At 54.1% G+C, this 56,747-nt stretch carries 54 protein-coding genes, 2 tRNA genes and 4 pseudogenes (1 of these 60 running past the window's edge); 38 read left to right on the top strand and 22 right to left on the bottom strand.

Going from position 1 to position 56,747, the window contains the following annotated elements; translation table 11 throughout:
* The 10 genes from JCM17844_RS08155 to JCM17844_RS08110 all read right to left on the bottom strand — a co-directional run.
* Positions 1-1,048: the 5' end (the start) of a type I restriction endonuclease subunit R gene (locus tag JCM17844_RS08155; RefSeq protein WP_150000504.1), read on the bottom strand. The gene continues 2,003 nt to the left of window position 1, outside the view; 1,048 of the gene's 3,051 nt are visible here — the first part of the coding sequence; it begins with the start codon at positions 1,046-1,048; its stop codon lies beyond the left edge, outside the window.
* Between the two features lie 9 nt (positions 1,049-1,057).
* Entirely contained in the window at positions 1,058-1,651 is a 594-nt protein-coding gene (locus tag JCM17844_RS08150) for a hypothetical protein (RefSeq protein WP_150000503.1), read from the bottom strand.
* Between the two features lies 1 nt (position 1,652).
* Positions 1,653-2,903 carry a restriction endonuclease subunit S gene (locus JCM17844_RS08145; protein ID WP_150000502.1) on the bottom strand — a complete coding sequence of 417 codons (1,251 nt, stop codon included), beginning with the start codon at positions 2,901-2,903 and terminating at the stop codon, positions 1,653-1,655.
* Positions 2,903-3,796, bottom strand: coding sequence for a GIY-YIG nuclease family protein (locus JCM17844_RS08140; protein WP_150000501.1), 894 nt, complete (start codon positions 3,794-3,796; stop codon positions 2,903-2,905). The genes JCM17844_RS08145 and JCM17844_RS08140 overlap by 1 nt, the downstream gene beginning before the upstream one ends.
* Positions 3,793-6,012, bottom strand: coding sequence for a type I restriction-modification system subunit M (locus JCM17844_RS08135; RefSeq protein ID WP_150000500.1), 2,220 nt, complete (start codon positions 6,010-6,012; stop codon positions 3,793-3,795). Before JCM17844_RS08135 ends, JCM17844_RS08140 begins: the two co-directional genes overlap by 4 nt.
* Complete coding sequence (mads1, locus tag JCM17844_RS08130) at positions 6,002-6,193, bottom strand: methylation-associated defense system helix-turn-helix domain-containing protein MAD1 (RefSeq protein WP_150000499.1); 192 nt, start codon at positions 6,191-6,193, stop codon at positions 6,002-6,004. Before mads1 ends, JCM17844_RS08135 begins: the two co-directional genes overlap by 11 nt.
* A gap of 554 nt (positions 6,194-6,747) precedes the next feature.
* A complete protein-coding gene (locus JCM17844_RS08125; RefSeq protein WP_150000498.1) occupies positions 6,748-7,047 on the bottom strand; it encodes a hypothetical protein in 300 nt (99 codons plus the stop codon).
* On the bottom strand, positions 7,040-8,530 hold the full coding sequence (locus tag JCM17844_RS08120; RefSeq protein ID WP_150000497.1) for a type IV secretory system conjugative DNA transfer family protein: 1,491 nt from the start codon (positions 8,528-8,530) through the stop codon (positions 7,040-7,042). The genes JCM17844_RS08125 and JCM17844_RS08120 overlap by 8 nt, the downstream gene beginning before the upstream one ends.
* 18 nt (positions 8,531-8,548) lie before the next feature.
* Positions 8,549-9,880 (bottom strand): relaxase/mobilization nuclease domain-containing protein, encoded by a 1,332-nt coding sequence (locus JCM17844_RS08115; protein WP_150000496.1) that lies wholly within the window; start codon positions 9,878-9,880, stop codon positions 8,549-8,551.
* Entirely contained in the window at positions 9,819-10,430 is a 612-nt protein-coding gene (locus tag JCM17844_RS08110; protein WP_150000495.1) for a hypothetical protein, read from the bottom strand. The genes JCM17844_RS08115 and JCM17844_RS08110 overlap by 62 nt, the downstream gene beginning before the upstream one ends.
* 429 nt (positions 10,431-10,859) lie before the next feature.
* Between JCM17844_RS08110 and JCM17844_RS08105 the strand changes: the two genes are divergently transcribed.
* From JCM17844_RS08105 to JCM17844_RS08085, 5 genes are all read left to right on the top strand, one after another.
* On the top strand, positions 10,860-11,996 hold the full coding sequence (locus JCM17844_RS08105; protein WP_150000494.1) for a GNAT family N-acetyltransferase: 1,137 nt from the start codon (positions 10,860-10,862) through the stop codon (positions 11,994-11,996).
* A gap of 227 nt (positions 11,997-12,223) precedes the next feature.
* Entirely contained in the window at positions 12,224-14,338 is a 2,115-nt protein-coding gene (gene flgK, locus JCM17844_RS08100) for a flagellar hook-associated protein FlgK (RefSeq protein ID WP_150000493.1), read from the top strand.
* A gap of 11 nt (positions 14,339-14,349) precedes the next feature.
* Positions 14,350-15,273, top strand: coding sequence for a flagellin N-terminal helical domain-containing protein (locus tag JCM17844_RS08095; protein ID WP_150000492.1), 924 nt, complete (start codon positions 14,350-14,352; stop codon positions 15,271-15,273).
* Between the two features lie 145 nt (positions 15,274-15,418).
* Positions 15,419-16,534: a DUF2336 domain-containing protein gene (locus tag JCM17844_RS08090; RefSeq protein ID WP_150000491.1), complete on the top strand. Its 1,116-nt coding sequence runs from the start codon at positions 15,419-15,421 to the stop codon at positions 16,532-16,534.
* Positions 16,524-18,314, top strand: a complete 1,791-nt coding sequence (locus JCM17844_RS08085) for a sensor histidine kinase (protein WP_210431638.1) — start codon at positions 16,524-16,526, stop codon at positions 18,312-18,314. Before JCM17844_RS08090 ends, JCM17844_RS08085 begins: the two co-directional genes overlap by 11 nt.
* 54 nt (positions 18,315-18,368) lie before the next feature.
* On the opposite strand, the gene JCM17844_RS08080 is transcribed toward JCM17844_RS08085, so the two are convergent.
* Both JCM17844_RS08080 and moaA read right to left on the bottom strand, forming a co-directional pair.
* Positions 18,369-19,139: an NAD kinase gene (locus JCM17844_RS08080; protein ID WP_150000489.1), complete on the bottom strand. Its 771-nt coding sequence runs from the start codon at positions 19,137-19,139 to the stop codon at positions 18,369-18,371.
* 84 nt (positions 19,140-19,223) lie between these two features.
* The gene (gene moaA, locus JCM17844_RS08075) at positions 19,224-20,255 is read right to left on the bottom strand and encodes a GTP 3',8-cyclase MoaA (protein ID WP_235898955.1); all 1,032 of its coding nucleotides are present in this window, start codon (positions 20,253-20,255) and stop codon (positions 19,224-19,226) included.
* Between the two features lie 165 nt (positions 20,256-20,420).
* Here moaA and JCM17844_RS08070 point away from each other — a divergent pair, with 165 nt between their 5' ends.
* From JCM17844_RS08070 to JCM17844_RS14850, 4 genes and pseudogenes are all read left to right on the top strand, one after another.
* Positions 20,421-21,203 (top strand): class II aldolase/adducin family protein, encoded by a 783-nt coding sequence (locus JCM17844_RS08070; protein WP_150000488.1) that lies wholly within the window; start codon positions 20,421-20,423, stop codon positions 21,201-21,203.
* Between the two features lie 41 nt (positions 21,204-21,244).
* The gene (locus tag JCM17844_RS14860) at positions 21,245-22,063 is read left to right on the top strand and encodes a xanthine dehydrogenase family protein molybdopterin-binding subunit (RefSeq protein WP_210431637.1); all 819 of its coding nucleotides are present in this window, start codon (positions 21,245-21,247) and stop codon (positions 22,061-22,063) included.
* Positions 22,006-22,377 (top strand): annotated as a pseudogene (locus JCM17844_RS16590) (molybdopterin cofactor-binding domain-containing protein); the annotation flags it as partial. The gene JCM17844_RS14860 and the pseudogene JCM17844_RS16590, both read left to right, overlap by 58 nt.
* A gap of 143 nt (positions 22,378-22,520) precedes the next feature.
* Entirely contained in the window at positions 22,521-23,570 is a 1,050-nt protein-coding gene (locus tag JCM17844_RS14850; protein WP_235898954.1) for a xanthine dehydrogenase family protein molybdopterin-binding subunit, read from the top strand.
* A gap of 2 nt (positions 23,571-23,572) precedes the next feature.
* Here JCM17844_RS14850 and JCM17844_RS08060 read toward each other — a convergent pair whose 3' ends face one another.
* From JCM17844_RS08060 to JCM17844_RS08050, 3 genes are all read right to left on the bottom strand, one after another.
* Positions 23,573-23,791, bottom strand: coding sequence for a DUF6898 family protein (locus JCM17844_RS08060; protein ID WP_150000487.1), 219 nt, complete (start codon positions 23,789-23,791; stop codon positions 23,573-23,575).
* Between the two features lie 47 nt (positions 23,792-23,838).
* Positions 23,839-25,053 (bottom strand): 5-aminolevulinate synthase, encoded by a 1,215-nt coding sequence (gene hemA, locus JCM17844_RS08055; protein ID WP_150000486.1) that lies wholly within the window; start codon positions 25,051-25,053, stop codon positions 23,839-23,841.
* A 228-nt stretch (positions 25,054-25,281) separates the two neighbouring features.
* Entirely contained in the window at positions 25,282-25,794 is a 513-nt protein-coding gene (locus tag JCM17844_RS08050) for a MarR family winged helix-turn-helix transcriptional regulator (RefSeq protein ID WP_150000485.1), read from the bottom strand.
* Between the two features lie 174 nt (positions 25,795-25,968).
* Here JCM17844_RS08050 and JCM17844_RS17245 point away from each other — a divergent pair, with 174 nt between their 5' ends.
* Positions 25,969-26,376 carry a GFA family protein gene (locus tag JCM17844_RS17245; RefSeq protein ID WP_150000484.1) on the top strand — a complete coding sequence of 136 codons (408 nt, stop codon included), beginning with the start codon at positions 25,969-25,971 and terminating at the stop codon, positions 26,374-26,376.
* 123 nt (positions 26,377-26,499) lie between these two features.
* Here the strand turns inward: JCM17844_RS17245 and mmsB are convergent, their stop codons facing one another.
* From mmsB to JCM17844_RS08025, 4 genes are all read right to left on the bottom strand, one after another.
* Positions 26,500-27,387, bottom strand: coding sequence for a 3-hydroxyisobutyrate dehydrogenase (mmsB, locus tag JCM17844_RS08040; RefSeq protein WP_150000483.1), 888 nt, complete (start codon positions 27,385-27,387; stop codon positions 26,500-26,502).
* 48 nt (positions 27,388-27,435) lie between these two features.
* Positions 27,436-28,551 (bottom strand): enoyl-CoA hydratase/isomerase family protein, encoded by a 1,116-nt coding sequence (locus JCM17844_RS08035; protein WP_150000482.1) that lies wholly within the window; start codon positions 28,549-28,551, stop codon positions 27,436-27,438.
* 172 nt (positions 28,552-28,723) lie between these two features.
* Positions 28,724-29,908 (bottom strand): acyl-CoA dehydrogenase family protein, encoded by a 1,185-nt coding sequence (locus tag JCM17844_RS08030; protein WP_150000481.1) that lies wholly within the window; start codon positions 29,906-29,908, stop codon positions 28,724-28,726.
* 128 nt (positions 29,909-30,036) lie between these two features.
* Positions 30,037-30,474 (bottom strand): Ros/MucR family transcriptional regulator, encoded by a 438-nt coding sequence (locus tag JCM17844_RS08025; protein ID WP_150000480.1) that lies wholly within the window; start codon positions 30,472-30,474, stop codon positions 30,037-30,039.
* Positions 30,475-30,791: 317 nt separating this feature from the next.
* Here JCM17844_RS08025 and rpiB point away from each other — a divergent pair, with 317 nt between their 5' ends.
* The 11 genes and pseudogenes from rpiB (at position 30,792) to JCM17844_RS17240 (ending at position 40,865) form a co-directional block, all read left to right on the top strand.
* Positions 30,792-31,292, top strand: a complete 501-nt coding sequence (gene rpiB / locus JCM17844_RS08020; RefSeq protein WP_150000479.1) for a ribose 5-phosphate isomerase B — start codon at positions 30,792-30,794, stop codon at positions 31,290-31,292.
* A pseudogene (gene glyA, locus JCM17844_RS08015) lies at positions 31,277-32,586 on the top strand (serine hydroxymethyltransferase). Before rpiB ends, glyA begins: the two are co-directional and overlap by 16 nt.
* Positions 32,587-32,653: 67 nt before the next feature.
* Entirely contained in the window at positions 32,654-33,133 is a 480-nt protein-coding gene (nrdR, locus tag JCM17844_RS08010; RefSeq protein WP_150000673.1) for a transcriptional regulator NrdR, read from the top strand.
* A gap of 9 nt (positions 33,134-33,142) precedes the next feature.
* Positions 33,143-34,219: a bifunctional diaminohydroxyphosphoribosylaminopyrimidine deaminase/5-amino-6-(5-phosphoribosylamino)uracil reductase RibD gene (gene ribD / locus JCM17844_RS08005; protein ID WP_210431633.1), complete on the top strand. Its 1,077-nt coding sequence runs from the start codon at positions 33,143-33,145 to the stop codon at positions 34,217-34,219.
* A gap of 17 nt (positions 34,220-34,236) precedes the next feature.
* Positions 34,237-34,845 (top strand): riboflavin synthase, encoded by a 609-nt coding sequence (locus JCM17844_RS08000; RefSeq protein ID WP_150000478.1) that lies wholly within the window; start codon positions 34,237-34,239, stop codon positions 34,843-34,845.
* Between the two features lie 36 nt (positions 34,846-34,881).
* Positions 34,882-35,973, top strand: a complete 1,092-nt coding sequence (gene ribB / locus JCM17844_RS07995) for a 3,4-dihydroxy-2-butanone-4-phosphate synthase (protein ID WP_150000477.1) — start codon at positions 34,882-34,884, stop codon at positions 35,971-35,973.
* A gap of 38 nt (positions 35,974-36,011) precedes the next feature.
* Positions 36,012-36,470: a 6,7-dimethyl-8-ribityllumazine synthase gene (ribH, locus tag JCM17844_RS07990; RefSeq protein WP_150000671.1), complete on the top strand. Its 459-nt coding sequence runs from the start codon at positions 36,012-36,014 to the stop codon at positions 36,468-36,470.
* Entirely contained in the window at positions 36,467-37,036 is a 570-nt protein-coding gene (nusB, locus tag JCM17844_RS07985; RefSeq protein ID WP_210431631.1) for a transcription antitermination factor NusB, read from the top strand. Before ribH ends, nusB begins: the two co-directional genes overlap by 4 nt.
* Positions 37,018-37,974 (top strand): thiamine-phosphate kinase, encoded by a 957-nt coding sequence (gene thiL, locus JCM17844_RS07980; RefSeq protein WP_150000476.1) that lies wholly within the window; start codon positions 37,018-37,020, stop codon positions 37,972-37,974. Before nusB ends, thiL begins: the two co-directional genes overlap by 19 nt.
* 52 nt (positions 37,975-38,026) lie before the next feature.
* Complete coding sequence (locus tag JCM17844_RS07975) at positions 38,027-38,557, top strand: hypothetical protein (RefSeq protein ID WP_150000475.1); 531 nt, start codon at positions 38,027-38,029, stop codon at positions 38,555-38,557.
* Between the two features lie 218 nt (positions 38,558-38,775).
* A pseudogene (locus JCM17844_RS17240) lies at positions 38,776-40,865 on the top strand (sodium-translocating pyrophosphatase).
* A 147-nt stretch (positions 40,866-41,012) separates the two neighbouring features.
* On the opposite strand, the gene JCM17844_RS07965 reads toward JCM17844_RS17240, so the two are convergent.
* Positions 41,013-41,483 carry an outer membrane protein assembly factor BamE gene (locus tag JCM17844_RS07965; RefSeq protein WP_210431628.1) on the bottom strand — a complete coding sequence of 157 codons (471 nt, stop codon included), beginning with the start codon at positions 41,481-41,483 and terminating at the stop codon, positions 41,013-41,015.
* Between the two features lie 132 nt (positions 41,484-41,615).
* Here JCM17844_RS07965 and JCM17844_RS07960 point away from each other — a divergent pair, with 132 nt between their 5' ends.
* The 14 genes and pseudogenes from JCM17844_RS07960 to JCM17844_RS07895 all read left to right on the top strand — a co-directional run bounded on the left by JCM17844_RS07960 (position 41,616) and on the right by JCM17844_RS07895 (position 50,607).
* Positions 41,616-42,185: a ubiquinol-cytochrome C chaperone family protein gene (locus tag JCM17844_RS07960; protein WP_150000473.1), complete on the top strand. Its 570-nt coding sequence runs from the start codon at positions 41,616-41,618 to the stop codon at positions 42,183-42,185.
* Entirely contained in the window at positions 42,182-42,829 is a 648-nt protein-coding gene (locus JCM17844_RS07955) for a YceD family protein (protein ID WP_210431627.1), read from the top strand. The genes JCM17844_RS07960 and JCM17844_RS07955 overlap by 4 nt, the downstream gene beginning before the upstream one ends.
* Before the next feature lie 39 nt (positions 42,830-42,868).
* Positions 42,869-43,911, top strand: a pseudogene (gene plsX, locus JCM17844_RS07950) (phosphate acyltransferase PlsX).
* Positions 43,908-44,885: a beta-ketoacyl-ACP synthase III gene (locus tag JCM17844_RS07945; protein ID WP_150000471.1), complete on the top strand. Its 978-nt coding sequence runs from the start codon at positions 43,908-43,910 to the stop codon at positions 44,883-44,885. Before plsX ends, JCM17844_RS07945 begins: the two are co-directional and overlap by 4 nt.
* 118 nt (positions 44,886-45,003) lie before the next feature.
* Positions 45,004-45,318, top strand: coding sequence for an integration host factor subunit alpha (locus tag JCM17844_RS07940; RefSeq protein WP_150000470.1), 315 nt, complete (start codon positions 45,004-45,006; stop codon positions 45,316-45,318).
* A 16-nt stretch (positions 45,319-45,334) separates the two neighbouring features.
* Positions 45,335-45,994, top strand: coding sequence for a MerR family transcriptional regulator (locus JCM17844_RS07935; RefSeq protein ID WP_235898953.1), 660 nt, complete (start codon positions 45,335-45,337; stop codon positions 45,992-45,994).
* A 74-nt stretch (positions 45,995-46,068) separates the two neighbouring features.
* Positions 46,069-46,494, top strand: coding sequence for a DUF1801 domain-containing protein (locus JCM17844_RS07930; RefSeq protein WP_150000469.1), 426 nt, complete (start codon positions 46,069-46,071; stop codon positions 46,492-46,494).
* A 124-nt stretch (positions 46,495-46,618) separates the two neighbouring features.
* Positions 46,619-46,695, top strand: a tRNA-Pro gene (locus tag JCM17844_RS07925).
* Positions 46,696-46,846: 151 nt separating this feature from the next.
* Positions 46,847-46,921, top strand: a tRNA-Lys gene (locus JCM17844_RS07920).
* Between the two features lie 369 nt (positions 46,922-47,290).
* Positions 47,291-47,941: a TetR/AcrR family transcriptional regulator gene (locus JCM17844_RS07915; protein WP_150000468.1), complete on the top strand. Its 651-nt coding sequence runs from the start codon at positions 47,291-47,293 to the stop codon at positions 47,939-47,941.
* Positions 47,938-48,504, top strand: coding sequence for a UbiX family flavin prenyltransferase (locus JCM17844_RS07910; protein WP_150000467.1), 567 nt, complete (start codon positions 47,938-47,940; stop codon positions 48,502-48,504). The genes JCM17844_RS07915 and JCM17844_RS07910 overlap by 4 nt, the downstream gene beginning before the upstream one ends.
* Positions 48,501-49,049 carry a TIGR02444 family protein gene (locus JCM17844_RS07905; protein WP_150000466.1) on the top strand — a complete coding sequence of 183 codons (549 nt, stop codon included), beginning with the start codon at positions 48,501-48,503 and terminating at the stop codon, positions 49,047-49,049. Before JCM17844_RS07910 ends, JCM17844_RS07905 begins: the two co-directional genes overlap by 4 nt.
* A 12-nt stretch (positions 49,050-49,061) precedes the next feature.
* Positions 49,062-49,382 carry a 2Fe-2S iron-sulfur cluster-binding protein gene (locus JCM17844_RS07900; protein WP_150000669.1) on the top strand — a complete coding sequence of 107 codons (321 nt, stop codon included), beginning with the start codon at positions 49,062-49,064 and terminating at the stop codon, positions 49,380-49,382.
* Positions 49,383-49,425: 43 nt separating this feature from the next.
* The gene (locus tag JCM17844_RS07895; protein WP_150000465.1) at positions 49,426-50,607 is read left to right on the top strand and encodes a saccharopine dehydrogenase family protein; all 1,182 of its coding nucleotides are present in this window, start codon (positions 49,426-49,428) and stop codon (positions 50,605-50,607) included.
* Positions 50,608-50,702: 95 nt separating this feature from the next.
* Here the strand turns inward: JCM17844_RS07895 and ctrA are convergent, their stop codons facing one another.
* Positions 50,703-51,416, bottom strand: coding sequence for a response regulator transcription factor CtrA (gene ctrA, locus JCM17844_RS07890; RefSeq protein ID WP_150000464.1), 714 nt, complete (start codon positions 51,414-51,416; stop codon positions 50,703-50,705).
* A gap of 259 nt (positions 51,417-51,675) precedes the next feature.
* Here ctrA and fliI point away from each other — a divergent pair, with 259 nt between their 5' ends.
* Both fliI and JCM17844_RS07880 read left to right on the top strand, forming a co-directional pair.
* Positions 51,676-53,001: a flagellar protein export ATPase FliI gene (gene fliI, locus JCM17844_RS07885; protein WP_150000463.1), complete on the top strand. Its 1,326-nt coding sequence runs from the start codon at positions 51,676-51,678 to the stop codon at positions 52,999-53,001.
* Positions 53,002-53,011: 10 nt separating this feature from the next.
* Complete coding sequence (locus tag JCM17844_RS07880) at positions 53,012-53,425, top strand: flagellar FliJ family protein (RefSeq protein WP_150000462.1); 414 nt, start codon at positions 53,012-53,014, stop codon at positions 53,423-53,425.
* Positions 53,426-53,454: 29 nt separating this feature from the next.
* Here the strand turns inward: JCM17844_RS07880 and JCM17844_RS07875 are convergent, their stop codons facing one another.
* Complete coding sequence (locus JCM17844_RS07875; protein WP_150000461.1) at positions 53,455-53,796, bottom strand: DUF4112 domain-containing protein; 342 nt, start codon at positions 53,794-53,796, stop codon at positions 53,455-53,457.
* A gap of 251 nt (positions 53,797-54,047) precedes the next feature.
* Here JCM17844_RS07875 and JCM17844_RS07870 point away from each other — a divergent pair, with 251 nt between their 5' ends.
* Entirely contained in the window at positions 54,048-56,234 is a 2,187-nt protein-coding gene (locus tag JCM17844_RS07870; RefSeq protein ID WP_210431624.1) for a tetratricopeptide repeat protein, read from the top strand.
* The last annotated feature ends 513 nt before the right edge of the window (positions 56,235-56,747 follow it).

The raw sequence follows: 56,747 nt of genomic DNA, 5'->3' as shown, positions 1-56,747 counted from the left end.
GAACCCGACGGTCCGTTACGACGATGACAGAGTGGAAGACTTTTTCGCTGCCACCACCGTCGTGCAGGCTCGATAATCGATGCGCAAGCCAGGCTATGGAATTGGATTTCCCTGATCCTGCGGAATGCTGCACTAGATAATTATGACCTGAGCCATTCTTACGCGCATGGCTTACAAGGTTTCGAACCGCATCTAATTGGTGGAAACGCGGGAATATCATTTTCTCGCGCTTTACGACCTTAACGCCTTTGGCCGTGATACGACGCTTTTCTTCGACCTGAAGATGAAGAAAGCGAGCAAGAATATCCATTAAGCTGTCAGCTTTCAGGATATCTTTCCAGAGATAGGCAGTGCGGTAATCGTCGCTATTGGCAGGGTTTCCGGCTCGATTTTCATCACCCTTGTTGAAAGGCAAAAAGAATGTTGAGCCACCCGCCAGACGCGTTGTCATGAAGGCAAGATCAGTATCGACAGCAAAATACACTAAGGCCCGCTCTTTGAAGCGGAATATGGGTTCACTTGGGTCGCGATCATATTGGTATTGGCGGATCGAGTGGTGCACATTCTGGCTGGTAAACTGATTTTTCAGTTCCAGCGTGACCACCGGAAGTCCGTTGACCGCAAGGACCATATCTAGCGAGTCATTTGGGCGCCGCTCACTGAAATGCACCTGGCGGGTGACAGTAAGTCGGTTCTGCTCATAGCGCTCCCGTGCTTCCGGATTCATTCCTGTATTCGGCGCGAAATAGGCTATTTCGAACGTCTTGCCATAGCACTTGAAGCCTTTGCGCAACACGTGCAAAGCGCCTTTATTGCCAAGCTCACGCGTAAGCGCAGATAACAATGCATCCTCGGCTTTTGCCCCGTGCAAGTCTTTGATCGCTTGCCAACGGGCGGCTTGAGTGCGTGCAATGAAGTCGATCACCTCACGCGAAAACAATGCGAACAAGGGATCGAAGCTTTTCGCATCGCCCTTGCAATAGCCTCCGTCGTTAAGGAGTGAGGCTTCAATAGCGTCTTCAAATCGTGCTTCGGTGTGCTTGTTCATTCGCCCCTCCTAAATCTCGTCAGCCATGTTGTTTTCGAGATCGCCAAGGGCGAGCCCATCTAGGGCGTCATAATGGTAAAATCGAATGGCGGGATCGGCCCGAAGATACTTGCCATCTGCATCAAGATATGCACCTGGATTGGTGTTTGAGCTGAACACGAACTTCTGCACAAATAGCGCATGGCTGTGTCCAAAGTAATGTTCCAAAACTCGTTTCATGGATCGCAACCAATTCGCTCCGGCATCAAGCTGGGCCTTGATGCCCGTTTGATCGATCCCGTTAGACTTAAACTCTATCAGATATGCATAAATGCCGAGCGACATGCGATGAAACACAACGAAATCGCATTTGCGTGCCCAGGGTTTTGCATCATCATCGAGAAATCGGAAAAGGCGAGGGTCGTCGCCTTTCTTCTTGGCTTTCAAGTCAAGGTTGACTGAGAAAGCCTGGCCCTCAAACGGGAATGTTACGGTTAGTGCCTTTGGCACGCCGTCAATCTTCTCTTTGAGGGTGACCGAACCATTTTCGCCCGTGTCCTGAATGAAGTCTGGGTTGAGACAAGCCTTTATATGGCCAAAATAGGCATCCGTCGTCAGTGCCATGCTACGTCACCTCGAGCTCGCCGGTAACGGCTTTGGTGATGATGGCAGCGCGATATTCTGTAAGCCGATCAATGGCGCGTTCAATAAGGCTTCTTGATTTGTCTATGTCCTCAATGCCGGATTTGATCTCCCCGACGATGGCGGCCTGCTCGTCAATGGGCGGAATGAGGATTGGGAATGCACCAAGCGTTTCTCTGTTTACTTTGGGCATTGCGACGCGGAGGCTCTCCATTACAGCGAATGAAGTAAAATGATTACTTAAAAGCTGAAAAAACAGAAAATTGTTATCGAGAGAATCTGAGGGGATGATCGGATACATGTCCGCGCTGCAAAGCGCATCAAACGGGGAAATGCATACCTTGGCGAGTAACGGGCGTATCTTGCTATACACGACTGTTCCAGCGGCGAAGTGATACTTGCCGCTGATTGCTCCTTGCTGTTCCGCTGGCGGCGGTTCGTCGAGAACACCAGTGCCAGATTCTATAAAGTCAGGGGCTATGAGAGGAAGCTTCCCAAACTCTTCTTCGGTTGGATCAACTTGACCGCTGGGAATCTGGCAGCGCCATTTGAAAGACACTACTTCCCAATGGGCGGGAACTTGACCAAGCCAATCGATGCAACTGGATTTCATGGGCGCGTTCGGATTGAGGCCCTTGGTGACTGCACGCGTGATCAGTGCTGATCTTTTTTCCGCCAACAATTTAAGCAAGTTTCGCTTCTTCGCGATCAGGTCATCGATTTCGCCACAGCGTTGGTCGAGGTAGGCCACGATTTTTTTCTGTTTACTAATGGGCGGACACAATGCTCTTTCAGATTTGAGCAAGCCTTGACTAAGGTTTGGTTGACCCCCACCCATAGAAAGCGAAATCAAGTCCGCTCTCCGATGTAAAAGCCAATAAAAGAGGTAACGGTTTTCAATCTCATCAGAGTGTTCAAAAACGCAACAAGCCTGGTTACATGCTGCATCAACGGATATAATTCCCAGCCGCCCTATGGTTGCACCGTACATGGCAATCATCAAAGAACCAGGGCCGTAAATTCTAAGAGCTGAGTGATCAGCAAGCGCCAAGTGTGTCACGTTGACTTTGGTTTTTTCTATGTAGTTTTCGCGCAGCTCAGATGTTGTTACCCAAGGAATTCCATCTAGTTCGTCATAGTACTCGGTGGCTTCAGAGCGTGGCGTCGTTCCGCTGCCGATCCTGTGATATGCATGAGCAAGTTTGCGATATTTCCAATTGGCGTCGGTGTTCATTACTTCACCTCCAACCGTTCTGCTTCCCAATCCTTATATGTCTTGGTGCTGCCTTCGACCTTCCATTCGACTGTACCGTTAGTTGGACGACCATTGACGACGGCACCTGCGGCGCTAGGGCTTCCGAAGGCAAAATTTTGATCAAACTTTAGCGTCTCACCAGCTGGCACCAGGACTCCATTCTCAACCAGCTCCGCGTATAATCCGGAATAGGATGATTGCTGTGACGCGTTGCTCCACTCAGACCTTGCGAGGGAGCCTTCAAGCACCACAAAATCGCCATCCTCAATGATCGCGCGCGCATGAAGCCCATGCTTTCTAGTTACGAGTTCGAAAACAGGAGAGGCAGCGTCCTTCAAATCCTCTCTTGTTAGCTTAGGCCGTTTGTTCTGTTTGAAAGCGTTCACACCGATCGCGGGCAGAACCATCAGGAGGTAATCCAAGAACCCTTCCATGTTCGCACGCTCGGCCTCTTTCAACGATGGACGAGAAGGGGTGTTGCCGTTTTCGAGCGCTATCCGACCGATGTTTTTGGCTTCCTCAACAAGTCTCGCCTCGAGATACTTAATGTGCGCCTTGTTTAGCGAATTCGCTTGAGATGTGACGAGGATCGCCTTTGTCCACCAGTCTTTCTTCGCTTCATGACTTTTAATTCGATCGGACATATCCTCCCCTTCGCCGATATAGGCGAGGTCTGATCCATCCTTTTCGCCAAAAAGCAGATACACGCCGGTGTATTGTGCCTCTGGGCGCAGGAGAGACTCCGTAATTTGGGTGCGTGGCGTGGCCAAAACGTGGCCAGTCCAATTGAACACTTCGGCGGTCAACATACCGTCCGGCTTGCCGCTGACGAAGTACAGTTCCAGTGTCTGCCCTCGGCTCGGTTCGGTCATGATACGACCTTCTTCAGCTGAGCGAGGATATCCTTTTCGAGCGCATTGATATCGGCTTCGATTGCTTCCAGTTCTCGCGGTGGCTTGTAGACATAGAAATGCCGATTGATAGGGAATTCGTAACCCACTTTGGTCTTGGAATGATCAATCCAAGCGTCTTCAACATACGGAGTAACTTCACGCGCGAGATAGTCTTCACAGTGGTCGCGCACGAGTTCCAGAAGCTTCGAGTTGTCGGCTTTTCGGTCGTAATCAATCGGCAGTTTCGCCGGAGCATTCTCAGGCAAAGGCACCAGCTCTACGTCACGCAGCTCGGAATCCGGCTCTATCTTTGTTTTCTTTGCGTCCTTGAAACAGATATTCGCAGAAGGATCGCGTTCACTAAGCGCACTAACAATGGCTTTGCTTATGTTTGAAGGGACCTTTGGCAGGACATCGGAAAGCAGCCCATCAATGTGATCCGAAAATTCATCTCGATTTTTGAATAACTGATCACCCACCCCAGCTTTGAGTGCAGCCATTATGTCTGCCTGATGAGCCTCGCCGGCACTGACTTCAGCGTTATAGGCTTCACTGCCAAACTTCTTTTTGCTTTTGGCCAGATTTTGGAACGCTGTTTCTTCGGAAACCCGGCTCAGGCGCTCCTCAGAAAGTTGAAAATTCAGTCGTAGCGGGCGTTCAACGGTTATTCGTAGATAGCCGAACTCGTGATTATCAAAGATACGACAGCACACACGATCTTCCCACTCTTCTGTGTTACCATCCTTAACGAGGACCCGCGCGGTCGCGCCATCTTCATAGTCACCGTAAAGGCGGGCGATATCGCCGATCTGGTCAGGGTCGCCATCTTCTGTGCCAGCGATACGGTTGCGCTTATCGCCTTTGCTCTTCGTCATTTTGACGAAATGGCGGGACGCATCGATTAGTTGAACTTTGCCGCGCCTGTGCTCCGGCTTCCGATTGGAAACAATCCAAATGTAAGTGAGGATACCAGTATTGTAAAAAAGCTGGTCTGGAAGCGCTACAATTGCATCAAGCCAGTCGTTCTCAATAATCCATCGGCGAACATTGCTCTCGCTTGGCCCTGGATCACCATTGAATAGAGGTGAGCCATTGAACACGACCGCTATCTTTGAACCTTCGCCGCCATGTTCTGGTGACGGATGCATTTTGGACATCATATGCATTAGGAACAGTGTGGCACCGTCGCGAATGGCCGGAAGCCCAGGGCCGAACCGACCAGCAAATCCGAGCTCGTCATGTTCTTTCTTGACCGCATCTTCCTGCGGCTTCCATTCGACGCCAAAAGGTGGATTGGCGAGCATGTAGTGGAAGCGCCGATCTCGGTGTCCGTCGTCAGTTAGCGTGTCATCGAACACGATATTATCGACGGCCTCATCTTTGATGAGCATGTCAGAGCAGCAGATTGCCCAACTTTCAGCGTTATACTCTTGGCCGAAAAGTTCTAAGTGCGCCTGGTCATTCTGACTTTTGATCACGTCCTCTGAAACAGATAGCATTCCACCTGTACCGCAGGTGGGGTCGTAGATTGTCCGCACGATACCAGGCTTGTAGACGTCTTCTTCGTCAGTGTAGACAAGGTGAGCCATAAGGCGGATCACCTCACGTGGTGTAAAGTGGTCCCCAGCTTCTTCATTAGCTTGTTCGTTGAAGCGCCTTACGAGTTCCTCAAAGACGTCGCCCATATCGGCATTATCCAAGTCGTCTGGATGAAGCTTGATTTTGGGGTCAGTGAATTCCTTTACGATAAGGAATAGTCGGTTTGACTTGTCGAGCTTCTCGATCTCCGCTTCAAACTCAAACCGTTCAAATATGCGCCGCGCGTTCTCAGAAAATCCATTGATGAACGATACAAGGTTGGTTGCGATATTCGGTGGGTCCCCAAGCATTTTTTCGAACGTAAATGAACTAACATTATACAAAGGCTGCCGACGGCCTTTTGCAGCTTTTCGCGCAAGTACCTTATGAAGCGCATCGCCCTCCAGTCCCTGAGCTTCAAGTTTTTTATACTCTGCAATGACCGCATCTTTTGTAGGCTGGAGCAGTAAGTCCAGCCGACGTAGCACCGTCATAGGAAGCATGACCTTGCGATACTGAGGCGGTCGGTATGGGCCGCGAAGTTTGTTGGCAATTTCGAAGACAAGGTCGATAACTGCGTCTTTATTATTGGCCAAGTGCGCCCCCTTAATTTTCATTCTTTGGATCGAGACGCTTTTGATCTTCAATCCACTCGTCGATTTCACTTTTCTGGAACCGCCAAGACCCACCGACTTTGAAGCCAGGTATCTTACGCTCTGAAGCAAGGCGGTAAGCGGTTTTCTCTGTAATTCGTAGGTATTCCGCCACTTCTTTTATCGTCAAAATGTCGGTTTCCATGGCGATTCCCAATCAAGTCTTGGTGAGAAAATTACGGCAATTTGAGAAAATTTTCAATTCGAAAGCTTGATCGCTTCACAACTTAAGGGCCAGCCCCTCAGCGCACTTCAAGAAAAATAGAGGGTTCCCGAGGCTCGTTAGGCCTGCGCCCGCCGTCGATTTTGCTTTCCGTTTGCACACCCCGTTTTCGGCAAAGGCCAGGGTTGCAGGCGGCAACCTATTTCCAATTAAAGAGAAAGGCGGACCGGATCAGCGGTCCGCCTCAGCGGTACTCGGTGATCGTCGCGCTTGTTTATTTGTGGCGAGCGATCGCGTTGAAGATCGTTCGGCAAACGGTTTGCGCGGTTGTTTCGCGCTCGAATGCCATTTCAAATCGGATGAAGAAACGCATGTGGTCCTCCTCGGGTCTTATTTTCCAAGGCCCCGACCATCGGAGCCTTTTGTGACCCCCGATCCCCATACTCACCAGGTAAAAAGGCACCGTATGGGAGCTTGGAATAGGGACCGAGTAAGCAGGACCCCGTTGTCACTTCAGCCATGAGTGCTTCGTGCGCCTAACGGCGGCGCAAATCCGGCGAAACGTCATTCTGCTTTTTCGCGATCGTGTAAGGCAGATAAACAAAAAAGAAGAGCTGAAGGCCGCCAAGGACCTGAAGCGGGCCGATAATGGCCGCCGCAAAACGGCCAGCCGTTGCCCAGCTCTCCGGGAATGGAAAGCCGACAAAACCGGCAAAAGCCCATTCGAGAACGGGTGCGCCGATTACCGTAAGGACAATTCCGATAAAGAGCTTCCAGTGGATACGAAACTTGGTGCGGAGACCCATCTCCGCAATTTCTAAAGGACGATCAGTCATATTTGCCTCCAAATAATTCCTTGTGCTGAGGATCGAAGTAATTGGCGCGCACCACCGCAATCGGGTGCTCGCCAGGGATGGACAGGAGCGCTCGCCCCGTGCCGCGCGCGAAGAAGCGACGAACCTCGTCGGGCCGCAGCAGCGGCGTGACGGTCACGGACCGGTTGAGCCCGATCTTGCCTGCACCGCGTTCGCGGTCGGTCAGTTCGGGAAGGGACTGGCTTAGGTTCTCGGTTTCACCGCAGAGCTTGGAGATGTAGGCGCAGGTCGCTTCATCACTGCTTCCGAAGTTCTGGATGATTCCGGTGTTACCTAGGAAGGTTTGCCAGCTTCGCGGATAGTCCCGCTGGAGCTGACTTAAATCCTGAAGCACGGTCCACAGCTTCACGCCGTATCCGGCCATTAGACCGGCAGCGCTTTCGATGACATCCATGTGCCCAAGCACCGGAAACTCATCAAGCATGAACAGCACCGGCCAACCATTGACCGTAGCTTGCGTCTCCGAAACGTTAGGAACCGCTTCCATTCGGGCGAGCGCCACCATCAGCAGCAGACGCAAAAACCGGCTATGGGTGCGCAGCCGACGTGCAGGCAGACACAGATAGACCGTGAGTCCGGCCTCACTGTTCTTGAGCGCATCGATATCAAACGTCGAACGCCCAAGCCCGCGCATCATTGCAGGGCTGGCGAGGAAAGCGGTTTGCTCAAGCGCGGTTGAGAGCACTGATGAGCGCTCATTATCCGACTTGGCGATCAGGCTATTGGCTGCCTGTGTACAGAAGCCGCCGGTTTCCTGCATGCGGTCAATCAATCCGCCTTCACCGTAAAACTCATCCTCTGGCAAAGTGATCAGCTCACGCACATGCGGAAGGGTGCGCTCGCGCCCGATACATCGCAGCGCCACATACAGGATAACGCCGTGCAGGAAATTTCCCGCTGAATCCGTCCAGTGTTTACCGGTTCCGGCTTCAGGAACGATCAGCGCATTGGCTAAAAGACCAGCTTCATCGACAGCGCTTTCATCTTCCGGGTCGATGATATCGAGCGGATTGAATGCCGCCAGGTCGCTCTCCGGGATACCGCTATCGCGAAAAGGATCGATGATTGCGACCTGCTGGCCCATTTCCCGGCGGCGGCGCGATGTGATGCGCGCCAACTCGCCTTTGGGATCATTAGCGAAGACAGAGCCCGGATAGAGCAACAGGTTCGGCACGATAAAGCTTGTGCCCTTACCAGATCGCGCCCCGGCGATGGTGACGCCATGCCGGTCATCAATCGGCATGCCGACGTAATGCGGACGCTTGGTTCCAGGCAGATATCCCAGGAACATCGCATTCTGTGTCTTCGCATCGAAGGGCAGCGCTTGAGCGGTTGAGTGCGGGCTCAGCCAACGGGATGTGGCCTGCGGATCGAGTTCGAGCGTGTCGCTAAACCCGCGCGGGGCCATCAGGACATCGCCTGCGATTTCATTTTTTCCGAACATGGTTTTGGTTCCTTGTCTCTAAGGTTCGAGTGTGCGGTCACGAGAGCGACCAGATGATTTCGAGCGAGGATTGCGTGAGCGGTTTGGCTTGGCTTTCTCCAAAGCCGCCCGCGTCTGTGCCGATGGTTTTTCGAGCGCGTCTGAAAGCGCGCGGGTTTTCGCGAGATCGCGGTGAAGAAGCGCCAGCTCGCCGGAATGGCGTTGCCGCTCATTTCGGATTTCTGCTTGCAGGGCGCGTCGTTCGGCCAGTTGCCTGTTCACTAGGTCCTGGCGCTCTTTGGCATCACGCTCGCGCTTGAAGGTGACTTCAGCCTCATTGCGTTTCCGCACGGCGCTATGCTTGCCGCGCAGCCAATCCCAAACGCCTTTCAGTCCTTTGGAGAACCTTTCCTGGCGAGCCTTAGATTCTTGTGTCCACCGATCGGCCTGGTGCTGATCGAGGGCAGCACGCTCGGCTTTGTGGTCGGCGCGCATGGTGCGCGTTTTTGCGCGGATCGGCTTGAGACGCTCTGCGCTTTCCTTATCCAGCGTCTCGATATGACGCTTTAGCACTTTCTCCATCAAGTCAGTGACCCGCGCCTTGGTCTCAGCGACTGAGGGCAGTTGTGCTGGATCACCAAGGCGCTCTTTGACGGCCTTGGTTTTCTGGCTGGTCATACGCGGAACGGCATAAACCTCGCCTTGGTAATCGACGGCGACAAAACCGCGACGATCACCTTGCGCCAGATAATAGCCACGCTCCTCAAGCTGACGCTTGAAGGCCGGACCGTCTTTCGCACCATTCCAGCACTCCTGAAATGTTGCTTTGATATCGACAGCGCTTTTTCCGGCGCGGCGGGCTTGTTGCCATTCGGCCAGCGTGAAGTTCAGCGGCGAGCGATCTTTCCCGCGTTTGTACCCGTCAGGCAGGTTCCAGCCATGCTCAAGAAAGAGCCCGCGCGAAATCTCATTCAGCTTACGCTTGAAATGCGGAAGGTTGATCGCCCGCATATTTTCCGTGTCGATACGGCTCCAAACCGCATGGGCGTGACGGCGACCATCTTTTTCATGGAAGACCAGCGCCATCGGTTGACGCTCAAGGCCCATCTCAACTTCTATGCGGCGTGCTGCCAGCTCGAAGACTTCGGGTCGTACATTTTCTGTCTCAGGCGGTGAAAGGCTGACCGAGAAGAAGTGCTGTTTACATTTGGTCCCTTTGGCTGCTGCTTCGACTTCCAGAAATGCGCCGTGCAGATCACCCGATACGAAGCCGCGAACCTCGTGCAGTTCGACATGCTCGTTATCGCGTTCATTCATTAGGTGAGCCGCAAGCTTGCGACCACCACCGCGCTGTGAGGCTTTGATGATCATGGCTGTGGTGCCTCATCGGGGCATGCACAGCCTTCGAGGCTCGCAGCACGGCTGAAAGCAGATGAGCAGCTTTCGCAAACATCTGTCGATTTGTCGGTTTCCCGTATCCCAAGCGCGGCAAGCAGAAAGCTCCGCATGACCCGGATATCGTCACAGGCCCGGCGAAGTGCTTTGTCGGTTTCATCGCCAAGCGGCAGAGCACCAACGCGAGCAGCATCCGCCAATTCATCCAGATTCTGGGCAATGCGGGATGAGCCAGCATTCCGAGCAGTTGCGCCAGGGCTTTTTGATCTTTGACAGGGTTTAGCCCGCGCGCCTGTTTGACAGGCGTGTCAGGATCAAACAATCGAGCCTTGATGTAGGCGGAAATCGATTGACGACCGGCATCCTCGATAAGCTTTTGCTTCTCGTCAAAGCTCAAGCGAAGTGAGAAAGGCGCAGGGCGCTTTTTGGCCTGCTTTTTAGATTTCGACTGTGTGGAGCCGGAGCTTTGCGCCGATCCCCGAGAATTGCCGCCAATAGAACCCCATTTGGGAGTTAGCCCGTCCATGACCCGCTCCCATATGTTTCAACCGGCTCTTCGCCGTCGGAATTGGCTGAATCCGCAGTTTTCTGCGATGCAGCACCATCCAGTTGAAATGGAAGCTCTTCAGGATTTTCGTAAAGGGAGCAGGAAGTTAGCTGTGCATTCCAGTCAGCGAGAACTTCGAACAATTGGTTCGAAGTTTCTCCGCTTAGGTGCACCACTTTTCCTGTATTTCCATTCCGTTTTTCCCGAACTCATCAAGTTGATCACTTGAGGCGCGGATGTGCAGGACAGCACATGTCTCCCCGAAAATAATTCAAAATAACGATCACTATTCTCACTTTTTTGTAAAATAAAACTGGACCGAATGCGGGTTGACTGTGCACAGTTTGGGATCGGCGCTGTGTGACTTTGTTAACGCAGTGTTTTTGCCTGACGGGAGTGTTTTCATTCGTGACGATCGAGATTCGTAAGCATCTGCCCGGTGAGGCGATGGAGCCGTTTTTATCTTTTCCCAACCAGCTATATCGGGGTGACGCGGGGTGGACGCCTCCTTTGAAAACGGAAATCCGCAAAAGCCTTTCCCCCAAACATAATCCGTTTTTCAAACATGCCGATGTCATGTTTTTCACAGCATGGTCCGGCGACAGGATGGTGGGGCGATGCTCGGCACAGGTGTGTCATGAGCATCTGAAAAAACACGATGACAGAACCGGCTTTTTCGGCTGTTTCGATGTGGTGGATAGCAAGGAAGTGGCTACAGCCTTGCTGGATGCGGCGAAAGAGTGGGTTGCCAGCAAAGGTATGACCCGGTTGCGGGGGCCGTTTTCTTTAGGGGTGAACGAAGAAATTGGCGTGATGATAGAGGGTTTTGATGCCCCGTCCATGATGTTGACGCCTTATCACCGTCCCTATCTTTCGGGCCTGCTTCACTCTGCCGGCTTTGAAAAGGTGAAGGAAATCATCAGCTGGCGGTATCAATGTGGCAATCTACCCGCGCGGGCGCAAAAAGCCTATGATCTGACCGTGAAATTGCCTGAGGTGCGCATTCGCCGGATCAATAAAAGCCGCCTTGATGAAGAAATGGCCGTGGTCCGTAGCGTGTTCAATGATGCATGGCGCGACAATTGGGGCTATGTGCCCTGGACCGATGCGGAATTCGCCAAAGCGGTTGAAGAATTCCGCTTCATCCTTGATCCCCGATTGGCACTGATTGCAGAGATTGATGGCGAGCCTGTCGGTATTGCCATTTGTATTCCCAATCTGAATGAAGTGATCCGCGATTTTGATGGGCGGCTTGGGCCGGTCAATCTGTTGAAGCTGCTTTGGCGCATCAAGGTGCGGTCGCCCAATAGTGCGAAATTGCCATTGATGGGAATGCGTAAGGCGGTGCAGAAAAAACGCCGCTATGCGGGGCTGGCCACCGCCATGTGCGTTGGTATTTCCCATGGTCTTGACGAGATGGGGATCGATTGGGTGGAGCTTGGCTGGACATTGGAAGACAATCATCCTGTCAATGCCGTTATCACCCGTATGGGTGCCATTCCGTTCAAGCGGCATCGGATCGTGGAAGCCGCCATCACCGGCTGATCTCTCCCAACCCGTTCTTTCTCTCTTTGTGCTATTGTTTGGCACGAAGATTGCTTGTGTCTGTGCGAAGAAATGCAGTCGCAAAGGCCATGAGCTATGAGATCAGAGCCATATATCAAGGATGACAAGGCGCTTCGCTTCCTGTTCAGGGCGCGCGTTCATTGCCATGTCTGGCCACATTTGTCCGGCAAAATCTGCCCATTGGCGGACCTGCGGAGGGCTGGATCATGTCTTTAGGAGGTATTCTTTCCACATCCTTGAGCGGCCTGTTCACCAGCCAGGAGGCGCTGCGTGTCACCGGGACCAATATCGCCAATGTGAACACCCCGGGCTATGCCCGCGAGCGGGTGAATGTGGCGGCAGATGTGCAAAATGATCGCACCATCGGTGTGAAAGTGGAAACCATCGAGCGGGTGGTCAATCGCTTTTTGGAAGGGGCGATTCTGGAAGCGCGCTCGGACAGTGCACGGGCCGAAGCGATCAACAGCTTGCATGACCGATTGCAAGCCTCTTTAGGGCCGCCCGATTCCGAAAGCAATCTGGCCGGGCGCATGAACACGGTGTTTGCCGCCCTTGCGGATCTGACTTTGGCTCCGGCGGATGGCGTGGCCCGACAGCAGTTTTTGTCGGACTTTGAAAGCTATGCCAACGAGTTGTCACGGGTGGCCGATACGGTGCAGGATTTGCGTAATAGCGCCAGCATAGAAATTGAATCCCGAATTGGCGGGATCAATGATGCCATCCGCCAAATTCATGATTTGAATGAAAAGATTAACCAGCAAACCACCACAGGCGGACAAACCGGCGGTCTGGAAAATGAACGGCAGGCCGCGCTGGAATTCCTGGCCAGCAATATCGATATCCGGGTGACAGAGAACAGTGACGGCACGGTGAATGTGTCCACCTTGTCCGGCACGCAGCTTGTCACGCGGGCGGGGTTTTTCAATCTCGCTTATAGCAGCCCCGGCGGGGTAAGCGCGGCAACCGAGTTTCCTCCCATAACCTTGCAATTGGTGGATTTGCAGTCGGACCAGTTGAAAGGCCCGCAACGCCCGATTGATGGCGATATTCGCGGCGGGGCTTTGCGCGGTTTGCTGGATATGCGCGATAAAGACCTTGTGGATCTTTCGGTATCCTTGGGGGAATTGGCAGCGCGGGTTGGCGATGAAATGAATGCGGTGCATAATCTGAATAGTGCCGTTCCAGCGCCGAACAGTCTGACGGGCTCCACCACAGCTTTTGCGGCAACGGATCCTCATAATTTCACCGGAACCACAAGCTTTTCCATTCTGGACGCCAATAACAGGGTTGTGGCGACCACCACATATGATTTCGACGCCAATCCCGCAGACAGCTTTGCCGATATGGTGACGGCGGTGAATGCAGGTCTGGGCGGGGCGGGCACTCTGAGCTTTGTCGATGGAAAGATGAGCATCAGCGCTACCAATGCCGCCAATGGTGTGGCCATTTCCGAAGATCCGGCCAATAGCAGCGATCGGGCCGGGCGATCATTTTCGCATTTCTTTGGCATGAATGATCTGGTGACAGGACGGTCGTCTGGCCTGTTTGAAACCGGTGTGAAAGCAACCGATGCCCATGGTTTCGGGGCCGGAGAAACCGTGGAGTTCGTGGTTCGTGATGCCTTGGGGAAAGAGCTTCGTACGGTCACGCTGGATACCACGGGAAATCCCACTTATGGCGATCTCGTCACTGCGCTGGATGCGGATCTGAGCGGCTTGTTTTCTGTTTCTCTGGATGCCAATGGCAAGTTGATCACCACCTCTACCGGCCCACAAAAGGGCATGGTGCTGACGGTGAAGAATGACACCACCAATGCCAATGGCAGCGGCATAGGTTTTGGCCAATTGTTCGGTGTTGGTGCCCGTTATCGGGCTGAAGCCGCCGTTGATTTCGGGCTGGATCAGGATTTGGGCAGCAATGCCCAAACGCTGGCAACGGCGCGGGTCGATCTGTCGGGCGGGATTGGTTCGGTTGCCCTGTCCGTTGGCGATCAAAGTGGGGCACTGGCCTTGCAAGACCGGGGCAGTGCGGTGATTTCCATGTCGGCAGCCGGTGGTTTGTCGGCGCAGCGGCGTACCCTTGCGGGCCTTAATGGCGCGGTTTTAGGCAGCTTTGGAGATTTGGCAAATCGTGCCAGCGCCGCTGCCGATGATACGCGCTCTTTGGAAGTGGAGCTGGACCAACGCAAACAGGGCGTGTCCGGCGTCAATATTGATGAGGAACTGGCAAATCTGGTGATTTACCAGAATTCCTATAATGCGGCGGCGCGGATTTTGTCGTCGGTACAAGAGTTATACGACACGCTTCTCAACGCGGTTTAGGACGAAACATCATGACGCGCATTTCAAGTTTTGGCCAATCTTCCTTGTTGTTGCAAAATACCATGCGCAATCAAGAGCGCCTGTTTACGGTCCAGCAACAGATTTCTACGGGCAAGAAGGCCAATGATTTTCAAAGTCTTGGCCCGGATATCCAGCAGGCATTGAGCGCCAGACAGGCGCGTTCGAGTGTGGAATCCTTTCGCAGCACGGTGCAAAATGTCCAGCGCAGTGTGGATGTTTATGATGCGCAGCTTACCTCTATTGTGGATGCCGCACGGGAGCTGCAAAGCACGCTGGTTTCTACGGTGGGCCAAGGGGATGCCCAAGGGTTTACCCCGTTTATCGAGCAGACATTCGGTTTGGTCAGCTCGGCTTTGAATACCAAATTGAACGGCTCCTATATCTTTGGCGGCGCAAAAACGGATCAATCGCCATTGACCGTAACCAATCTCTCGGATCTTGTTCCCCTAGTCAGTCCGCAAGATGCCTTTGCCAATGATGGCGCAAAGAAACAGGCTCTGGTTGCAGAAGGTGTGACACTGGAATTTGGCCAGGTGGCGGATGATGTGGCACTGGAATTGATGGCCAGCTTCAAACGGATTGCCGAATTCAATGCCGGTCCGGACGGGCCGCTTGATGGGCAACTGACAGCGGCGCAGGAGGATTTCCTGATTCGGGAAATGGCGCAAATCGATCAGGCCGTGGATCAAGCGCAATCGGCGCAAACACGCAATGGCCTTGTGGCAGGACGGTTGGCAACGGTGGATGAACAACATGCCGATGCCGAAGTGTTCTTCGAGCAATTTGTTTCGGATGTGGAAGATGTGAACCTGGCCGAAGCCATCACGCGCTTGAATCAAGATCAGGTGGCGCTGGAAGCGTCTTTTCAGGCCATCGGTACTTTATCGCGGCTAAGTTTGTTGAACTTCTTGTGATAAGCATCTGCAATCTCTTTGATAATTAAACCTTTATTAATTCCCCAAGCGCAGGCTAATCTTGCTAAGTCTGGATAAATAATAATCTGGGGGGCATCCAGCGGGGGCATAATGGCTTTAGGTGGGTGTTATAAACAAGCTGCAGATGGGTGACCGTATTCACGAACTGGTTTTGCTTGCCCGCGAAAAGACGGCGCAGGCCCGTCGCCAGTTATTTGAAAATATGACCGACCTGTTCCTCTCCGAGGAAGGCAGGCTGAGCGAGCACGAGCGCGCTTTGATGTCGGACATCATGGTCAAACTGGTGCGGACCGTAGAAAAGAGCCTGCGTCAGGAATTGGCAGACTTTTTTGCCAAAACCGATGTGGATCTGCCCGATGTGGTGCGCCTTCTTGCCAATGATGAAATCGAAGTCGCCCGGCCTTTATTGGAAAAAAGCAAGCTGTTGCATGATGCCGATCTGATCGAGGTCGTTCGGATGCGTACCGATGAGCATCGATTGGTGATCGCCTTGCGTGATGAGGTGAGCGAAGACGTGGCCAATGCCTTGGTGGAATATGGCAATGGGGATGTGATCGAGGCTTTGTTGCGCAATGCGGATGCCAGCCTGTCGCAGCGTGCCATGGAATATCTGGTGGCGGAATCCCGCCGGGTGGATCGCTTTCAAGAGCCATTGCTCAATCGGGAAGATTTGCCTTCGGAACTGGCTTACCGCATGTATTGGTGGGTGGCAGCGGCGCTGCGCAAGAAAATTGTCAGCGATTTCGATGTGGACCCATTGGTGGTCGATAATGCCATGCGGCAAGCATCACGCGGCTTGATCGCCCAGCAAAAAACATCGGAAGGCGCGTATCTCAAGGCGCAAAGGCTGGTGCACCGCCTGTCTGAAACCGGCGATCTGACGGTAGAATTTCTTTTGGGCTGCCTGCGCCAGAAGCGGATTGCGGTTTTTGTGGCGGGCCTTGCGGAATTGGGCTGTGTGGATTTCCGGACCGCATGGCGTATTTTCAATGATACGGGCGGTGAAAGCCTTGCCATTCTGGCCAAGGCCATTGGCATGGAACGCGCCCAGTTTACCTCGGTATATTTGCTGATCAGTCAGGCACGGGAAGGGGCGAAGGCGCGCGGCCCCGGGGCTTTGAAGGGTATTCTCGATCTATTCGATCGGGTGTCGAGCGTGAATGCGCGTGGGGCGCTGCAATATTGGCAAAGGGACAACGCCTATCAGATGGCGTTGGAGGAATTGCGTCATGTCGGATGAAAAGCAATCAGTCCAGTCTTCGGGGCACGCTTTCGGGCGGGCGGATCTATCCGCATGGGCACGTCATATGCGCGGCAATAACGGACAGGCCCAAGCGCATGCACAGGTTCAACAAATGGCTCCGGCTCAAATCGCCGTGGCTGTGCCAGCACCCAGAGATGAAGATCGCAGCGCGCGCACACAGCCCCGTCCCGACACCCCTTTTGTTGCCGCCAATGACAGTTTGAAAGCCTTACAAGGGCGTGTGATCGTTGATGAAACCATGCCTTTTTATCTGGTGAGCATTGAGGGGGTGTTCAGCGATAGCAATGCGGCTTATGTCGATCTGGTTTCTCGTTGCGATGATCGGTTGCCCGGTCCGGGGAAGGCGCAAACGGGCGGATTTGTTCCGGCGGCGCATCAAGCCGTGGTCGAACAGGTGATCCAGACGGGCTATCCTGTTCTTACGGAGGAATGGCTGTCTTTTGATGGTCGGCCATGTTGCTGGCGTGGGCGGCATTTCCCCGTGCGGGATGAGGATGGAAATAGCATTGCCGTTGCGGGCAGCTATACCGATGTTACCGCAGAAATCAGTGTGCGCCGGGATGCTGTTTTGGCGCGGCGGCGGTTTAACGATTTTGCCCGGGCCACATCGGATTGGTTTTGGGAAACCGACCGAGAGGGGCGCTTGACCCTCTTGTCAGAACGATTTGCCGCCAGTGCCGGTTTTCCGGCTGCGCTGTTTTATGACCGTCCTCTTATCGAACTTGGCCATGCGGAATGCGATCCTGAACTGACGAAGCGGCTTTGCGATGCCATGGCATCGCGGAAAGCCTTTCGCGGAGTGGATATTGAAATCGAGGCGGCGGACGGGACCATTCGCCGGTGCAGCTTGTCCGGTGTGCCGATTTTTGAGCCGGAAAGCGGTGCCTTTATGGGATTCCGCGGCGCCGGGATGGACGTTACCGAAGCCCATGCAGAAACCATGCGCGCCAGCTTGATGCAGCGCAATCTGGAGGAAACTCTGGAAGAATTGATCCGCAAAAATCTTGAACTGGATATTGCATCGGTGCAGGCGGAAAGTGCTTTGCGCGCCAAGAATGAATTTCTTGCGGCCATGAGCCATGAATTGCGGACGCCCTTGAATGCGATCATCGGTTTTGCGGAAAGCATGGATATGGCCATGTTTGGCGAAATTAACGATCATTATCGCAGCTATAGCCGTGATATCAGCGGGGCCGGTCGGCATTTGCTGAGTTTGATCAACGATGTTCTGGATGTGGCTGTTTTGGAAAGCGATGGGGTAACCATTCATCCGGAACGCCTGTCCTTGAAGGACCAGCTTGATCAAGCGGTCAGCCTTGTGGAAATGCGGGCCAAAGATCGCAATGTGGACATTTCCGGCTTGCGATTGACGGAGGATGTGGTGGTCATGGCCGATGACCGTCGCACAACGCAGATTTTGCTGAACTTGATGACCAATGCCATCAAATTCACTCCCGAAGGCGGCAAGGTCGGGGCCGAACTCGGAATCGTGGAGGATATGGCCGCATTGACCATTTGGGATACCGGGATTGGTATTCCTGCACATATGCAGAAAAAGGTGTTCGAAAAATTCCAACAGGTGACCGACACTATTTATAGCCGCAAAAGCGAGGGGGCAGGGCTTGGCCTGCATATCAGCCAGGAATTGGCCCGTTTGATGGGTGGCGACCTGTCTTTGGTGTCCGCAGATGGCAAGGGGTCAAAATTCACCGTGATGCTGCCCTTGGCCAAGGACGAAGAGAACGAGCGCGGATAAGCGTCAAGCATCAAGCGCCAAGTGGATGGCGCGTGCTTTACGGTGACGGCTTCCTTAATGAACGAATTGTTCCAGCAAGATACGCTCGGCCAGATTATGCTCTTGGTCGAACAATAATGTCATGCTGATAGAGCGATCTTCTTCTATTTCCACCGCGCGAATATCGCGCACTTCATGAAAATCCGCCGTTGCGGATACGGGCCGTTTGCGGTTTTCCAGAATCGTGAACATGATCCGGGAATCGCTGGGTAACAGAGCCCCCCTCCAGCGGCGCGGACGAAAGGCGCTGATGGGGGTGAGCGCCAATAAATCGCTGCCAATAGGCAAAATGGGGCCGTGGGCCGAAAGATTATAGGCGGTGCTGCCTGCCGCTGTGGCCACTAAAATGCCATCGCAGACCAGTTCATCCATCCGCATTTTCCCGTCGATGGTGATGCGTAATTTGGCGGCTTGCCGTGTTTCGCGGAGCAAGGCCACTTCATTGAAAGCCAGATATTCCTTCACATCCCCTTCTGGCCCAAAGGCGCGCATACGCAGGGGATGCAGGGTAAAGCTATCAGCCTGTGCCAGCCGGTCCGGCAGATTGGCGGTGGAAAACTGGTTCATCAAGAACCCCACCGTGCCCCGGTTCATGCCGAAAATCGGAAGTGGGCGATGGATGGATTTGTGCAGGGTTTGTTGCATGAATCCATCGCCGCCCAAAGCCACGATCACATCGGCATCATCGGGCGCAATATTGCCATAGAGTGCCTTCAGTTCATCCGACGAGGCTTGAGCTTCGGGGCTGTCGCTGGCAATGAAGGCAATGCGTGCTGAGGTGCTCATAAGCTCTGTTCGATCATTAAAGTGGCCCACATCTTAACCAGAGCGCCCAAGGCAAGTGCAAGCATTGTCGCTAGATATGGGGAATTATCCACCGGTTACGCTCATATGGCGGGCGACAGCGGGGGCGCGTGTGGCCCCGTCGATGATGAAATCATGGCGCTTAGGCTTGCGTTTGATGGCTTGGTCTATGGCGGCGTGCAGATCGGCATTGTTGCTGCTTTGCCGCAGCACTGTGCGCAGATCCGCCTTATCTTCCTGCCCCAGACACATAAACAAGGTGCCGGTGCATGTCAGGCGTACGCGGTTGCAGCCTTCACAGAAATTCTGGGTAAGAGGCGTGATGAATCCCAACCGGCCACCGGTTTCGCGGACACGCACATAGCGCGCCGGACCACCGGTGCGGTGGGGAATGTCTTCCAATGTCCAACGGGTTTCAAGATCGGCCTTCACAAGGCTCAAAGGCAAAAAGCGGTCGGTGCGGTTCTCGTCGATCTCGCCTAGCGGCATGGTTTCGATCAAGGTGAGATCAAAACCGCGTTCTCCGCAAAACCGGATCATCTCGTCAAAGGCCTGATCGTTGATCCCGCGCAGGGCCACCGCATTGATTTTAACGGAAAGGCCCGCCTCATGGGCTGCTTTCAAGCCTTCCAGAACTTGCGCCAGCCGTCCGCGTCGGGTGATTTTCGCGAACATGGCATCATCAAGGGTGTCCAAAGACACATTGATCCGCCGCACACCCGCCTCATAAAGCCCGACGGCATAGGTTTTTAGCTGGCTGCCATTGGTGGTGAGTGTCAATTCATCCAACGCCCCAGAGGCCAGATGGCGGCCCAGCCTTTGGAACAGATGCAGAATGTCTTTGCGCACCAGAGGTTCGCCGCCGGTGATACGGAGCTTCCGCACGCCGCGCTCAATGAAGGCCGAGCATACACGATCCAGCTCTTCAAGGCTGAGGACCTCGGATTTCGGCAGAAATTGCATCTGTTCCGCCATGCAATAGACACAGCGGAAATCGCACCGGTCGGTGACCGAAACCCGCAAATAGCTGATATGTCGACCGAATGGATCGACCAGTGGGGTCTTTTCCATGATGGTCTGTGCGAAATCGTCTGGCATATGGATCCTCGATTGCGGGCGCGTTGTTCGCCCGCCCTTAAGGTCGCCTTCCGTGGCGTGGGTTTCAAGTCCTGTTTTTCTGTTCGGGCCTTAAGCGGGGGGTTTATTTTCCGACCAAAGAGCGCGATGCTGGGCACAGGATTTCAAGCTGTCAAAGGTAGGGCCATGACTGTTCAATCACATCCGGCAAATGACCAAGGCACAACGCTGCGTGAAAAAGTGGGCGAGGTGGAATGGCAGGCCCGTGTGGATTTGGCCGCCGCTTATCGTCTTGTGGCGCATTTTGGTTGGGATGAATTGATCTTCACGCATCTGACCTTACGCATTCCGGGGCCGGAACATCATTTTCTGATCAATCCTTTGGGGCTGTTTTTTGAAGAAATCACCGCTTCTTCTTTGGTGAAGGTGGGTCTGGATGGCCAGAAGGTGATCGAAAGCCCTTATGCAGTAAATCCTGCAGGATTCACCATCCATTCCGCCATCCATCAGGGGTGTGAGGATGCCAAGGCCGTGTTGCATGTGCATACGGTGGCTGGAACGGCTGTGGCCAGCCAGCGCGACGGGCTTTTGCCACTAACGCAAGATGCGCTGACCCAATGGGGCGATATTGCCTATCATGATTATGAAGGGCTGGCGCTGGAAGAGGGCGAAAAAGCGCGGCTGGTGGCGGATATGGGAATGGCCCATTCGATGATCTTGCGTAATCATGGGCTTTTGACCATCGGCGAAACGATTGGCGAGGCCTTTTTGCGGCTGTTCTTTTTACAGCGGGCTTGTGAAATGCAGATTGCAGCGCAATCCGGTGGGGCGCCCTTGATCATGCTTGATGATGCGATGGGTCAGCGGGTATTCGCACAGGCGAATTCAGGCTTTGAAAAGCCCGCAGCGCTCAACTGGGCGGCCCTGCTCAGGAAAGCGGATCGGCTGGACCCTACCTATAAATCTTGAGCGTACTGCTTTTGCTGTTTTGATATGTGTTTGGAGGATTTATGCGGAAATTCGGAATCGGGCAGTCTATGCGCCGGGTGGAAGACCAACGTTTTCTGACCGGAAAGGGCTGTTATACGGATGATCTGCGCTTTGAAGGCCAGCTTCATGCGGCGTTTTTACGTGCGCCTTTGGCTCATGGGAAAATCCTTTCCATCAACACGGACGAGGCCAGCGCTCTTGATGGCGTGCGACTGGTTCTTACGCATAAAGACATCACGGCGGCCAATATCCCGAAGGTGCCGTGCCTTGCGCCTTTGCCCGGCATCAAACAAAAAGACCGTCCCATCCTTGCGGAGGATTTTGTGCGCTATGTGGGGGAGCCGGTGGCCATGGTGGTGGCCGACAGCTTTGCCGTTGCGCGGGAAGCGGTCGATTTGATCGAGGTGGATTATGATCCGCTGGATGCTGTGGCTGATTGTGCAAAAGCCATTGAAGCTGATGCGCCGCAACTGTTCGAGGAAGTGCCGGAAAATCGTAGCTTTGAATGGCAAACCGGCGATGAAGCTGCGGTTGATGCCGCCTTCAAAACGGCGGCCCATATTTCGTGCATCACGATACGAAACAACCGGGTGGCCCCCACATCCATGGAACCACGCGCCATCAATGCACGCTATGATGCCGATACCGGCCTTGAAGTGCATTTGGGAACACAAGGCGTGGCCGGTCTGTTGGATGGCTTTTCCAAATTGCTGGGCATGGATGCGCAAAAAATCCGTGTGCTTACCCCCGATGTGGGTGGCGGATTTGGCATGAAAGCTTTATGTTTTCAGAATATGTGGCTGTTTTGCTGGCGGCACGGACATTGTCACAGCCGGTGAAATGGACATGCGATCGCTCGGAAGCGTTCTTGTCCGATACCCATGGTCGGGATCTTTTGTCCACCGCTCATATGGCGTTTGATGCGCACGGCCATATCCTTGGTTACCGTATCGAGACACTGGCCAATATGGGCGCTTATCTGTCTAATTTCGCGCCGGCCATTGCCACCATGGCACCCATGCAAGTGGTGCCGGGGCCGTATCGTATTCCGGTTCTTCATCAAAAGGTTACCGGCGTTTATACCAATACCGCGCCCATCGATGCCTATCGCGGGGCCGGGCGGCCTGAAGCGGCCTATTTGCTGGAACGGTTGATCCATCAAGGGGCGCAGGATTTGGGGCTGACCCAAGACGAGATCCGCCGGCGCAATTTTATCAGCAGCAAGGAAATGCCCTATAAAAACGCCACCGGGGCTGTTTATGACAGTGGGGATTTCGCACGGAATATGGCGGATGCATGGCGCGGGCCGAATGGGACGATTTTCCAAAAAGGCGCAAGGCTTCCCAAGAGCGCGGGCTTCTGCGCGGCATTGGCATGGCATATTATGTGGAATGTACATTGGGCGACCCGAAGGAAGAAATCGATGTGCGGTTTACGGATACGGGCCGTGTGACCATCAGCGTTGGCACGCAATCCAACGGGCAGGGGCATGAAACGGCTTATGCGCAGGTCTTTGGCGATAAGCTGGGCATTGATCCTCATCTGATCGACATCAAACAAGGCGATACGGCGGATAAGAATACGGGAGGCGGCACCGGCGGTTCACGGTCCTTGCAGATGATCGGCAATGCTTGCGTTGCCGCATCGGACGCGGTGATCGAACGCGGACGGGAACTGATGGCACATATGTTCGATGCCGCACTTGACGATATTCGCTTTGATGCAGGGTTTTTTGAGCTAAGCGGCACCAACAGGCGCTTGTCGGTGCTGGATCTGGCGGCAGATGTGGCAAAGGCCGATAAGGAAAATTGGCCCCAGACCCTGCAACGCGGCCTTGATTTGTCTGCCAGCTATACCAAGCCTGCATCGACATTCCCCAATGGCTGCCATATATGCGAGGTGGAACTGGACCCGCAAACCGGCGTGGTGCGGGTGGATCGCTATAGCGTGGTGGATGATTTCGGTGTGGTGATCAATCCCATGCTGGTGGAGGGCCAGGTGCAGGGCGGCGTGGTGCAGGGCATTGGCCAGGCTTTGGGTGAAGATGTGGTCTATGATGAAACGGCGCAGCTTTTAAGCGGCAGTTTCATGGATTATGCCATGCCAAAGGCGGGCGATATGCCCAATATCGATTTTTCCTATAATGAAATCCCGTGCAAAACCAATCCGTTGGGGTTGAAGGGCTGCGGCGAAGCGGGAACCATTGGCGCTTGCCCGTCCACCATGATTGCCATCATGGATGCTTTACAGCCCTTGGGGGTGACGCAATTGGATATGCCTGCAACCCCTTATGCCGTGTGGCAGGCGATCGAGAAGGCGAAAGCCGTCGCGCAGCAGGTGGCATAAGATCAAACGATGATGCCGGGGCGGTTATCCTGATCAGCCGCTTCGGACTTGTTCAGAATATAGACCAGCTTGCGGGCTGCCAGGTCCGTCAGTTCCTGACGCGAGGCATTGGGATCGCCAATGATGGTGGCTTCAGTTCCGGTTTCCGGATCAACGGCGGTCACTTTCAAATGCCCGCCTGTCTGGATGAATTCAACAATATAACCCTGATTTTTCGTCATAGGCTGTTTGGTCCATCAAGGGCGGGTTTCCCCGCCATGCGCGGGTTTCAGGCCGCGCGTTTTAGATCAAGACGGGCCCAGATCTGGCTCAAGGCCTTCACCAGATCATCCATCATGGCATCCGTGTGTGTGGGGCCGGGGGTAAGGCGCAAGCGCTCGGTACCGCGTGGCACAGTGGGATAATTGATGGGCTGGACATAGATGGAAAATTCATCCAGCAAGGTATCGGTGACCTGTTTGGTCATCACCGGGTCGCCCACCATCACGGGCACGATATGGCTTTGCGACATCATCACCGGCAAATTCGCATCCAGAAGGCGCTGCTTCAAGGTGGCGGCCCGTTCCTGATGCAGGTTTCGTTCATCCTGACTGGATTTCAAATGACGCACGCTGGCCAAGGCACCTGCGGCCAGAACCGGCGCAAGAGCTGTGGTGAAAATAAAGCCCGCCGCATAAGAACGGACCACATCCACCAAGGCTTGCGAGGCGGCGATATAGCCACCCATCACGCCAAAGGCCTTGCCCAATGTGCCTTCGATCACATCCAGCCGTTCCATCAAGCCTTCGCGGTCGGCAATGCCGCCACCACGGGGGCCATATAGTCCTACCGCATGCACTTCATCCAGATAGGTCATGGCCCCGTATTTATCGGCCAGATCGCAAATTTCAGCGATGGGGGCAATGTCGCCATCCATCGAATACACAGATTCAAAGGCGATCAGCTTGGGGCGTGCCGGATCGGCAGCGGCCAAAAGATCTTCCAGATGGGCCACGTCATTATGGCGGAAAATATGTTTTTCCGCGCCGGAATTGCGCACGCCATGGATCATGGAGGCATGGTTCAACTGATCGGAAAAAACGATGCAGCCGGGCAGCAGCCTTGCCAATGTGGACAGAGTCGCTTCATTGGAAATATAGCCGGAGGTGAACAAAAGCGCGGCTTCTTTGTGGTGTAGATCCGCCAGTTCCTGTTCCAGAAGGACATGATAATGATTGGTTCCGGCGATATTGCGGGTGCCGCCCGCGCCTGCACCGGAATGATCAAGGGCTTCATGCATGGCGGAAATCACAACCTCATGCTGGCCCATGCCCAGATAATCATTGGAGCACCAAACCGTGACAGGGCGCGTATTATCGCTGACACCAAAGCGGTCGGCGCGGGGGAATTCCCCTTTGCGGCGTGCCAGATTTGCGAAGACGCGATATCGACCTTCCGCCTTTACCGCTGAAATTGCGTCCGAGAAAATGCGTTGATAATCCATTTTGTCGTCTCGTTTGCTGCTCGCTTTATGTCGCAAAGGACGTCGGAACTTTGTTTGTATTCTTTATACAGACAAAGAAACGGCGAGGCCAGTAGAGCACGGCCATAGCCTTTCAATAGCAGCTTTAAAGCCCGAGGCAAGATATGAAGCATTGCCTCGGATCATATGTCGCACATGAACAGGATGTGCGTTGGTCATGAAAACACAGGCTGAAAAGCATTTCGGGCATTATACCGCAAAGCGTAAACGGTCACTCCAGAAACGTTCCAGATTACGCAGATTGCGGCGCAGAGCGGTCATTTCATCGGAATTGATCAGACCATCGGCCAATAGCTCATCCAGTTGTTCCAGATACATGCTGTCGATCAGGTCGCGGATCTTATAGCCTTTGTCGGTAAGGGAAATACGCACGGCGCGGCGATCATGTTCGGCCCGCTGATGGTCGATATATCCCATTTCAACCAGTTTTTTGAGATTATAAGACACATTCGAGCCTTGATAATATCCGCGGCTTTTTAATTCGCCCGCGGTCATTTCATGCTCGCCGATATTGTAGACCAGCAGGGCCTGAACCGGGTTGATATCGGAATTTCCTTCCCGGTCCAGATGGTCTTTCAATACATCCAGCAAGCGCCTGTGCAAGCGCTCTACCAGTGCAAGGCAATCAAGAAACAAGGCTTTTGTCTGGGCCTGTGGGGTTTCATCTCCCATCAGACCGGATTTCGCCGGGTGCAACGTCATCCCGCAATTCTCCTGGATATCCTATCTCGTGGACATAGGATAAACGTCAAAATCGAAAGAAAGCCTTAACCCTGTTCATAAGTTTAAGGATTATTTTTAGGCTCAAGATCCATTAATCTGGCAGGCTGCAACCGCCATTGCGATTCCACGTCGAACGAATACGAGTATATCATTATGCCCCCAACCATCGCCGGTTCCTGTTTGTGCGGTACCGTTAAATTTCAGATATCAGGTGAGGTCGAGAGCTTCTTTCTTTGCCATTGCACGCGCTGTCGAAAGGACACGGGGTCTGCACATGCGGCCAATTTGTTTTCATCGAAAGCAACGGTAAATTGGGTTTCTGGTGTTGATAGCATCCAGACTTACCGGGTTCCAAAGACCCGGCATGAAAAAAGCTTTTGCATTAAATGCGGGTCCGCTCTTCCGAATATTCAATTAGAGGGGGCTTTGGTGGTTGTCCCTGCCGGGAGTATTGATAGCGTGATCGACATCTCGCCAAGTGCACATATCTGCTTTGCAAACAGAGCGGCATGGTGCACCGGTTTGGAAAATCTCCCGAAAATTGACGGTCTTCCAGATTAGATTCAATATCACTAAACGGTTGCGGCGCATCCACAGGCGCTATGACCGATGCGCCTGCATCTTCATGCCCGCCATCTGTATCGCCGCAACCATCATTTTCTGGCGCAATCACTGAGTCCTGAGCTAGATGTCTCCGTTGATGCGCTTGAACACGCCCGAGAAATCCAGCCCGCCATAGCCATCTTCGGACAGGGCTGCATAAAGCGCCAAAGACTGGTCTCCCAGATCGGTTTTTGCCTTGACCGATTGCGCGGCATCTTTCGCCAGCCGCAAATCCTTGAGCATCATATCGGTGGCAAAACCCGGCGCATAATCACGATTGGCGGGGGAGGCGGGCACCGGCCCCGGCACCGGACAATAGCTTGTCATCGACCAGCACTGGCCCGAGGATGTGGAGGCAATATCAAAAAACTTTTGATCGGAAAGCCCCAATTTGCGCGCCAGACTAAAGGCTTCCGAAACACCGATCATGGAGATGGCCAGCAGCATGTTGTTGCAGATTTTGGCTGCTTGCCCGGTGCCCGCGTCGCCCGCATGAACGATTTTTGCGCCCATCACTTCCAGAAAGGGTTTTGCTTTTTCAAAAGCGGCTTCAGGGCCGCCGACCATGAAGGTCAGCGTACCCGCTTGTGCCCCGCCAACGCCGCCCGATACCGGCGCATCCACCATATCAAGGCCGGCACCGGCCGCCTCGCCGGCTATAGTCCGTGCGGTTGCCACATCAATGGTAGAGCTGTCGATCAAAAGCGTGCCGGCCTTGACCTTTTTGATCAGGCCTTCCTCGCCACCATAGATTTGGGCCACATGTTTGCCAGCGGGAAGCATGGAAACGATCACCTCGCATGTGGCGATATCGTCAAGCCCGTTTGCCCGGCGTCCTCCGGCTTTGGAAAGTGTGGCCAATTGCTTGTCGCTTAGATCATGGCCCACCACATCATGGCCCGCTTTTACAAGATTGAGGGCCATGGGCAGCCCCATATTTCCAAGTCCGACAAATCCGATAGTCGCCATGATGTGGTCCTTTTTTGGTTATGATGCTTTGCGGCTTAAAAGCAATTTTCAGCCCAGATCCAGTTCACGATCCCCCAGATCAGCGAAATGCGCGGCAATGGCTGTTTTGTCCAGATCGGCCAGACGCGCCGGTGACCATGTGGGATTGCGGTCTTTATCGATCAAAATGGCCCGCACCCCTTCAAAAAAGTCGGTATCCAGTTCCAGAATGCGGTTCACAACGCGATATTCCATCTGCAGGCAGCCGTCCAGATCAAGAGACGCGCCCTTGCGGCCTGCAGCAAAGCTCAGTTCAAGTGATATGGGCGATTTGGCGAGCAAATCTTTATAGCTATTCTGCGCCCATTGGGAGGTGTCCTTTGCCAGAGAGTCGATGATTGCCCCCACGCTGTCTTTTGAGAAATGCTGGCTGATTTGCTGTGTGCGGCCTGCAAGGGTGGGCGTGCCGGGGTCTTGTGCCGCATCGTCCAGAATCACACCCACTTCGGCCAAACCAAGCGGCCCTTGGGATTCGGCAAATTTCGCCTTCAAGTCGATAAGAGAACCGCGCGGGATATAATGGGTGGCAAGGCCAAGATGCAGCATATCCGCCGCTTTGAGGCGCGCCCCTGTAAGTGCCAGATACATGCCCATATGATTGGGCAGACGCGGCAGGATATGCGAACCGCCCACATCCGGGATCAGCCCTAGGGCGGTTTCCGGCATGGCAAACAGGGTTTGTTCGGTGGCCACCCGATACGGGCCATGGGCAGAAATGCCAACGCCGCCGCCCATGGTTACCCCATCCAGCAAGGCAATATAGGGCTTGGGGAAATGGCCGATGGTGCTGTTCATGCGATATTCGTCACGGAAAAATTGCCAGCAATCATCGCTGCCTTCTTTTGCCGATTGGGCCACCTTCACCACATCGCCACCCGCGCAAAAGGCTTTTTCGCCTTCGCCTTCGATGATCACCGCATCAATACCGGGATCTTCAGCCCAAAGATCGAGCTGGTTTTTTACCGCCACACACATCTCCCTGGTGAGAGCATTCAAGGCGCGGGGGCGGTTGAGCAAGATGAATCCGATTTTGCCGCGCTGGGAGAAAAGTACATCGGTAAAGTCTGACACGGTCTGGCCCTTATCTATGATTGGCGGTGCGGTTTCTGTTCTGGCGATCAGCATAATCACCAAAAACGGCGGGGCAAGACCTGTTGAGGCTCAGGCTTTGTTCTGGTGCATTTTTGAAAGGATTGATAAGTTTCGTACCCCGAAGAGGCATCAAGATGAGGGGCAGTGATGGATCTGCCCCTGTTTTTTATTTCGCCCAAGTAGCCGCCTCACCCAAGCAGCCGCCTCACCCAAGCAATCGTCTGGCGGCAATCACCCGCATGATCTCGTTGGTGCCTTCCAGAATCTGATGGACGCGAAGATCCCGCAGCACCCGTTCAATGGGATAATCCATCAAATAGCCGTAACCGCCATGAAGTTGCAGGGCGCGGTTGGCCACATCGAAACCGGTATCGGTGGCAAAGCGCTTGGCCATGGCGGCATATTGGGTGCCGTCCGGCGCTTTTTCCGACACTTTTTGCGCGGCTGCATAAAGCAACAGGCGGGCCGCTTCCAATTCCGTCGCCATATCGGCGATCTTGAATTGGGTGGCCTGAAAATCGGCGATGGGGCGGCCAAATTGCTGGCGTTCCTTCACATAATCAATGGCTGTATCCAGTGCGAATTGCGCTCCGCCAAGGGAACAGGCACCGATATTCAGGCGGCCCCCATCCAGCCCTTGCATGGCGATTTTAAAGCCATCGCCTTCCGCGCCAATCAGATTGGCCACCGGCACACGGCACGCATCGAAATTGACCGATGCTGTAGGCTGTGAATGCCAGCCCAGCTTTCGTTCCTGTGCGCCGAAACTCAGGCCTTCGGTGCCTTTTTCCACGACAATGCAGGAAATGCCCTTGGGGCCTTCGCCGCCGGTGCGCACCATGCACACATAAATATCGGCCCCCATATCGCCCGCTCCGGAAATGAACGCTTTGGCACCATTGAGCACATAATGATCCCCATCGCGCACGGCACGGGTTCGCAAAGAGGCAGCATCAGACCCGGCAGACGGTTCGGTAAGGCAATAGCTGGCAAAGCGCTTCATGCTGGAGAGATCGCCCACCCAGCGCGCCCGTTGTTCATCATTGCCGAATTGGGCAATCATCCAATTGGCCATATTGTGGATGGAAATATAAGCAGCGGTGGAGGGACAGCCATAGGCAAGCTGTTCCATGATCAACGCCGATTCCACCCGGCTCAGGCCAACCCCGCCATGATCTTCACTGACATAAATAGCCGCAAAGCCCAAGTCCGCTGCGGCGCGCATGGCGTCGACGGGGAAGGTTTTTTCTTCATCCCAAAGGGCGGCAAAGGGCAGCAACCGTTCTTGGGCGAACTGGCGGGCCATGTCGCGGATCAGCGATTGTTCTTCGGTTAGATGAAAGTCCACGGCACACCCTTTCTCATTAGCAGCATCGATTGGGCGGACCATAAACAGGTGCGGCGCAAGGTCAATCCTTCGCGCACGCTTGCAAGGATTTGTGACAGCGCGTTCACGTGGTCACGAAAAGCGGATAGGGACAATCAGATGAAAAACAGAGAGGAAATGGCCGGAGCGGATCAGCGCTTTTTACGGCCACCGCGCCCGCTTCTGCCAAGGCCGATCTGTTTGGCAAATTCCGACCGCCGCTTGGCATAGCTGGGGGCGACCATTGGATAATCGGCAGGCAGATCCCATTTCGCCCGATATTCATCCGGGGTCATATTATATTTGGACCGCAAATAGCGCTTCAGCATTTTCAGCTTCTTGCCATCTTCCAGGCAAATGATGAAATCGTCGGTAATGGATTTCTTGGTAGCAACAGCAGGCTTTTGCGGCTCTGCCTGGGGGGCTGCTGTATCATGGGCAAGCGTATGAAGGCTGCGATGAACGGACGCGATGATCTCCGGTATTTGCGAAGGCGGTACCGGATTGTTGCTGATATAAGCGGTTACAATATCGGTAACCCGGTTCAGATTTTCTGAGTCTAGTTGATTTTTCTCATTGCTATCAATCATCTCGCGTCATCCTGAAACTGCAAAGTATGGGTCACTTCATACAATATAGAAAAATTCGTTCAAGAAGTATTAGATTTTGTAATATTTTGTATTGTTAATTTGTATTAACTATCTTTCACGCGCGTCTTTACACGACATTTTCTTGAAAGATGTACTTTGTATTCTTGGAAGGAGCCATTTAAGAAATGTTTCATCATGGCGGGTTTGATATGCCAGTGGTTGCTTGGCGGGATTGAAAAGCTTGTGGTATGACCGCAGCAAGGCGTATGCGATAATACGCATATCTGATTCTTCTTGTTGATCGGGAAAGTGTCGCTATGGCTGAACACAGCATTGTCGTCGCCGCAGACCATGCGGGATTGGCTTTGAAAACACAGTTGATCGCCCATCTGGAAACGCGCGGTTGGACGGTGGTGGATCTGGGGACCCACAATGGGGAGTCGGTGGATTATCCCGATTATGGGCATGCTTTGGCCAAGGCCATTGCGGAAGGACGCGCTCCTTTCGGGCTGGTTGTGTGCGGCTCGGGGATTGGTATTTCCATTGCCGCCAACCGTCATCCGTCTGTGCGATGCGCTTTATGTAGCGAGCCGCTATCGGCGCAATTGGCGCGTCAGCATAATGATGCCAATGTATTGGCCTTGGGCGGTCGTTTGATCGGAGAGGCGATGGCCACCACAATTCTGGATGCGTTTCTCGACACGCCGTTTGAAGGGGGACGCCATCAGCGCCGGTTGATAAACTTGGTAGCGTTCCACAAGAGACATCGTGCTGATCGACAGCGAAAAAAGGAAAAGGCTTTATGTCTACCACCCTGAAGAGTGTTTCCCGATCCGATATGGATGGATTTTTCGATGCGTCTTTGGCCCAGTCCGATCCTGATCTTGCCGCCGCAATCAAGAATGAACTTGGCCGTCAGCAGTCGCAGATCGAGCTGATTGCCTCGGAAAACATTGTCAGCCGTGCAGTTTTGGAAGCGCAAGGTTCGGTGCTGACCAATAAATATGCCGAAGGCTATCCCGGCCGCCGCTATTATCAGGGCTGCGAGCATGTGGATGTTGCGGAAAAGCTGGCCATTGACCGGGCCAAAAAGCTGTTCAACTGCGCCTTTGTGAATGTCCAGCCCCATTCCGGTGCCCAAGCCAATGGGGCGGTGATGCTGGCGCTTTTGCAGCCGGGCGATACCATTTTGGGCATGTCTTTGGATGCGGGTGGCCATTTGACCCACGGGGCAAAGCCTGCGCTTTCGGGGAAATGGTTCAATGCGGTGCAATATGGTGTGCGCCGTGAAGATGGCTTGATCGATTATGATGAAGTGCAGTCTTTGGCGCGTCAGCATAAGCCGCGTATGATTATCGCCGGTGGGTCGGCCTATTCGCGCCATATTGATTTTGCCCGCTTCCGCGAGATTGCCGATTCTGTAGACGCCTATCTGTTCGTGGATATGGCGCATTTTGCCGGATTGGTTGCGGGCGGTGTGCATCCAAGCCCCTTGCCCCATGCCCATGTGGTGACCACCACCACCCATAAAACCCTGCGCGGCCCCCGTGGCGGATGATTTTGTCCAATGATGAAGATCTGGGGAAAAAGATCAATTCGGCGGTGTTTCCCGGCCTTCAGGGCGGCCCCTTGATGCATGTGATTGCGGCAAAAGCGGTGGCCTTTGGTGAGGCCTTGCGCCCCGGTTTCAAGGCATATGCGGCATCGGTGGTGGAAAACGCCCAGGCCTTGGGTGAGCGTTTGCGGGAAAAAGGCTTTGATCTGGTGTCGGGAGGAACCGATACGCATCTGGTTCTGGTGGACCTGCGGCCCAAGGGCATTACCGGCAAGGCAGCCGATGAAGCATTGGAACGCTCGGGCATTACCTGCAATAAAAACGGCGTTCCCTTCGATCCGCAAAAACCATTTATCACATCCGGCATCCGCCTTGGCACACCGGCCTGTACCACGCGGGGCTTCGGGATATCCGAATTCCAGCTTGTGGGCGATTGGATCACGGAAATTCTTGAAGGTCTGGCCCGGAATGGTGCGGATAATGGAGCCATCGAAGCGGATGTGCGAGGCCGGGTGAAAGCCTTGTGTAAAAAATTCCCCATCTATTCCGGGTTTTGATCCACGCTTTTTGATTTCGGCCCGGCCTTTACGCTATTGATCCGGGATTTGCGACAAGGGAGACATGATGCGCTGCCCATTTTGCGGAAATGAAGATACGCAAGTCAAAGATAGCCGACCCACAGAAGATCGCTCGGCCATTCGTCGCCGTCGGTTTTGTCCGGGCTGTGCGGCGCGCTTTACCACTTTTGAGCGGGTGCAGTTGCGCGAATTGATTGTGCTCAAGCGCAGTGGGCGGCGTGTTCCCTTTGAACGGGATAAGCTGCAACGGTCCATTGACATTGCCTTGCGCAAGCGCCCTGTGGAGCCGGATCGGGTGGAGCGTATGGTCAATGGCTTGGTGCGCAGGTTGGAATCCTTGGGCGAAAGCGAGGTGGAAACCGATGCCATCGGCGAGTTGGTGATGGATGCGCTTTCCAATCTCGATCAGGTGGCCTATGTGCGCTATGCCTCGGTCTATCGGAATTTTCGCGAAGCACAGGATTTCGAGAATTTCCTCTCCACCTTGCAAGGGGATGAGGAAAAACCCGCCCCGCTTGACGATTAGGCCGATGCCGTGATTGCGCCGCCCGACCCGACATTTATGGACATGGCCTTGCGCCTTGGGGCGCGGGGTTTGGGGCGGGTTGCCCCCAATCCGGCGGTGGGCTGTGTGATCGTGCGGGATGGCCATGTGGTGGGGCGCGGTTGGACGGCACCGGGCGGCAGGCCCCATGCGGAAACCGTGGCGCTGGCACAGGCCGGTGCGGCGGCAAAGGGCGCAACCGCCTATGTTACCTTGGAGCCTTGTGCCCATCATGGCCGCACGCCCCCTTGTGCCGATGCCTTGATTGCTGCCGGAATTTCTCATGTCGTGGTGGCGGTGGGGGACCCTGATCCGCGCACCAATGGCCAAGGCATTGCCCGTTTGCGCAAGGCCGGGATTCGGGTGGATATGGGGCTGCTTGGGGATCGCGCCGCCGATAGCCATCAGGGGTTTTTCCTGAAGGTGCGTGAGAGCCGTCCGATGATTGCGTGCAAGATCGCTCAATCTTTGGACGGGTGTATCGCCAGCAGCACCGGCCACAGCAAATGGATTACCGGCGATGCGGCCCGCCAATATGGGCATATGCTACGCGCCAGCCATGACGCCATTTTGGTTGGCGCTGGCACCTATCGCGCTGACCGGCCATCTTTGGATTGTCGGGTGTCGGGGCTGGAAGACCGCTCTCCCCAAAAAATTCTGATGACCTCTGATCCGCCTGCCGATTTGCCCCGATATTGGTGGAGCACCGTCAAAAATACGGAAAAAAATGCAGATTGTGCCGATCAAGAAGCCCGAGGACAGATCATTCCCGTTGATGCAGATGAAGTCGGCCACCCTTGTGTCAAAGATCTGGCCCATAAGCTGGGGCAAAGGGGGATCACCCGGCTTTTGGTTGAAGGAGGGGCTTTGATCACGGCCGCGTTTTTGCGGGCAGGGCTGGTGGATCGGCTTTATCTTTATACGGCGCCCAAGCTGATCGGTGCAGATGGACGGGCTTCCGTTGCGGGGCTGTCTGTTCAGGATGTGATGGCGGATGCCCCGCATTTTCGCAAGATTTCCGAACGGACCCTTGGCGAAGACGCTTTGTCGGTTTATGTACGCGCCTGACCATATAAGGAGCTTAGATGTTCACAGGAATTGTCACCGATGTGGGGCGTATCCGCTCGGTTGAGCAAAAAGGCGATGTGCGCATCGTGATCGAAACGGCTTATGACACTCAAAGCATCGATCTTGGGGCGTCCATTGCTTGTGCGGGTGTGTGCCTGACAGTGGTGGATAAGGGGCAGGATCAATCAACGGGCTGGTTTGCCGTGGATGTAAGCCGGGAAACCTTGTCCTGCACGGCTTTGGGCGATTGGCGGCCCGGTGTGGCTGTGAATCTTGAACGCTCTTTGCGGGTTGGCGATGAAATGGGCGGCCATATCGTTAGTGGCCATGTGGACGGGGTGGGGGAAATCCTTGAAATCACTCCCAAGGCAGGCTCGAAAGAGATTTTGTTTTCCATGCCCGATGATATCGCTCCCTATATCGCCCGCAAGGGGTCGGTCACGGTGAATGGTGTGTCCTTGACGGTGAATGCGGTGTCCAATCCGCCCGGTGCAGCTTTTTCGGTGAATATAATCCCGCACACTTTGATGGAAACGTCCTTTCGTGATGCTGGTGAAGGCGACCGGGTGAATCTGGAAATTGATATTCTTGCGCGTTATCTCGCCCGACTTTCAGGCCGTGATTGACGTTTGAGCGCGAGTGACTATTGGAAAGGGACGTGAATGTCCGAGAGTTTTTTGTCCAGCATCGAAGAGGTAATCGAAGATGCCCGTAATGGACGCATGTTCATTCTGGTGGACGATGAAGACCGGGAAAATGAGGGTGATCTGATTATCCCGGCACAAATGGCAACGCCTGAAGCGATCAATTTCATGGCCAAACATGGCCGGGGCCTCATTTGCCTGTCCCTGACCCGGCAGCGGGCGGAAGATCTCGGTTTGTCCTTGATGAGCCAGGAAAATGCCAGCCGCCATCAAACCGCCTTCACCGTTTCTATCGAAGCCCGCGAAGGGGTGACAACGGGGATTTCCGCCGCGGATCGCGCCCGGACCATTCAGGTGGCCATTGATAGCGCCCGTGGCCGCGATGATCTGGCAACGCCGGGCCATGTGTTTCCACTGGTGGCCCGCGATGGCGGGGTTCTGGTGCGCGCCGGCCATACGGAAGCCTCGGTGGATATTTCACGGCTGGCGGGGCTTAATCCCTCGTCGGTGATCTGCGAGATCATGAATGAAGACGGCACCATGGCGCGGTTGCCCGATCTGATGGGCTTTGCGCAGCTTCATGGGCTGAAAGTGGCCACCATCCGCGATCTGATTGCTTATCGCCTCAAGAATGACAGCCTTGTGGATGCGGTAAGCGAAACCGAAATCACCAGCCTTTATGGCGGCGAATGGCATATGAAGACCTATGTCAATCGCGCCGAATATGCGGAGCATATTGTTTTGGTGAAGGGGGATCTGAGCGGACCCGACCCGGTCTTGGTGCGGATGCATGCCATCAGCCTGTTTGATGATATTCTGGCCGAAGATAATGGCCGGGCCGGACAGCTGCATCAGGCCATGCGCTGTATCGGCAAGGAAGGGCGCGGTATTGTGGTGATTATCCGCGATGTGCGGCCTGATCGCCTGACGCAGGAAATGCAGGCCCGCAGCATGCCTAAGAAAAAGCAAGCGGTGGCGACGGCAGCCGCCTTGCGGGATTATGGCATCGGGGCGCAGATTCTTTTGGATCTTGGTGTGCGTGATCTTGTGCTTTTATCCAATACGCAACATAACATCGTTGGACTTGAGGCTATGGCCTCAATATCGTAGAACAACGCACCATCCCCTTAGACGGCTGATTGAACATAATGGCAGATCCCTTGAACCTATTGATCGTAGAAGCGCGCTTTTACGAAGACCTCGCCGATGAGCTTTATGCTGGCGCCGCAGAATTTTTAAACGCCAAGGGCGTGCATGTGGACCGCATTCAGGTTCCCGGCACCTTTGAAATTCCTGCCGCTATCGCCTTTGCCGATCAAGCGAGGAAAAACGGCACCGGCCCGCATTATGATGCCTATGTGGCTTTGGGTGTCGTTATTCGTGGCGAAACCAGCCACTATGATTATGTGTGCGGGGAAAGTGCGCGGGGCTTGCAAGATCTGGCTATCCGCGACCATCTGGCCATAGGCTATGGCATATTGACCGTGGAAAATGACGATCAGGCATGGGCCCGGGCCGATCGCAAGCGCGGCAATAAAGGCCGTGCCGCCAGTGAAGCGGCGTTGGCAATGGCGGGTTTGAAACGGCGTTTTGGAGTGAAGGCATGACCGAGAAGCAAGCCGCACAAGGCCCGGCACGGCCCCGCAAGGGAAAGAAGCCATCCGGTGGGGCGCGTTCAGCGGCGCGGCTTGGTGCGGTTCAGGCACTGTATCAGCTTGAGCACAATCCCGATGCCGATCCACGCCATGTGGTTACAGAATTTCGCGCCTTTCGTTTGGGGCGGGAAATCGAAGGCGATCAATATGCGGATGCGGACCAGAATCTGTTCGCCGATATTGTGCTGGGAACCATCGAACAGGTGCACAGCATCGATGACAAGCTGAAAGGCGCATTGGCTGCCAATTGGCCGCTGGATCGGCTGGAATCGGTGTTGCGGGCGATCCTGCGTGCTGCCACCTATGAACTGACCGCGCGTCCCGATGTGCCCACGGCTGTGGTCATCAATGAATATATGGATGTGGCCCATGCCTTTTTTGACGGGGCAGAGCCGCTTTCGCCAATGGAGTGCTGGACCGGCTGGCCCGCGATATCCGGTCCTGAGCTTTTTCGCCAAGAGCGCGAAAACAAGGCGGGTTTGGATCGGGGATTTGACGGATGGATGAATTTTCTCTGATCGACACCATTTTTTCCCGCTTGACCACAAGCGGTTCCCCCGCCCTTGGTTTGGGGGATGATGCGGCCCTTTTTTCACCGCCCGATGGCTATGATCTGGTGGTCACCAAAGACATGATGGTGTCGGGGCGGCATTTTTTCTCCAGCGATCCAATGGATCTGGTGGCACGCAAATTATTGCGGGTGAACCTGTCCGATCTGGCGGCCATGGGGGCAAAGCCTTTGGGCTATTTGTTGGGCTTGGCCTTTCCGGATAAATTGGATAGCGGCCTTGCCACAGAGCTTTCCAAGGGGCTTTTGGAAGATCAGAAAGAATTCGGCATCGCTCTTTATGGGGGCGATACGGTATCCGGGGCGGGCAAACTTGTCTTGTCATTGACCGCCATTGGATATGTGGAAAAAGGGCAGGCTTTGCGCAGGAACGGTGCCAAGCCGGGGGATCTGGTTTTTGTAAGCGGCACCATCGGTGATGCGGCCCTTGGCCTTAAATGCCTTTTGGGGGGCTGTCCCTCTGATGTGGCGCTGGTCCGTCGCTATCATGTGCCAGTGCCGCGATTGGCCTTGGGCGCGAATCTTGTGGGCCTTGCCAGTGCCGCCCTTGATATTTCCGATGGAATGATTGCCGATCTGGGCCATATATGTGCGCAAAGCCGGGTGGGGATGCGCATTGAGGCGCGCCGCGTGCCTTTGTCTGATGCCGCGCGACATATGCTTGCGGATACCCCCGATCTTTTGCGCACGGTGCTGACCGGCGGGGATGATTATGAGCTGGCCTTTACCGCCCCGCCAGAAAATGCCGATGCGATAAAGGCTGCCGCAAAATCGGCCAATGTGCCGATTATGGACATTGGTATGGTGGAAAAGGGCGATGCGTTGATTGTGGTGGAAGAAGACGGCACAAGCCGGGCGTGGGGAGCGGGCGGCTTTCGGCATCCTTGATACCATAAACAGATGATCGCATGATCATTAAGAAGAAACGGAGAAAACGGTAATGGCAGAAAAAGACGCGGTGGAATTGGAAGCGGGTGGTCGTCCGCGGGGGCTGCTTTTTCTGGTGGCGGGCATTGTTGGCGGGGTGCTGATCGGCGGAGCTGCGGTTTTCTTCTTTCTTTCCGGCGGGGATGATAGCGCAAGCGTGCAAGATGAAGCTGCCATCGAAGAACAGGCACAGGCCGCCAAGGAAAAGGCGGAAAAGAAGATCGATCTTCTGGTGGTGCCGGTGCGGCGTTTTGCTTTGCCCTTGATCGATGGCGATAACCGGATTCTTGGCTATATGTGGGTGGATCTGGCGTTTGAAGTGGATGGCCCGGATAACCAGTCCTATGTGGCCGCACGTTTGCCGGAATTACGCGATGGCTTTTTGCGCGATCTCAATAGCCGGCAGACCACGCAGGCCGATCGCCCCGGCGCTCTGGATTTCGATCTGGTCCATGATCGCCTTTTAGAAATGACCCATCAGGTGATGGGGAAGGGCCATGTGCTGAATGTGCGCATCACCAATGCCCAGCGGGTTCCTGAATAATCTTTGATCCCGGCTTTCCCCTGTTTTTGTTTTTTAATTTTACTCGTTCAGATGTCTTTTGGCATCTTGCGCATGGAAAAACCTGCCCCTAAGCTCAATTGATCCAAAAGCCGCATAAAAAACAATCAGCGGCATGCGGCCCTTTTTGGGCCTGCATAAAAAAGATGGGCCGTGCCTTTGGCGCGTTTCACTGGATCATATATAGGGGAGAAGCGTTCATGCCAGTTTTATATGTGGCCATAACGGGGGGTATTCTTGCCATCGTTTATGGTATCTGGGCGACCCGATCGGTGCTGTCCGCCGATGCCGGGAATGACCGGATGAAGGAAATTGCCGGATATATTCAGGTTGCTGCGGGGGCTTATCTTAATCGCCAATATCGGGCCATTGCTCTGGTGGGTGTGACCGTGGCGGTCTTGCTGTTCATTTTTCTCAAACTTTGGCCTGCCATCGGCTTTGTCCTGGGGGCCGTGCTTTCGGGTGCCGCCGGTTATATCGGCATGCTGATTTCCGTGCGCGCCAATGTGCGCACCACTCAGGGCGCTATGGAAAGCCTGCAAAAAGGGCTGTCCATTGCCTTTCGCGCTGGTGCTGTCACCGGCATGCTGGTTGCCGGTCTCGCCCTTTTGGCGGTGGCGGGATATTATACCTTCCTCACCCATGTCATGGGATTTGATGCCACCAGCCGTATCGTGATCGATAGCCTTGTGGCTTTGGGCTTTGGCGCATCGTTGATTTCTATTTTCGCCCGTCTTGGCGGCGGCATCTTCACCAAAGGTGCGGATGTGGGGGCCGATCTTGTGGGCAAGGTGGAAGCCGGTATCCCTGAAGACGACCCGCGCAATCCGGCCGTGATCGCCGATAATGTGGGGGATAATGTGGGCGATTGCGCTGGCATGGCCGCGGATTTGTTTGAAACCTATGTGGTGACGGTGGGTGCGACCATGGTTTTGTCGGCGCTGTTCTTGAAAAGCGGCGCGGTCGAATTGATGTCCTTGCCGCTGATCATCGGCGGCGTGTGTATCGTCACGTCGATCATCGGCACGTTCTTTGTGAAACTGGGGGCAAAGCAATCTATCATGGGGCTCTTTACAAGGGGTTCGGCGTGACCACCTTCTTGTCATTGATTGCCATTTATTTTGCCATGGATTGGGCGCTTGGGGCCGAAGGCTTGCAACAAGTGTTCGCCACCGATGACCGCAGCTTCACCGGTATGGATCTGTATCTGTGCGGTGTGGTGGGCTTGGTTGTTACCGGGCTTTTGATCTTTATCACCGAATATTACACCTCGACGGACTATCGGCCGGTACGCTCTATCGCCAAGGCATCGGAAACAGGGCATGCCACCAATGTCATTCAGGGCCTTGCCGTTTCATTGGAAGCGACCGCTTTGCCGGTGCTGGTGATTTCTGCCGGAATTATTATCGCTTACAGCCTTGCCGGTGTGTTGGGGCTTGGCTTTGCCGCAACGGCGATGCTGGCCTTGGCAGGCATGGTGGTGGCGCTGGATGCCTATGGTCCGGTGACCGATAATGCCGGCGGTATTGCGGAAATGGCCGATCTGGACGATAGCGTGCGAGAACGCACCGATGCGCTGGATGCGGTGGGGAATACCACAAAGGCGGTGACCAAGGGCTATGCCATTGGGTCGGCTGCACTGGCCGCATTGGTTTTGTTTTCGGCCTATACGGCGGATATCGAAACCTATTTCTCTGGCTTGACCGTCGATTTCAGCCTTTCCAATCCTTATGTGGTTGTGGGGCTGTTTCTGGGGGCTTTGCTGCCCTATCTGTTCGGCGCCATGGGCATGACGGCCGTGGGCCGTGCCGGTGGGGCTGTGGTGGAAGAGGTGCGCCGCCAGTTCCGTGAAAAACCGGGAATTATGCTGGGCACCGAAAAGCCCGATTATGCACGGTCGGTGGATCTTTTGACAAAAGCGGCGATCAAGGAAATGATTTTGCCGTCTTTGTTGCCGGTTCTGGCACCGATTGTCGTATATGTGGTGATCAACCAGATCGCAGGGCAGGCGCTGGCCTTTTCCGCTGTGGGGGCGCTGCTTTTGGGGGTGATTGTGTCTGGATTGTTCGTGGCGATTTCCATGACTGCCGGTGGTGGGGCATGGGATAATGCCAAGAAATATATCGAAGACGGCAATCATGGCGGCAAAGGGTCGGAAGCCCATAAAGCCGCTGTCACCGGCGATACGGTGGGCGATCCTTATAAGGATACCGCCGGCCCTGCGGTGAACCCGATGATCAAAATCACCAATATCGTGGCTTTGTTGTTGCTGGCTTTCTTGTCTCATTAAGCCTGGAGCAACAGCGAAACTCCTAAGGCCAAGAAAAAAGCGCCCTGCATTTTGTGCGGGGCGCTTGTCTTTTTGTTTGCGTTTATTTTCCGGCCTGCGGCTTGCCTATAGGTGCTTGAAGAGGTTTTAGGCTGCAGATGGGGAATGTCAGGTGCCCGGTGGGCGACCGCCGCCTCCGGTTGGGCCGCCCGGTCCAACGCGCCCGATGCCACGTAATAATTGTTCGAAAAATCCAAGGGTTTTACCACGGATCGGCGTGATGGCATTACGCGGGTCGATTTCTTGAGAATCGGCCAGATCATAGCGCCTTACATCGGCAACGGTGCCGCCATCATCGAATTGCACCTCGATCACCAATTGGGACAAGGGCCGTTCTTCAATGAAGCCTCGTGTCACTGTGTCGCGGGAAATATAGTACCAAACCTCATCCCCAAAGGCACTGGTGATCGAGGGTGTTCCCATCATTTCCTGCACGGAATTGCGGTTATCGACACCGGGGGAAATGGCCTCGGCCAATTCTTCATCCACCACATAGCCGCGCGTTTGCACAGCGGTGGTGCATGCAGAAAGCAGGCTTCCTGCGATGATCGTTGCCGCCATATTTTTGAAAATGGACATCTTCCGAACGCCTGTCATGTACGCAATCACCGCAAAAGAAAAAAGCCTTTGCTTGACCTTTTGAGGCCAAGCGGCGAATGATCGCAGATACAGCCACTTCCAACCCAGTCCGTCAAGTCTGCAAACAGGACCATGTCGACATTGATCAAATTTTTGAAAAACCTGTTTTCTCCTTCAGCGGGGCGTGAGGGGGCGATTACGCTTTACAGCCATGCGGTCGCACAGGCGCGGCGGGCGGAGTTTTACACCGATCTGGCGGTTCCCGATACCCTTGACGGTCGTTTCGATATGGTTGTTTTACATGTATATTTGTTGCTTGACCGGCTGAATGCCAGCGAGGACCTTTGCACAGATGTGCAAATGGTTTTACAAGAGGCCTTGTTTGCCGATCTGGATCGCACTTTGCGTGAAATCGGTGTGGGCGATCTGGCTGTGGGGCGCCATGTAAAAGAAATGGCTGCGGCTTATTTCGGGCGCTTGAAAGCCTATGATGCGGCTCTTGAGTCGCACGATGATGCCCCGTTGATCGAGGCATTGGGGCGCAATGTGTGGCGCGGTACACCGCCTGAAGGGGATGCGCCCGCGCGACTGGCGCATTATATTCGTAAGCAATCGGCCCATCTGGAGGGCCTTTCTGACGAAGATCTGTGCGCGGGCACCATAGCCTTTCTCGACCCTATCAAGGAGATCGTAACCTCGTGAGCGACTTCACCAAAATTGTAACCCTGCGTGATGTGGAAAATGGTCCGGTTTCGATCCGGCTGGAGGCCGATGCACATGCCCGTTCTGATTTGGCCCAACGCTTTGATCTGATCGCCATTGATCATTTGTCGGGTCAGGTGGAGGCGCAGAAAATACCGGACGGTATCCGCCTCGAAGGGGTTGTAACGGCACAGGTAACGCAAAAATGCGCCATCAGCCTCGATCCGGTGGAAAGCCATATTGAAGACAGGTTCGCCATCCGTTTTCTGGACGCGCCTTTGCCGATGGAAGCCGATGAAATGGTGGTGGATGTGGATGAAGAGGATGTGGACATTCTGACACAAGGGGCGGTGGATGTGGCCGAGATTCTGGCCCAGACCGTGTCTTTGGCACTTGATCCTTTTCCGCGTGCGCCGGGCGTTGATTTGCCCCCGATCATCAAAACGGAAGCGCAGGTGAAAGCGGATGCCGAGGCGCAGGAAAAGGCGGACAACCCATTTGCGGATCTTAAAAAACTTTATGACAAGCTTGAAGCCGAAAATTTTGGCAGTATTTTGCGACACTGCTATGAAGCAGGCACGATCCAGGCTGTTTTCGGCATTTGCCAGGCTTTTGGCGCATATGAAATACGCGTACCGGGATAGGTATCATTGAATAAGCATCTGACAGTGGCGCTCGACGCCATGGGCGGCGACGAAGCGCCAGCGATTGTCGTGCACGGGGCTGAAATCGCCCGTGAGCGCTTTCCCGAAGCACGGTTTCTTTTCTTTGGCCGTGAATCCGATATCAAACCCCTTCTTGATGCCTCTCCGGCATTGGCGCAGGTCAGTACGCTGATCCATACGGACGATGTGGTTTCAAGCGAAGACAAGCCTGCGCGGGCCTTGCGGCGGGGGCGGAAATCTTCCATGGCGCTGGCCATAGAGGCGGTCAAGGCGGGTGATGCGGATGTGGCGGTGTCTGCGGGCAATACCGGGGCCTTGATGGCGCTGGCAAAATTCATCCTGCGCACGCTTCCCAGCATTGACCGGCCTGCTTTGGCGTCCCTTTTGCCCACCTATAAAGGCGAATGTGTGATGCTGGATCTGGGCGCTAATGTGGAATGTGACGCCTCGAATCTTGTGGAATTCTCGGTGATGGGCGCAGCCTTTGCGCGCACCGTTTTGGGGCTTCAGCGACCCAAGCTCAGTCTTCTCAATATCGGCGTGGAAGAACTGAAGGGAAATGAAGAGGTCAAGGAAGCTGCGGAAATTTTGCGCAAGTCCGATCTGCCGCTTGAATTTGCGGGCTTCATCGAAGGTGATATGATCGGGGCAGGCAGTGCCGATGTGGTGGTGACCGATGGGTTTACCGGCAATGTGGCCCTGAAAACAGCGGAAGGTACTGCGCGACTTATCGGCAGTTTGGTCCGCGATGCCTTTCAATCCTCCACCCGCGCGAAACTGGGCTATCTGATGGCCCGGCGCGGATTGGACGGCTTGCGATCCCATCTTGATCCCAATAATCATAATGGTGCCGTGATGTTGGGATTGAATGGATTGGTGGTAAAAAGCATGGTGGTGCGTCAATATCGGGTTTTGCAACGGCCATTGGGGTTGCGATCGATATGGCGCGACACAATCTTATCCATCTGATCACAGAAGATCTTGGTGGCGTTTCCATGGGTCAGTCCGTTGAGGACGAGGCTCCTTTGTCCAATCCTGAGAATGAGGCTTCGTCCAGGTGACTGTTATTCGCTCTGTTCTTCGCGGCTGCGGTAGTTATCTGCCGGAACGCATCATGTCCAACGAGGATATGACCGAAATTGTGGATACCAGCGATGACTGGATCGTTGAGCGCACGGGTATCCGACAGCGCCATGTGGCTCATGCAGATGAAAAGACCTCCGATCTGGCCATCAATGCCGCCAAACGGGCCTTGGAAATGGCCGGGATCGAAGGGGATGATCTGGATTTGATCGTGGTGGCAACGGCAACACCGGATGAAACCTTTCCCGCTACGGCGACCACAGTACAAGCGGCCCTTGGCATGACAAAAGGCTTTGCCTTTGATCTTCAGGCGGTGTGCTCCGGCTTTGTTTATGCTCTGGCAACGGCAGATAATTTCATTAAAGCCGGGCAGGTGAAGCGGGCGCTGGTGATTGGCGCGGAAACCTTTACCCGCATTCTTGATTATGAAGATCGGACCACCTGCGTGTTGTTTGGCGACGGGGCCGGGGCTGTGGTTCTGGAAGCGGCAGAGGGCGCCGGAAAGGCAAGCGATCAAGGAATTTTAAGTAGCCACCTGCATTCCGATGGCCGTTTCCACGATATGCTTTATGTGGATGGCGGGCCATCTTCTACCGGTACCAGCGGCCATGTGCGTATGAAAGGCCGGGAAGTGTTTCGCCATGCGGTGGTAAATCTGGCCGCTGTGGTGGATGAGGCGCTGCAGGCTGTGGGGCTGGAATCGTCCGATATCGATTGGCTGGTGCCCCATCAGGCCAATCGCCGGATTTTGGATGGAACGGCCAAAAAGCTTAATCTTTCCACCGAAAAAGTTGTTGTGACAGTGGATCGCCACGCCAATACATCGGCCGCATCTATTCCTTTGGCGCTGGATGAAGCGGTTCGCGATGGCCGTGTGAAGCGAGGCGATCTTTTGTTATTGGAGGCCATGGGAGGCGGCTTTACCTGGGGGGCGTGTTTGCTGCGCTGGTAAGGATGATCTGGTATTCCGGCAGATCTCCGTATATATTTTGGTAAATAGCGCTAAGACGTTGATTGACATATAGTCTTTAGCGACCTAAAGTGACCATCTGGATCTCAGGGGAACGGCTATGTCAAAGCACACCGTCACACGGGCTGAATTATCAGAAGCAGTTTATCAAGAAGTGGGATTGTCACGTAATGAATCCTCCGATCTTGTGGAACAGGTTCTGGATGCTGTGAGTGATGCCCTGATCGCTGGTGAGAATGTAAAAATATCATCTTTTGGCAGCTTTGTTCTACGTGACAAAGGCGGGCGCATCGGGCGCAATCCCAAAACCGGCGAAGAAGTGCCGATTGACCCGCGCCGGGTTCTGGTATTTCGCCCCAGTCAGGTGATGAAAGATCGTATCAACGCTTCGCTCAAGGGGGCAGGCGGAGCCTGAGCCGGAGGAACGGCGCGTGGCTCTTGACATGCCAAAAACATCAAGCAAAACGGATGTGCCAGTGCCGCGCACTGGCAATGGATCTGCGGCTGTGGCTGATGGTAAGGCTGGCCATGAAAAAGCGGAACATGAAAAGTCCGATCGGGCCTTTCGCACCATTGGCGAGGTGTCGGAGCTTCTGGATCTTCCCCAGCATGTATTACGGTTTTGGGAAACGCGCTTTACCCATATCCGCCCGCTGAAGCGGGGCGGTAACCGGCGCTATTATCGGCCTGCCGATATCGATCTTTTATGCGCCATAAAAACGCTGCTTTATGAAGAGGGCATTACCATCAAGGGGGTGCAAAAGCGCTTCCGTGAACAGGGAGTGCGGGTGACAGTCATGTCGGTTCTAGAGGCCTCCCGGGCAGATGAGGGCGCGGAACTGGCGGATAAAGTAGCGGAGAAGGATGCGGGGCAAGACTCGGACCATGGCTATCCTGAGAAGGCTGTAAGCGCCACATGTGAAGATGCTTCGTCCGGTGAAGATGGACAGTCCGATAACACCGGGCTGATAAGTCGCTTTCCGGTGCCGCATCCGGCCTGTCTGTCCAAGCTGCTCAACCGGACGATTCTGCGTCGGCTGGCCTGTCGCAAAAAACGCTTGGTGACATTTTGGCCGAGCTTCGGGAATTGAGAGCCCTTTTGGATTAAGGCCAAGGGATCTTGCTTTTCAGCCCCGTTGCGTGTGAATAAGGGCGAGATGCTATTATGGCCAACAAAACACAGCCTACCGATCATTCCCCAAACCAATTTCTAGAGTCCCTTGAGAACCCGGCACAAAAAGTGGATGCCCGGATACTGCTTGAGATGATGCAGCGCATTACCGGCGAGCCAGCAATCATGTGGGGCGAGGCGATTGTCGGCTTTGGACGATACCATTATCGTTATGCCAGTGGGCGAGAGGGGGACTGGATGCTGACGGGCTTTTCCCCGCGCAAAGGCTCTTTATCTGTTTATGTAATGCCCGGCTTTGAATGCTATCAACAGGAGCTGAAACAGCTTGGGCCTATGAAAACGGGGAAGTCTTGCCTTTATATCAAACGCTTATCCGATATTGATCTTGACGTTTTAGAATATATCATTGCCGATTCCGTCAGCAAGATGCGGGCAAAATCAGAGGCAGGATCGGCCTGAAATTACGGTTCAAGGCCAAAGTCGGATGGGCCGGTTCATATGTTTTGACCAAACGACCCAAGAAAGTTGTTTTCATGGTTGCACCGGTGGGGCGTTCACGCTTATAAGAGCGACCGTCGCCTTACGGAGCGTAGCGCAGTCTGGTAGCGCACTACACTGGGGGTGTAGGGGTCGTGGGTTCAAATCCCGCCGCTCCGACCATTAAAAGCGATATACGGGAATGGTTTGGCAGCAGTTAGACTATTCCCGTTTTTATTTCTGTCGGCATCTGAGATGCAGAGGGCTAGACAGATGAAAGGCGATGGGGTATGAACCGCGCCTTGCTCGGCATTGACGGGTACATCTTGTTTGCGGGCCGTTAGCTCAGTGGTAGAGCAGCTGACTCTTAATCAGCGGGTCCGGGGTTCGAACCCCCGACGGCCCTCCAATAAAATCAAGCACTTGGTCAGAAATGGCCAGGTGCTTTTTCTTTTAGGGCTCTTATGTAGCTAGGGTAAATGGGCCTATTGATGAGGGGGGGGCAAAAAAAAGGGCCGCCACGAATGGCAGCCCGCTGGGAAGGTGGGCGGTGCTTTTGGCACCACCGTTCGTGGTTCGTAAACGCTACTATGTCTTATGGCCAATATTTGGCCGCTGCTACGTGCAGATGTGCATGTAACGTACCGTACAGTTTAATAAGATGCAAGGACTATGAAATCGTTTCCAAGTGAGTGCTTGCGATTAGATGGCGGACAGAAGGTTGCAGCCTTGATATAATTCTGTGATCTTCTCCCCTACGAAAAGAAGGGGCATCATAATGAATTCAGACACCGGCTCTTACGCTTCGGTGCGAAAGTCGACACAAAAGAGAGATGTGATTTTGGCGGCCGCACGGTCCGTTTTTTTGGATGTTGGTTATAAAGCTGCCAGTATCAATGAAATCGTCAGGCTGGCCGGGGGATCAAAATCGACGCTATATGGGTATTTTCCGACCAAGGAAGCTTTGTTTGAAGCAGTGGTCATATCCACCATGAGTGAACTGGAAACCATTTCACATCTGCCGGATAACCAAAATCTGGATATGCGCGAAGGGTTGATGCTGTTTGCGCGGAATCTTTTGAAATTGGTCACATCGGATAAAAATATCGATCTGGCCCGCATTGTGATTGCGGAGGCAAAGCGCGCGCCGGAATTAGGCGAGATTTTCTATCGGCGCGGACCCGTGCGCGCCTCCCGTTGGTTGACGGGTTTCATGGCAGGTCAACGCGCCAAAGGCATCGAGATTAAAGGCGATGATAGGGAGGCAGCGGACTGGTTTATGTCGAAGCTTCTGCATCGCTGGATCTTTGAGCGCCTTTGCGTGAATGGTCCGGTGCCCGATGCCTATGAAATCGAATATGACGTGCGGATGGCGGTGGATGGGTTCATGGAATGTCATGTCTGCGGCTCTGCCGGGGAACGAATGTGATGAAGCTGATTGTTGGTATCGGGGGGGCAAGTGGGGCCATTTACGGCATCCGGATTCTGGAAGCGCTTAGCCATATGCCAGAGGTTGAAACTCATCTGGTGATGAGCCGCACCGCCAAGATTACCATCGGCGCCGAAACCGATTGGGAGCCAAAAGCTGTCGAGGCACTTGCCAATGAAGTGCATAAAATCGGCAATGTTGCGGCGAGCATTGCCAGCGGGTCTTTTCCTACGGACGGCATGATCTTCGCGGCATGTTCGATGAAGAATTTGTCGGCGGTGGTGCATTCCAATGCCGACGATTTGCTGAGCCGGGCGGCTGATGTGTGCCTGAAGGAGCGTCGTAAGCTGGTGCTGATGCCACGGGAAACGCCACTGCATCTGGGGCATTGCAAGCTGTTTTATGAAGCGGCCCAATTGGGGGCCATCCTTGCCCCGCCGATGCCGGGATTTTATGGCCGGCCCAAAACGGTGGATGATGTGATCAATCATAGCGTGGGCCGGGTATTGGATTTGTTCGGGCTGGAAGCCAATCTCGCCAAGCGCTGGTCCGGCCTTCCATGACCGATAAAGACGCCGAAGCATTTTGGGAATTTTCCCTGTCCCTTTATGGAAAGGATGGGGTGGCCCCTGCCTGTCTTGCATTACAAGACAAGCAGGGAGCGGATGTGAATATCCTTCTTTATCTCTGTTATCTTGTGGTGACCGGACACCGCTTGTTGGATCGCAGTGATATGGCGGTTCTCATGGAAAAAACCGATGAGATACGTAGCACGGTCCTTGCGCCGATGCGGGCCTTGCGCCGACGCTTGAAAACCATGGCCGCATCAAATCCGATGCTGGAGCCGGTATATCGCACCGCCAAGGATGCAGAATTGGCCGCAGAAAAATCCCAGCAGTTTGAATTGGTCCGTCATGGCCGCGCTTTGGGTACCCCTTTTCCAAAAGACGATGATCCGGCGGCGCATTTACGAACCGCCATACATACTTTTTTAGACAAGAGGAAAACGGCGCTTGATCCCGAGAGCGCCCAGGCCATAAACACGGTCATTATGGCGGCAATGCAGATGAGGCCAGCCCGAAAACAAAGCGGATATGGTGAAGAATAAGGAGCTGAAATGATGCCAACACTTTTTGTCACGGATTGGTCCGGCAAAGAACATGTGGTCGAAGGGCGTGCCGGAACGTCTGTGATGGAATCTATCCGGTCTGCCGGGATTGATGATCTGGCTGCCATCTGTGGCGGTTGCTGTTCTTGTGCCACATGTCATGTTTATGTGGATGCCGAATGGTTGGCCAAATTGCCGGAACAAGAAGAAGACGAATACGAACTGGTTTCCGATACGTCCGTTTATAAAGAAACGTCACGGTTATCTTGTCAGCTTCCAGTGAGTGATGCGCTGGACGGCTTGCGGCTTACCATTGCGCCGGAAGACGGTTGAATACTGGGCCGTTTGTCGTTTCTCTTGATTGAAAGGTCCGAAAATGAGCGCTCCTCGTACATTCGATCTCGTCGTTTATGGTGCCACCGGTTTCACGGGGAAGCTTGTGGCCGAATATATCACGACCACTTATGGGGCGGGGCCGCACCTGCGTTGGGCCATGGCCGGGCGAAATTTGGAAAAACTGGCGAAAACCCGTGATGATCTGGGATTGCCCGAAGATTTCCCGCTTATTGTCGCTGATGGAGCGCAGCCGGAAACGCTGGTTGAACTGGTCAGTCAGACTCGTTTGGTCCTGACCACTGTTGGACCTTATCAGCTTTATGGATCGGCTTTGGTGAAAGCCTGTGCCGATGCGGGAACGGATTATGTGGATCTGTGCGGTGAACCGGCATGGATGCGTCAGATGATCGATGCCCATGCTGAAACGGCGCAGAAAAACGGGGCGCGGATCGTTTTCTCTTGCGGGTTCGATTCGGTCCCCTTCGATCTGGGGGTGCTGTTTTTACAAAAGGAAGCCCGCAAAACGCTTGGGGGGCCGGTAAAAACAGTGAAAGGTCGGGTGCGCAAGATGAAAGGCGGCTTTTCCGGCGGCACGGCAGCCAGCTTGAAAGCCACATTGGCCTCCGCAGCGCAGGATCCGGACATTTTAAATCTTTTGCGCAATCCTTTTGCGCTCACCCCCGGCTTTGAAGGGGCACGTCAGCCTTCGGGGGCCAAGCCTTATTATGATGAAGACTGCGGATCTTGGGCTGCGCCTTTTATTATGGCCGCCATTAACACTCGCAATATACATCGCAGTCATGCGCTTTTGGAGCATCCTTGGGGTGAAGACTTCACCTATGAGGAAATGCTGCTCACCGGGCCGGGGGAACAAGGTGAGGCCGTGGCTAAAGCGGTGGCCGAAGACAAATCCATGATGAAGGAAGATGGCTTGAAACCGGGCGAGGGGCCAAGCCGTGAAGAACGCGAAAGTGGTTCTTATGATGTGCTGTTCATCGGAAAGGCGGACGATGGCCGCTCGGTGCGTGTCTCGGTCAGCGGGGATCGGGATCCGGGATATGGTTCCACATCAAAGATGATTACCGAAAGTGCTTTGTGCCTGTTGAACGACCGGCCTGATCTGAAAGGTGGCATCTGGACACCGGCAGCCGCGATGGGAGAAGCATTGATCCCGCGTCTGACCAAAAATGCGGGGTTGACCTTCACGGTTGAAGCCGCCTGATCGTTGCCCGCATCATAATCGTTCCATAAGAAAACGGCGGGTACTGGCCCGCCGTTTTTTCTGTGCTCTTGCACCTTTTTACATCTGTGCCGTTATTAGCCCGCAAGGGCGGCTGGCTCTTCTGGTGTTGATTCTTCCGGATCGCGCAGCACATAGCCGCGGCCCCACACCGTTTCGATATAATTGTCGCCATCGGTGGCAGAGGCGAGCTTTTTCCGCAACTTGCAGATAAACACGTCGATGATCTTGAGCTCCGGCTCGTCGATCCCGCCATAAAGATGGTTGAGGAACATTTCCTTGGTCAAGGTGGTGCCCTTGCGCAAGGATAACAGTTCCAGCATGGCATATTCCTTGCCGGTCAAATGCACGCGGCTGCCTTGGACCTCGACCGTTTTGGTATCGAGATTGACCGATAAGCGACCGGTTTTGATAACCGATTGGGAATGGCCCTTGGAGCGCCGCACAATGGCATGGATGCGGGCGATCAGCTCTTCTTTATGGAAAGGCTTGGTCAGATAATCATCGGCCCCAAAGCCCAAGGCTTTCACCTTGTCTTCCATTTCCGATTGGCCGGACAAGATCAGGATCGGTGTGTTCACTTTTGACAGGCGCAGCTTTTTCAGAACATCATAGCCGTGCATGTCGGGCAGATTCAGATCGAGAATGATGATGTCGTAATCATATAATTTACCCAGATCCAAGCCTTCTTCACCCAAATCCGTGGTATAAACATTAAACCGCTCTGTGGTCAGCATCAATTCGATGCTTTTTGCCGTCGAGCTATCGTCTTCAATCAAAAGTACGCGCATGGTTTTCTCCCCTGGCGCAGCAGCGTAATTTCTATCGCCGCCAACCCTGTTCAGATACATATCTCCATCTGAACGCCACCCCTTATTAACGAAGGTTAACAATCAAATATTAACAAATCATAACCTTACTGAAAAGATACTAATTCACAATCTTCTTATGGCTGCTTTTGGTTTATGCTTTACGATGGTTTAAGAAAAATCGTCCACAGTCGGGTTTGAAAAAATACGCGCTTTTGTCGCTTGATCTTATCGGATGGATATGACCGCGTCTCTTGACAGTTTGCATACGGAAATCAATCGCATACAGCCGGACCGCCGTTATGGCAGGGTTGTGGCGGTGCAGGGCTTGCTGGTGGAAGTGGCCGGAGCCGAACACAGCTTGTCCGTTGGATCGCGGGTGGTGATCGATGCGCGGGATGGTCGGCGGGTCGATTGTGAAGTGATCGGCTTCGGGGAAGGGCGATCACTGGTGATGCCTTTCACCGGGCTTGATGGTGTGGGGATTGGCTGCAAAGCCTATGTGGGGGATACAGAACCGGCGGCCTATCCATCATCCGCTTGGCTTGGGCGGGTGGTGAATGCCTTTGGCGAGCCGGTGGATGGCAAAGGACCGCTACCCCAAGGCAGCAGCCCGGCTTTGTTGCGTGCCCGCCCACCCGCAGCCCATGAACGGCAAAGGGTTGGCGGAAAACTGGATCTGGGCGTGCGGGCGCTCAATAGCTTTGTGTCTTGCTGCGCGGGCCAACGCATGGGGATCTTTGCCGGGTCCGGCGTGGGCAAATCGGTTCTGATGTCGATGCTGGCGCGTTATACCAAAGCCGATGTGTCGGTGATTGGCCTGATCGGTGAACGCGGGCGCGAGGTTCAGGAATTTATCGAAGACGATTTGGGCGAGGAGGGGTTGAAGCGCTCGGTTGTGGTTGTGGCCACATCCGATGAGTCCGCCCTGATGCGTCGTCAGGCGGCGTGGCTCACACTCACCTTGTCGGAATTTTTCCGCGACCGTGGAAAGCAGGTGTTGTGCTTGATGGATTCCATCACGCGTTTTGCCATGGCCCAGCGGGAAATTGGCCTTGCAGGCGGCGAACCGCCCACCACCAAAGGCTATACCCCGACCGTGTTTACCGAACTGCCAAAATTGCTGGAACGGGCAGGGCCGGGACCAAAAGGAACCGGAGCCATCACCGGGCTGTTTACGGTGCTGGTGGAAGGCGACGACCATAATGAACCGGTGGCCGATGCGGTGCGGGGCATATTGGATGGGCATATCGTGATGGAGCGGGCCATTGCCGAACGGGGCCGCTATCCCGCCATCAATGTGCTGAAATCGGTGTCGCGTACCATGCCGGGCTGTAATAGCGATGAAGAAAACACTCTGGTGCGAGAGGCGCGGGCCATCCTGTCGGCTTATGCGGATATGGAAGAAATGATCCGCTTGGGCGCTTATCGCCAAGGGGCCGACCCATTGGTGGATAGGGCCATTCAGCTTATGCCGCGTCTGGAAGCCTTTTTGAACCAGCGCAAGGACGAACAAACCATGCTGGCCGATGGCTATCAGCAACTGGCTGAAATTCTCGCCTCATGAGGAGGAAAGGATGAAAGGGCTGGATGGTATGATTCGCCTGTCCAAATGGCGGCTGGATGAAGCACGGAAAGAGCTTGCTGCGGCGCAAAACGCTGTGGACCAGATCGATCAGGGGCTCGCCAATCTGCAAGCCGCCCTTGATAAGGAAAGCGGTTTTGCCGGGGAATCCCTTGCGGGCTTTTCCTTTGGCCCTTATGCGGCGGCCAGTTTTGCCCAGCGGGCAAAGCTGCAAGAACAGCGGGCCAAGGCCGATGCAGAACGGGCGGATAAAGAAGAGGTCGTGCGCGCAGCGTTTCAAGAGCTCAAGAAGTTCGAGATTTTGGCCGAACGGCAATTGGAGCAGGCAAAATTTGACGCCAAGAAGCGCGACGCCGCCGCCTTGGATGAATTGGGCTTGCAACGCCATGCGCGCAATCAGGATTAAGCGGGGCGCATAAGAAACACATAAGGCGCTTACAGGCGGTGCCGTGCATAGTCCCGTTTTAAAAGCGCGATATTGCGGTTATTCGCCTTGAAGCCAATGTCGAAAATATCCCCGATGACGGGAATGGCTCCGATGATAAAGTCGATACCGATATTGGCCAACATTTGGGCGATCACCCGCTTACGCGATCCCATAGCCAGCGCTTGTGTCACAAGATAAACGCTCACCAGCCCCATGGCCATATCGCCAATGCCGGGGATCAGGCCAATCACCGCATCAAGCCCCACCCGTATCCCAAGGCCGGGAATGCGAAAGCGGCTATCCAGAAGACGAGCCAAGCCCTCAAGCCGTTTCAATCGCCGGTCCATCATCTGCGCTCCTTGCCTATGGCTTTAAGAGATGCGGAACTTTCGCCGGATTGCAACGCTAGAAACGGCTCCCGTATCAAAAAGAGTCGCAGGCTACTTTTTGGTTTGTGTTCTTATATGCTTGACCATGCCAAGCAGGACAACAGGGATGGTAAACAGGGTCCGGATCCAAGGCAACCAGTGTTGAAAGCAGAAGTTATATGCTTTTTTTTTCGCCTGAATTGTGTATATTTTTGGCTACGAGGGGGGGGGATATGCAGCAATTCTTTCGGGAAATGAGGCGGCGGAATGTTTTTCGCGTCGGGGGTGCCTATCTGGTCGTTGCATGGCTGATCGTGCAAGTTGTCAATACCGTGTTTCCTGCCTTGCATTTTCCGACATGGACTATGGGATTTGTCACTATCCTTTTGATCCTCGGTTTACCGGTAGCGCTTGTTTTCGCTTGGGCGTTTGAGCTGACTTCTGATGGTGTACGACGAACAACACAAGGTCAAGAGGACGCACCGACGGGGACGATTGGGCGCAAACTGGATTCTTTGATTATTGTCGGGCTTCTCCTCTTTCTTGCGGTGCTTTTATGGGATGGGTATTTATCCGGCAACCGCCGCAGCGTCACAGCGAAGATATCCCCAGATGCAGAAACGTCCGCACCGTCTCATGCCATCGCTGTTTTGCCTTTTGTCAATATGTCCTTGGAGAAGGACCAAGAGTATTTTTCTGATGGTATTTCTGAAGAATTGCTCAACCGGCTTGCGCGTTATTCAACATTGCGGGTGGCGGCGCGAACATCTTCCTTTCAGTTCAAGGGTCAAAAGCTTGATGTCATAGAGATCGCCGAGCAATTGAATGTGGATCATGTACTTGAAGGGTCGGTGCGCCGTTCCGGTGAACGGCTGCGTATTTCTGCCCAGTTGATCGAAGCGGAAAGTGGCTTTCAACTTTGGGGCGACTCCTATGATCGCGACCTGACCGATGTTTTTGCCATTCAGGCTGAGATTGCTGACGCCATTGTCGGAGCGTTGACCATACCTCTGAAATTGCAACAAAATACGCGTGATTTTGCATCGGTTAACCCAGATGCTTATGATGCTTATTTGAAGGGTCGTGATCTGATCCATCGACGCACCCCTGCCAGCATACAATCTGCCAATCATATCCTTGCTCAGGCCCTCGCTATGGCACCTGATTATGCTCCTGCCCATGCTCAGTTGGCGATTTCCTACCTGCTATCTACAGCGGACAATTATGGCACATTAAGTGATGTAGACGCTGTGATAGTTGCAGAGCCGCATATCAAGCGCGCTTTGTCTCTGGATGAAGGTCTGGCCGATGCCCACGCCGCCATGGGGCTTTTGAGATACCAACAAGGCAATCCGAACGAGGCGCTGATCCATCTGGAAAAGGCTACCAGCCTCAATCCAAGCCATATTGATGCGCTGAACTGGATTCATCTCGCTCTTACAACGGTCCGCCCGCCGCGATATGGCGAAGCAGGAGCTGCCCTCCGAAAATTATTGGCCATTGATGCCTTGTCGCCGGTGGCGAATTTCAACTATGCACTCTTTCTTGCCGAAACAGGCCAACTTGAAGAGGTGGATAAAATCATTCGGCGCCTAGCCAATATCGATCCAGCAATTGCCCATTTCATCGCTGCTCGGAACGCCATAATATATGATCGCGGAGGGCCAGTTGTGGCGATGGAAGAAATATTCCAAAGTTTGGAGCTTCAGTCTGGATCTGGGCAAAGTCGTATTCTGGGAGCACAGATACTTGCAGGTTTGGGCTTTCCAAATGAAGCGCTACGGCTTGCACCTCAAGCTGCGGGAATTGTGCGAACGTTTGAAGGTGATTATGCGGCAGCTGTTTCTATTGCCAAAATAGCCGCAGAGAAGCAGTCCGAAAACCCCATCGTTTTGTTTAACCTCGCAGAAGCCCTTTTTTATGCGGGGGAATTGGATGAGGCGCAGTCAATTTTCGAGACGGTCGTGCACGCCCGTATCAGTAGCAGGACTGGTTTTACGTCACCTTTTACATCGCTGGCTTTTATCCGCCAACAAAAGGGGGATCTTGGCGGTGCTCGCGAGATGCTTGCACTCGGTTGGGCTGATATCGAGGCTGAACGCAGCGCCGGATTCCGCGGATGGCTTATGGATATCCGTGCGGCCCGCATTAACGCCGTGGAAGGGAATGTTGATGCTGCACTGGTAGCGCTTTCTCAGGCCGTCGAGAATAAGCTGCCGCTTGTCTATATTTTTGATGATCCGGTATTTGCAGATTTTACTGGGAACATGCGTTTCCTTGAACTGAAGGCTGAGGTGAGTGCTTATCTCGCCAGCGAGAGGCAAACATTGTTGTACCGTATCTGCGGCTCTGAACCTCTATTTGGCGATTGGGCGCCGCTCCCTGAAACTTGTAGCGTCTTTGCTTCTGAATCGCACTAAGTGAATGCTATAGTAAGTGGCTTAGGTTGGTGCAGCATTATCCGCCACTCCGCTTACCATTGCTCAAGCGCCTCAGTTTTAATTGAAACCCATCCATGCAGCCATGGCCAGAAAAATTGGGCGGGTGGTGGGTGAGAAAAAATGGCCGCCCCGATTTTGCCGCTTGCGTCACATCCTTACATTACAGGCAGAATGAGAGACAGAAAAAGCCCCTAAAAACAGGGTTTCAGCTAAGTTTTGTTGTTTTCCAATGGCAGTCAGAAATGGTGAAATAGAAAGCTTCGAAAAAACTTTGATAAAGGGTTTGACAGGTTGGTCGGTGGTCCATATAACCCGCCCTCACCGCAGCGGGGCGCTCTGCTCCGAACGCCTGCGGGCCTTGAGAAATCGAGGTTTTGATCTTTGACAGTGTTGATGAGAGAAGGGAGATGTGGACGGTGGTTCAGCGATTATTGGACCATTGTTTAAGCATCTCTAGTGACGCAAAGCGTAGTATAGAACATGTTTAGATGA

It is taken from the genome of Iodidimonas gelatinilytica (assembly GCF_008579125.1).
Lineage (GTDB): Bacteria > Pseudomonadota > Alphaproteobacteria > Sphingomonadales > Rhodothalassiaceae > Iodidimonas > Iodidimonas muriae.
The sequence above is the reverse complement of the archived record's forward strand: the minus strand, read 5'-3'. Positions and strand labels throughout refer to the sequence as shown.

Coding starts and splice junctions, on each gene's coding strand:
- JCM17844_RS08150 (WP_150000503.1), bottom strand. CDS start 1,651: ATGGCACTGACGACGGATGCCTATTTTGGCCATATAAAGGCTTGTCTC.
- JCM17844_RS08145 (WP_150000502.1), bottom strand. CDS start 2,903: ATGAACACCGACGCCAATTGGAAATATCGCAAACTTGCTCATGCATAT.
- JCM17844_RS08140 (WP_150000501.1), bottom strand. CDS start 3,796: ATGACCGAACCGAGCCGAGGGCAGACACTGGAACTGTACTTCGTCAGC.
- JCM17844_RS08135 (WP_150000500.1), bottom strand. CDS start 6,012: ATGAAAATTAAGGGGGCGCACTTGGCCAATAATAAAGACGCAGTTATC.
- mads1 (WP_150000499.1), bottom strand. CDS start 6,193: ATGGAAACCGACATTTTGACGATAAAAGAAGTGGCGGAATACCTACGA.
- JCM17844_RS08125 (WP_150000498.1), bottom strand. CDS start 7,047: ATGACTGATCGTCCTTTAGAAATTGCGGAGATGGGTCTCCGCACCAAG.
- JCM17844_RS08120 (WP_150000497.1), bottom strand. CDS start 8,530: ATGTTCGGAAAAAATGAAATCGCAGGCGATGTCCTGATGGCCCCGCGC.
- JCM17844_RS08115 (WP_150000496.1), bottom strand. CDS start 9,880: ATGATCATCAAAGCCTCACAGCGCGGTGGTGGTCGCAAGCTTGCGGCT.
- JCM17844_RS08110 (WP_150000495.1), bottom strand. CDS start 10,430: ATGGACGGGCTAACTCCCAAATGGGGTTCTATTGGCGGCAATTCTCGG.
- flgK (WP_150000493.1), top strand. CDS start 12,224: ATGTCTTTAGGAGGTATTCTTTCCACATCCTTGAGCGGCCTGTTCACC.
- JCM17844_RS08095 (WP_150000492.1), top strand. CDS start 14,350: ATGACGCGCATTTCAAGTTTTGGCCAATCTTCCTTGTTGTTGCAAAAT.
- JCM17844_RS08090 (WP_150000491.1), top strand. CDS start 15,419: ATGGGTGACCGTATTCACGAACTGGTTTTGCTTGCCCGCGAAAAGACG.
- JCM17844_RS08085 (WP_210431638.1), top strand. CDS start 16,524: ATGTCGGATGAAAAGCAATCAGTCCAGTCTTCGGGGCACGCTTTCGGG.
- JCM17844_RS08080 (WP_150000489.1), bottom strand. CDS start 19,139: ATGAGCACCTCAGCACGCATTGCCTTCATTGCCAGCGACAGCCCCGAA.
- moaA (WP_235898955.1), bottom strand. CDS start 20,255: ATGCCAGACGATTTCGCACAGACCATCATGGAAAAGACCCCACTGGTC.
- JCM17844_RS08070 (WP_150000488.1), top strand. CDS start 20,421: ATGACTGTTCAATCACATCCGGCAAATGACCAAGGCACAACGCTGCGT.
- JCM17844_RS14860 (WP_210431637.1), top strand. CDS start 21,245: ATGCGGAAATTCGGAATCGGGCAGTCTATGCGCCGGGTGGAAGACCAA.
- JCM17844_RS14850 (WP_235898954.1), top strand. CDS start 22,521: ATGGCGCGGGCCGAATGGGACGATTTTCCAAAAAGGCGCAAGGCTTCC.
- JCM17844_RS08060 (WP_150000487.1), bottom strand. CDS start 23,791: ATGACGAAAAATCAGGGTTATATTGTTGAATTCATCCAGACAGGCGGG.
- hemA (WP_150000486.1), bottom strand. CDS start 25,053: ATGGATTATCAACGCATTTTCTCGGACGCAATTTCAGCGGTAAAGGCG.
- JCM17844_RS08050 (WP_150000485.1), bottom strand. CDS start 25,794: ATGACGTTGCACCCGGCGAAATCCGGTCTGATGGGAGATGAAACCCCA.
- JCM17844_RS17245 (WP_150000484.1), top strand. CDS start 25,969: ATGCCCCCAACCATCGCCGGTTCCTGTTTGTGCGGTACCGTTAAATTT.
- mmsB (WP_150000483.1), bottom strand. CDS start 27,387: ATGGCGACTATCGGATTTGTCGGACTTGGAAATATGGGGCTGCCCATG.
- JCM17844_RS08035 (WP_150000482.1), bottom strand. CDS start 28,551: ATGCTGATCGCCAGAACAGAAACCGCACCGCCAATCATAGATAAGGGC.
- JCM17844_RS08030 (WP_150000481.1), bottom strand. CDS start 29,908: ATGGTCCGCCCAATCGATGCTGCTAATGAGAAAGGGTGTGCCGTGGAC.
- JCM17844_RS08025 (WP_150000480.1), bottom strand. CDS start 30,474: ATGATTGATAGCAATGAGAAAAATCAACTAGACTCAGAAAATCTGAAC.
- rpiB (WP_150000479.1), top strand. CDS start 30,792: ATGGCTGAACACAGCATTGTCGTCGCCGCAGACCATGCGGGATTGGCT.
- nrdR (WP_150000673.1), top strand. CDS start 32,654: ATGCGCTGCCCATTTTGCGGAAATGAAGATACGCAAGTCAAAGATAGC.
- JCM17844_RS08000 (WP_150000478.1), top strand. CDS start 34,237: ATGTTCACAGGAATTGTCACCGATGTGGGGCGTATCCGCTCGGTTGAG.
- ribB (WP_150000477.1), top strand. CDS start 34,882: ATGTCCGAGAGTTTTTTGTCCAGCATCGAAGAGGTAATCGAAGATGCC.
- ribH (WP_150000671.1), top strand. CDS start 36,012: ATGGCAGATCCCTTGAACCTATTGATCGTAGAAGCGCGCTTTTACGAA.
- nusB (WP_210431631.1), top strand. CDS start 36,467: ATGACCGAGAAGCAAGCCGCACAAGGCCCGGCACGGCCCCGCAAGGGA.
- thiL (WP_150000476.1), top strand. CDS start 37,018: ATGGATGAATTTTCTCTGATCGACACCATTTTTTCCCGCTTGACCACA.
- JCM17844_RS07975 (WP_150000475.1), top strand. CDS start 38,027: ATGGCAGAAAAAGACGCGGTGGAATTGGAAGCGGGTGGTCGTCCGCGG.
- JCM17844_RS07965 (WP_210431628.1), bottom strand. CDS start 41,483: ATGTCCATTTTCAAAAATATGGCGGCAACGATCATCGCAGGAAGCCTG.
- JCM17844_RS07960 (WP_150000473.1), top strand. CDS start 41,616: ATGTCGACATTGATCAAATTTTTGAAAAACCTGTTTTCTCCTTCAGCG.
- JCM17844_RS07940 (WP_150000470.1), top strand. CDS start 45,004: ATGTCAAAGCACACCGTCACACGGGCTGAATTATCAGAAGCAGTTTAT.
- JCM17844_RS07930 (WP_150000469.1), top strand. CDS start 46,069: ATGGCCAACAAAACACAGCCTACCGATCATTCCCCAAACCAATTTCTA.
- JCM17844_RS07915 (WP_150000468.1), top strand. CDS start 47,291: ATGAATTCAGACACCGGCTCTTACGCTTCGGTGCGAAAGTCGACACAA.
- JCM17844_RS07905 (WP_150000466.1), top strand. CDS start 48,501: ATGACCGATAAAGACGCCGAAGCATTTTGGGAATTTTCCCTGTCCCTT.
- JCM17844_RS07900 (WP_150000669.1), top strand. CDS start 49,062: ATGCCAACACTTTTTGTCACGGATTGGTCCGGCAAAGAACATGTGGTC.
- JCM17844_RS07895 (WP_150000465.1), top strand. CDS start 49,426: ATGAGCGCTCCTCGTACATTCGATCTCGTCGTTTATGGTGCCACCGGT.
- ctrA (WP_150000464.1), bottom strand. CDS start 51,416: ATGCGCGTACTTTTGATTGAAGACGATAGCTCGACGGCAAAAAGCATC.
- fliI (WP_150000463.1), top strand. CDS start 51,676: ATGACCGCGTCTCTTGACAGTTTGCATACGGAAATCAATCGCATACAG.
- JCM17844_RS07880 (WP_150000462.1), top strand. CDS start 53,012: ATGAAAGGGCTGGATGGTATGATTCGCCTGTCCAAATGGCGGCTGGAT.
- JCM17844_RS07875 (WP_150000461.1), bottom strand. CDS start 53,796: ATGATGGACCGGCGATTGAAACGGCTTGAGGGCTTGGCTCGTCTTCTG.
- JCM17844_RS07870 (WP_210431624.1), top strand. CDS start 54,048: ATGCAGCAATTCTTTCGGGAAATGAGGCGGCGGAATGTTTTTCGCGTC.